At 46.7% G+C, this 57,671-nt stretch carries 47 protein-coding genes and 2 rRNA genes (2 of these 49 cut by a window edge); 19 read left to right on the top strand and 30 right to left on the bottom strand.

Features of this window, described 5'->3' with window-relative positions; translation table 11 throughout:
• Positions 1-1,104, bottom strand: the 5' portion of a protein-coding gene (gene pstC / locus KFF03_RS01490) for a phosphate ABC transporter permease subunit PstC (protein WP_255858509.1). The gene continues 270 nt to the left of window position 1, outside the view; only the first 1,104 of its 1,374 coding nucleotides appear in the window; it begins with the start codon at positions 1,102-1,104; its stop codon lies beyond the left edge, outside the window.
• 107 nt (positions 1,105-1,211) lie between these two features.
• Positions 1,212-2,255, bottom strand: coding sequence for a PstS family phosphate ABC transporter substrate-binding protein (locus KFF03_RS01485; RefSeq protein WP_255858508.1), 1,044 nt, complete (start codon positions 2,253-2,255; stop codon positions 1,212-1,214).
• Positions 2,256-2,506: 251 nt separating this feature from the next.
• Here KFF03_RS01485 and KFF03_RS01480 point away from each other — a divergent pair, with 251 nt between their 5' ends.
• Positions 2,507-3,349, top strand: a complete 843-nt coding sequence (locus KFF03_RS01480) for a hypothetical protein (protein ID WP_255858507.1) — start codon at positions 2,507-2,509, stop codon at positions 3,347-3,349.
• Between the two features lie 155 nt (positions 3,350-3,504).
• On the opposite strand, the gene KFF03_RS01475 is transcribed toward KFF03_RS01480, so the two are convergent.
• Positions 3,505-4,182, bottom strand: a complete 678-nt coding sequence (locus KFF03_RS01475) for a zinc metallopeptidase (RefSeq protein WP_255858506.1) — start codon at positions 4,180-4,182, stop codon at positions 3,505-3,507.
• 143 nt (positions 4,183-4,325) lie between these two features.
• Here KFF03_RS01475 and ribA point away from each other — a divergent pair, with 143 nt between their 5' ends.
• Positions 4,326-4,952, top strand: coding sequence for a GTP cyclohydrolase II (ribA, locus tag KFF03_RS01470; RefSeq protein ID WP_255858505.1), 627 nt, complete (start codon positions 4,326-4,328; stop codon positions 4,950-4,952).
• Between the two features lies 1 nt (position 4,953).
• Here the strand turns inward: ribA and KFF03_RS01465 are convergent, their stop codons facing one another.
• From KFF03_RS01465 to KFF03_RS01445, 5 genes are all read right to left on the bottom strand, one after another.
• Positions 4,954-6,285: an HD domain-containing phosphohydrolase gene (locus KFF03_RS01465; RefSeq protein WP_255858504.1), complete on the bottom strand. Its 1,332-nt coding sequence runs from the start codon at positions 6,283-6,285 to the stop codon at positions 4,954-4,956.
• Positions 6,269-7,471, bottom strand: a complete 1,203-nt coding sequence (locus KFF03_RS01460; RefSeq protein WP_255858503.1) for a sensor histidine kinase — start codon at positions 7,469-7,471, stop codon at positions 6,269-6,271. Before KFF03_RS01460 ends, KFF03_RS01465 begins: the two co-directional genes overlap by 17 nt.
• 135 nt (positions 7,472-7,606) lie before the next feature.
• Complete coding sequence (gene dxs / locus KFF03_RS01455) at positions 7,607-9,484, bottom strand: 1-deoxy-D-xylulose-5-phosphate synthase (RefSeq protein WP_255858502.1); 1,878 nt, start codon at positions 9,482-9,484, stop codon at positions 7,607-7,609.
• Between the two features lie 126 nt (positions 9,485-9,610).
• Positions 9,611-10,489, bottom strand: coding sequence for a (2E,6E)-farnesyl diphosphate synthase (gene ispA, locus KFF03_RS01450; protein WP_255858501.1), 879 nt, complete (start codon positions 10,487-10,489; stop codon positions 9,611-9,613).
• Positions 10,482-10,772, bottom strand: a complete 291-nt coding sequence (locus KFF03_RS01445) for an exodeoxyribonuclease VII small subunit (RefSeq protein ID WP_255858500.1) — start codon at positions 10,770-10,772, stop codon at positions 10,482-10,484. The genes ispA and KFF03_RS01445 overlap by 8 nt, the downstream gene beginning before the upstream one ends.
• Before the next feature lie 167 nt (positions 10,773-10,939).
• On the opposite strand from KFF03_RS01445, the gene pomA reads away from it, so the two are divergent.
• From pomA to KFF03_RS01425, 4 genes are all read left to right on the top strand, one after another.
• Positions 10,940-11,695 (top strand): flagellar motor protein PomA, encoded by a 756-nt coding sequence (pomA, locus tag KFF03_RS01440; RefSeq protein ID WP_255858499.1) that lies wholly within the window; start codon positions 10,940-10,942, stop codon positions 11,693-11,695.
• Positions 11,696-11,765: 70 nt separating this feature from the next.
• Positions 11,766-12,743 carry a flagellar motor protein MotB gene (locus KFF03_RS01435; RefSeq protein ID WP_255858498.1) on the top strand — a complete coding sequence of 326 codons (978 nt, stop codon included), beginning with the start codon at positions 11,766-11,768 and terminating at the stop codon, positions 12,741-12,743.
• A gap of 48 nt (positions 12,744-12,791) precedes the next feature.
• Positions 12,792-13,364 (top strand): PilZ domain-containing protein, encoded by a 573-nt coding sequence (locus KFF03_RS01430; protein ID WP_255858497.1) that lies wholly within the window; start codon positions 12,792-12,794, stop codon positions 13,362-13,364.
• A gap of 243 nt (positions 13,365-13,607) precedes the next feature.
• On the top strand, positions 13,608-14,333 hold the full coding sequence (locus tag KFF03_RS01425) for a 16S rRNA (uracil(1498)-N(3))-methyltransferase (RefSeq protein ID WP_255858496.1): 726 nt from the start codon (positions 13,608-13,610) through the stop codon (positions 14,331-14,333).
• A 6-nt stretch (positions 14,334-14,339) separates the two neighbouring features.
• Here the strand turns inward: KFF03_RS01425 and rep are convergent, their stop codons facing one another.
• Positions 14,340-16,367 carry a DNA helicase Rep gene (gene rep / locus KFF03_RS01420; protein WP_255858495.1) on the bottom strand — a complete coding sequence of 676 codons (2,028 nt, stop codon included), beginning with the start codon at positions 16,365-16,367 and terminating at the stop codon, positions 14,340-14,342.
• 266 nt (positions 16,368-16,633) lie between these two features.
• Between rep and KFF03_RS01415 the strand changes: the two genes are divergently transcribed.
• The gene (locus KFF03_RS01415) at positions 16,634-18,247 is read left to right on the top strand and encodes an EAL domain-containing protein (RefSeq protein ID WP_255858494.1); all 1,614 of its coding nucleotides are present in this window, start codon (positions 16,634-16,636) and stop codon (positions 18,245-18,247) included.
• Positions 18,248-18,280: 33 nt separating this feature from the next.
• Here the strand turns inward: KFF03_RS01415 and KFF03_RS01410 are convergent, their stop codons facing one another.
• Positions 18,281-19,798: a YifB family Mg chelatase-like AAA ATPase gene (locus KFF03_RS01410; RefSeq protein ID WP_255858493.1), complete on the bottom strand. Its 1,518-nt coding sequence runs from the start codon at positions 19,796-19,798 to the stop codon at positions 18,281-18,283.
• A gap of 164 nt (positions 19,799-19,962) precedes the next feature.
• On the opposite strand from KFF03_RS01410, the gene KFF03_RS01405 reads away from it, so the two are divergent.
• Entirely contained in the window at positions 19,963-22,662 is a 2,700-nt protein-coding gene (locus KFF03_RS01405; protein WP_255858492.1) for a S8 family peptidase, read from the top strand.
• 106 nt (positions 22,663-22,768) lie between these two features.
• On the opposite strand, the gene KFF03_RS01400 is transcribed toward KFF03_RS01405, so the two are convergent.
• The 8 genes from KFF03_RS01400 to KFF03_RS01365 form a co-directional block, all read right to left on the bottom strand.
• Positions 22,769-23,815 carry an SMP-30/gluconolactonase/LRE family protein gene (locus KFF03_RS01400; RefSeq protein WP_255858491.1) on the bottom strand — a complete coding sequence of 349 codons (1,047 nt, stop codon included), beginning with the start codon at positions 23,813-23,815 and terminating at the stop codon, positions 22,769-22,771.
• Positions 23,816-23,898: 83 nt separating this feature from the next.
• Positions 23,899-24,669 (bottom strand): SDR family oxidoreductase, encoded by a 771-nt coding sequence (locus KFF03_RS01395; RefSeq protein WP_255858490.1) that lies wholly within the window; start codon positions 24,667-24,669, stop codon positions 23,899-23,901.
• 29 nt (positions 24,670-24,698) lie between these two features.
• Complete coding sequence (locus KFF03_RS01390; RefSeq protein ID WP_255858489.1) at positions 24,699-25,388, bottom strand: histidine phosphatase family protein; 690 nt, start codon at positions 25,386-25,388, stop codon at positions 24,699-24,701.
• 1 nt (position 25,389) lies between these two features.
• Entirely contained in the window at positions 25,390-26,484 is a 1,095-nt protein-coding gene (locus KFF03_RS01385) for a phosphotransferase family protein (protein WP_255858488.1), read from the bottom strand.
• Positions 26,481-27,332: an SDR family oxidoreductase gene (locus tag KFF03_RS01380; protein ID WP_255858487.1), complete on the bottom strand. Its 852-nt coding sequence runs from the start codon at positions 27,330-27,332 to the stop codon at positions 26,481-26,483. Before KFF03_RS01380 ends, KFF03_RS01385 begins: the two co-directional genes overlap by 4 nt.
• Positions 27,333-27,413: 81 nt before the next feature.
• Positions 27,414-28,640, bottom strand: a complete 1,227-nt coding sequence (locus KFF03_RS01375; RefSeq protein ID WP_255858486.1) for an acyl-CoA dehydrogenase family protein — start codon at positions 28,638-28,640, stop codon at positions 27,414-27,416.
• A 185-nt stretch (positions 28,641-28,825) separates the two neighbouring features.
• A complete protein-coding gene (locus KFF03_RS01370) occupies positions 28,826-29,941 on the bottom strand; it encodes a PilT/PilU family type 4a pilus ATPase (protein WP_255858485.1) in 1,116 nt (371 codons plus the stop codon).
• 47 nt (positions 29,942-29,988) lie between these two features.
• Positions 29,989-31,023 (bottom strand): type IV pilus twitching motility protein PilT, encoded by a 1,035-nt coding sequence (locus KFF03_RS01365; protein ID WP_255858484.1) that lies wholly within the window; start codon positions 31,021-31,023, stop codon positions 29,989-29,991.
• 278 nt (positions 31,024-31,301) lie between these two features.
• Between KFF03_RS01365 and KFF03_RS01360 the strand changes: the two genes are divergently transcribed.
• From KFF03_RS01360 to KFF03_RS01350, 3 genes are all read left to right on the top strand, one after another.
• Positions 31,302-31,988, top strand: a complete 687-nt coding sequence (locus tag KFF03_RS01360; RefSeq protein WP_255858483.1) for a YggS family pyridoxal phosphate-dependent enzyme — start codon at positions 31,302-31,304, stop codon at positions 31,986-31,988.
• 85 nt (positions 31,989-32,073) lie between these two features.
• A complete protein-coding gene (proC, locus tag KFF03_RS01355) occupies positions 32,074-32,892 on the top strand; it encodes a pyrroline-5-carboxylate reductase (RefSeq protein ID WP_255858482.1) in 819 nt (272 codons plus the stop codon).
• A 73-nt stretch (positions 32,893-32,965) separates the two neighbouring features.
• Positions 32,966-33,559 carry a YggT family protein gene (locus KFF03_RS01350; RefSeq protein WP_255858481.1) on the top strand — a complete coding sequence of 198 codons (594 nt, stop codon included), beginning with the start codon at positions 32,966-32,968 and terminating at the stop codon, positions 33,557-33,559.
• Positions 33,560-33,701: 142 nt separating this feature from the next.
• Here KFF03_RS01350 and KFF03_RS01345 read toward each other — a convergent pair whose 3' ends face one another.
• Positions 33,702-35,690, bottom strand: coding sequence for a DNA topoisomerase III (locus KFF03_RS01345; RefSeq protein WP_255858480.1), 1,989 nt, complete (start codon positions 35,688-35,690; stop codon positions 33,702-33,704).
• A gap of 116 nt (positions 35,691-35,806) precedes the next feature.
• Here KFF03_RS01345 and KFF03_RS01340 point away from each other — a divergent pair, with 116 nt between their 5' ends.
• From KFF03_RS01340 to KFF03_RS01330, 3 genes are read left to right on the top strand one after another with little or no spacing between them, the layout of a single operon-like run.
• Positions 35,807-36,427: a hypothetical protein gene (locus tag KFF03_RS01340; RefSeq protein ID WP_255858479.1), complete on the top strand. Its 621-nt coding sequence runs from the start codon at positions 35,807-35,809 to the stop codon at positions 36,425-36,427.
• 2 nt (positions 36,428-36,429) lie between these two features.
• A complete protein-coding gene (locus tag KFF03_RS01335; protein ID WP_255858478.1) occupies positions 36,430-37,113 on the top strand; it encodes a hypothetical protein in 684 nt (227 codons plus the stop codon).
• Between the two features lie 16 nt (positions 37,114-37,129).
• Entirely contained in the window at positions 37,130-38,686 is a 1,557-nt protein-coding gene (locus tag KFF03_RS01330; RefSeq protein WP_255858477.1) for a hypothetical protein, read from the top strand.
• Between the two features lie 134 nt (positions 38,687-38,820).
• Here KFF03_RS01330 and KFF03_RS01325 read toward each other — a convergent pair whose 3' ends face one another.
• Together KFF03_RS01325 and KFF03_RS01320 are read right to left on the bottom strand one after the other, a co-directional pair.
• Positions 38,821-39,651 carry a glycosyltransferase gene (locus tag KFF03_RS01325; RefSeq protein ID WP_255858476.1) on the bottom strand — a complete coding sequence of 277 codons (831 nt, stop codon included), beginning with the start codon at positions 39,649-39,651 and terminating at the stop codon, positions 38,821-38,823.
• Between the two features lie 58 nt (positions 39,652-39,709).
• Positions 39,710-40,681 (bottom strand): glycosyltransferase family 2 protein, encoded by a 972-nt coding sequence (locus KFF03_RS01320; RefSeq protein ID WP_255858475.1) that lies wholly within the window; start codon positions 40,679-40,681, stop codon positions 39,710-39,712.
• Between the two features lie 128 nt (positions 40,682-40,809).
• Here KFF03_RS01320 and KFF03_RS01315 point away from each other — a divergent pair, with 128 nt between their 5' ends.
• From KFF03_RS01315 to KFF03_RS01295, 5 genes are read left to right on the top strand one after another with little or no spacing between them, the layout of a single operon-like run.
• On the top strand, positions 40,810-41,817 hold the full coding sequence (locus KFF03_RS01315; protein WP_255858474.1) for a glycosyltransferase family 2 protein: 1,008 nt from the start codon (positions 40,810-40,812) through the stop codon (positions 41,815-41,817).
• Positions 41,814-42,785 (top strand): glycosyltransferase family A protein, encoded by a 972-nt coding sequence (locus KFF03_RS01310; RefSeq protein ID WP_255858473.1) that lies wholly within the window; start codon positions 41,814-41,816, stop codon positions 42,783-42,785. Before KFF03_RS01315 ends, KFF03_RS01310 begins: the two co-directional genes overlap by 4 nt.
• 5 nt (positions 42,786-42,790) lie before the next feature.
• On the top strand, positions 42,791-43,528 hold the full coding sequence (locus KFF03_RS01305) for a class I SAM-dependent methyltransferase (protein WP_255858472.1): 738 nt from the start codon (positions 42,791-42,793) through the stop codon (positions 43,526-43,528).
• Between the two features lie 9 nt (positions 43,529-43,537).
• The gene (locus KFF03_RS01300) at positions 43,538-44,665 is read left to right on the top strand and encodes an acyltransferase (RefSeq protein ID WP_255858471.1); all 1,128 of its coding nucleotides are present in this window, start codon (positions 43,538-43,540) and stop codon (positions 44,663-44,665) included.
• Positions 44,666-44,675: 10 nt separating this feature from the next.
• Positions 44,676-46,556 carry a sulfatase-like hydrolase/transferase gene (locus tag KFF03_RS01295; protein WP_255858470.1) on the top strand — a complete coding sequence of 627 codons (1,881 nt, stop codon included), beginning with the start codon at positions 44,676-44,678 and terminating at the stop codon, positions 46,554-46,556.
• Positions 46,557-46,634: 78 nt separating this feature from the next.
• On the opposite strand, the gene KFF03_RS01290 is transcribed toward KFF03_RS01295, so the two are convergent.
• The 9 genes from KFF03_RS01290 to KFF03_RS01250 all read right to left on the bottom strand — a co-directional run.
• A complete protein-coding gene (locus KFF03_RS01290) occupies positions 46,635-48,581 on the bottom strand; it encodes a hypothetical protein (protein WP_255858469.1) in 1,947 nt (648 codons plus the stop codon).
• A 63-nt stretch (positions 48,582-48,644) separates the two neighbouring features.
• Positions 48,645-49,469 carry a 2OG-Fe(II) oxygenase gene (locus tag KFF03_RS01285; protein ID WP_255858468.1) on the bottom strand — a complete coding sequence of 275 codons (825 nt, stop codon included), beginning with the start codon at positions 49,467-49,469 and terminating at the stop codon, positions 48,645-48,647.
• Positions 49,469-50,467: a glycosyltransferase family 2 protein gene (locus KFF03_RS01280; protein ID WP_255858467.1), complete on the bottom strand. Its 999-nt coding sequence runs from the start codon at positions 50,465-50,467 to the stop codon at positions 49,469-49,471. The genes KFF03_RS01285 and KFF03_RS01280 overlap by 1 nt, the downstream gene beginning before the upstream one ends.
• Positions 50,464-52,464 (bottom strand): glycosyltransferase, encoded by a 2,001-nt coding sequence (locus tag KFF03_RS01275; RefSeq protein WP_255858466.1) that lies wholly within the window; start codon positions 52,462-52,464, stop codon positions 50,464-50,466. Before KFF03_RS01275 ends, KFF03_RS01280 begins: the two co-directional genes overlap by 4 nt.
• A 6-nt stretch (positions 52,465-52,470) precedes the next feature.
• The gene (locus tag KFF03_RS01270) at positions 52,471-53,616 is read right to left on the bottom strand and encodes a sulfotransferase family protein (protein ID WP_255858465.1); all 1,146 of its coding nucleotides are present in this window, start codon (positions 53,614-53,616) and stop codon (positions 52,471-52,473) included.
• Positions 53,617-53,623: 7 nt separating this feature from the next.
• Positions 53,624-54,484, bottom strand: a complete 861-nt coding sequence (locus tag KFF03_RS01265) for an ABC transporter ATP-binding protein (RefSeq protein WP_255858464.1) — start codon at positions 54,482-54,484, stop codon at positions 53,624-53,626.
• A gap of 7 nt (positions 54,485-54,491) precedes the next feature.
• Positions 54,492-55,256: an ABC transporter permease gene (locus KFF03_RS01260; RefSeq protein WP_255858463.1), complete on the bottom strand. Its 765-nt coding sequence runs from the start codon at positions 55,254-55,256 to the stop codon at positions 54,492-54,494.
• Between the two features lie 265 nt (positions 55,257-55,521).
• Positions 55,522-55,637 (bottom strand): 5S ribosomal RNA (gene rrf / locus KFF03_RS01255).
• A 165-nt stretch (positions 55,638-55,802) separates the two neighbouring features.
• Positions 55,803-57,671 (bottom strand): 23S ribosomal RNA (locus KFF03_RS01250) (it continues 1,019 nt past the right edge of the window).

Raw genomic sequence — 57,671 nt, 5'->3', positions numbered from 1 at the left:
ACCCACAATACCCGGCAGCGCCGCCGGAATAACCACTTGTCGTACGGTTTCACTGCGTGTTGCACCCAGGCCGTAACTGCCATCCCTTAAGGATTGTGGCACCGCATTAATCACGTCATCAGACAAGGATGAGACAAATGGAATGATCATCACCCCCATCACCAAACCAGCCGCCAAAGCACTTTCGGAAGAAACTGCCAAGCCCATGCTTTCACCCAGCCCGCGAATCACCGGGGCAACGGTTAACGCAGCAAAGAAGCCGTAAACTACCGTAGGGATACCGGCCAGTACTTCAAGCGCCGGTTTGGCGTATTTACGCACGGTTTCATTGGCGTATTCCGACAAATAAATAGCCGACATCAAGCCCACTGGAACCGCAATCACCATGGCGATAAAGGAAATTAACAAGGTACCGGCAAACAGCGGCACAGCACCAAAACTACCGGATGAACCAGACTGATCGGCACGCAATGCAACCTGAGGAGACCAGGTGGTACCAAATAAGAATTCAATCGGGCTGACTTTCTGGAAGAACATCCAGGCTTCGTATAACACTGATGCCAGAATGCCTACCGTGGTTAATACCGCCACACCCGAGCTGGATAACAATAACGCTCCAACAATGCTTTCCACCTCAGTACGGGCACGCATCTGTGGCTGAATTCGACGCCAGCTGTAACCCAGCCCCAACAGCGCCAGCATCACAACCGCACCGGCATTTAATAATCGGGTGCGCTCTTCCAGTGCCAACAGGTGTTTTACCGCAGGCTCCAGTGAAGCATCCGCACTCACTCCCGCCCCCGTTGCCAGGTTGTGCACTTTACTCAACGCCAGCTGAATATCCGTTGGCGTGCCTTGTTGAATGGATGCAGGCAATTGAGCCACCAGCAGCGTATCAATCACCGGCCCTTGCAACAGACTCCAGATGATCAACAAAATCAATGCCGGCAAACCGGTCCAGAGTGACACTAAGGCACCGTAATGAGTCGGCAGAGAGTGTAATTTACCTCCCTGATTTGCGATTGCCCGGGCACGGTTGCGGCCAAGCAAATAGGCGCCCCCGAAAAAGATCAGGATCGCAATGATTAAGCTACTGTAATTCATGGTGTTAGCTCATGGCGTTTCGTGAGTGTATTTAACGTGCAAAAGCCGAGGTGTAAAAACCCCGGCTTAAGCATCGAACAAAGGCCCGCATTGTATGCGGTCGCTAATTATTTAGCAGCAATTGGTTTCAGGTTTTTCACATTGGAAACCACTTCGGCACGCTCGTCATCCATCATAGGGATCATGCCTTTATCTGCCAGGTAACCGTCTTCACCCATCGCACGCTCAGAGGTGAACTCAGCCAGGTACTCTTCGATACCTGGAATCACACCGACGTGTGCTTTCTTCACGTAGAAGAATAATGAGCGGCTAACCGGGTAATCGCCTTCAGAAATGGCGTCAAACGTTGGCAGCTTGCCGTCAACTTTAGAGCCCTGAACCTTGTCAGAATTTTGCTCCAGGAAGCTGAAGCCGAAGATGCCCAGTGCATTCGGGTTAGCCACCAGCTTCTGTACGATCAGGTTATCGTTCTCACCCGCTTCAACATAAGCGCCGTCTTCACGCATACCGTGACAGATTGCTTTGAACTTCTTCTTGTCCTGCTTTTTGATTGCCTTGATGAAAGGAACTTTCTTACAGCCACCTTCCATTGCCAGCTCAACAAATGCGTCACGAGTACCGGACGTTGGTGGTGGACCTAATACCTCAATCTTGCGGTTAGGCAGAGCTGGATTTACGTCTTTCCAGGTTTTGTATGGGTTCTCAACCAGAGTTTCAGTGCCGTCTGGGTTTGGAACGTTTTTCGCCAGTGCCAGGAAGATATCCTTACGGCTCAATTCCATACGGTCAGCTGCTTTGGTGTTTGCCAGTACGATACCGTCGTAGCCTACTTTCACTTCAACGATTTCAGTTACGCCGTTTTTCGCACACAGTTTGATTTCAGACGACTTGATCGCACGAGAAGCGTTGGTGATATCCGGAGTGCTGCCGCCAACACCCGCACAGAACAGCTTCAGACCACCGCCAGAACCGGTTGATTCAACTTTAGGCGTGCGGAAGTCAGTCGACTTACCAAAACGCTCAGCAACAACGGTTGAGAATGGGTAAACGGTTGAAGAACCAACAATGCTGATGTAATCACGTTCAGCCTGAGCAGCAGTGCTCAGTGCTGCAGCCATTACAGCCGCGCCGGTCAACAGTACTTTTTTCATAGTGACTTCCTTCTTTCACCGCTGTGCGGTATTCGGTAGTTGATCATTTGATGGCGGGCATTATTTGACAGCAATGTTACAGAAATATGACAACGAACAATCTGCATGACAGAGAGATTTCAGTTTTATGACAACCGCACAAGAAAGCGCATGCAAACAGCCTGAATAACTCGGCTGTTTGGCTGATTGAATCGGCTTGCGGTAACGCTAATATCATGGCTTTACGGCCATTATGAAACCGGAGATCAGGGATGAGTTCTGCTTTTCAACACCTTCACTCAGTATCATTGAACGCAGATGATGCGCAACAATTATTAGGCACACTTAGCAATAAGCCAGGCGATATTCAGGCGGCTTATCAGCACCAATACCGCAACTGTGCACTGGAGCTGGCCAGGGTTGATACTCAGGCGGAACAGCAGCAATTGGAACAACACCTGAGCCAGTTACGCCAGGCCAAAGCCGTATTACTACATGAACCAGGTGCATTACATCAAGAACCAGGAACACGACCCCAAACGCTAATATCTACTTCAGGACACCAGCACGACACAAACACCTCGCCCATCCATCGTTCCTTAAAAGTGTTAATTTCCTCCACTCTGGTTATTGCGGTCTGTGCGGTCGTCGCGCTGGGCAGTTTTTTGATGAACCAGAAGCAGCAGTTAACCCACCTGCAACAACAGCTGAGTGAACAATCTCTGCATCAACACTTATTGCAGGAAACCCTGAGCCAGAACCTGCTGCGCCAGGAACAGGCTCACCAACAGTGGCTGACGGCTCTGGATCAGCAGCAACAACTGCTACAACGGCAACATCAGCAGATAACTCAACAACAACAGCAACTGAGCCAGCAGCAAACCCTTAACACTCAGCTCAATCAACAAATCGGAGAGGTTCGCCAACGTTTAGCCAGCGAGCAGCAACAATCACTGGCCTTACAGCAACAGGTAGCACGCCTGAATCAGCAATCAGGAGTGTTAATCAGTGAATTATGCCAGGACAGTGCCGAGGTTTTCCCGCAGCCAGAAACCAGCATGATGCCAGCCTATATGAACCGTTGCCGGCTGCTCTGGAGCCTGGCAAGTGACTAGCAGGTTGTTGAAAAACTACTTACGTTGCCATTACGGCGTTAAAAATCAGCTCAAAATGCTCATTTATTACTTATAAACTGCGCGTTTTCGTTGATTTTTGCCTTGTTCTGGCTTCCTCAGAAACATTTTTCAACAGCCTGCTAGATAGCGCTTCGCTAGCGCCGTAAATAACGCAACCAACGCCAGACGTTTAATAAACTGGCCAACGAACCAGCCACATAGGTCAGCGCTGCAGCTCTCAGAATCTGACGCGCAGAAGCCATATCCTGCTCATTAAAGTAGCCTCCCTCTTCCAACAAAGGCAGCGCCTTGTTAAAACTGGCATCCCATTCGACCGGCAGCGTCAGTAGATGCATCACGGTACCCAACAACATAGCTCCAACTGCAATCACCAGTGCTAAACGAGATGCCGCCGGAGCCAGGCTGATCAGGAGTGGAGCTGCCATCAACGCCAGGGGAGCCGTTTTCTGTGCCCAGTAAGTCAGATGAGCCAATAGTGTCCGTGTCTGAAACATAGCCTCACGACGATGATGTTGCAGTGCATGACCCACTTCGTGTGCTGCGACCACCACTGCGGTGAGCGTTTTACCTTCCATTTTGTCTGCACTCAGACGAACCATTTTGTGCTGTGGGTCGTAATGATCACCGTCGGGAGTGACCTCAACCCCAACACCGTCAATTCCCAGCTTCATCAACAAATGATGCGCCATGTCTTCACCGTTTCCGGGAAACTCGGGCCGATGCCGACTGTGCTTCTTCAACACGTATTGCACCCAGATGCCCGGCAAACTGAGCGCCAGCAATAATGTCAGAAAGAGAACTACCCAAAACATAAAACGAACCAGAACATAAGCGTGTGTATTCAAGCAGTAAGCCAGTGAGACACTCTATTCTAACGCTAAATTAGTCACAGCGTGGCTTGACTGCTAGAATACGCGCCCTGTTTCAAACGCTGGGTACGCCAGAGGTTAGTATTTTGACCATTAAATTCATCGCTTCCTGCAAGCTTCCAACACCGTTTGGTGTATTTACTATGCATGGTTTTGAAGAAACCAGCAGTGGTAAAGAGCATGTTGCCTTAACCATGGGTGACATTGCAGATGGTGAGCCGGTACTGGCTCGTGCACACTCTGAGTGTCTTACCGGTGATGCCTTGTTTTCGATGCGTTGTGATTGTGGCTATCAACTGGAAGAAGCGCTGCGTTCTGTCTCTGAGGCTGGCCGGGGTGTGGTGCTGTATTTACGCCAGGAAGGCCGTGGTATCGGTCTGCTGAATAAGGTGAAAGCCTACAATTTGCAGGATCAGGGCGCTGACACCGTTGAAGCTAACGAACAGCTCGGTTTTGGTGCTGATATGCGTAACTATTTTATGTGCCAGCCGATGCTCGATACGTTAGGCATCAAAGCCATTCGTCTGATGACTAACAATCCACGCAAAGTGAAAGCGTTATCCGATGCCGGAGTCGATGTGGTTGAACGTGTGCCGCTGGAAGTCGGCCGTAACCCTCACAACGATGGTTACCTGAAAACCAAGGCAAGTAAGTTAGGTCATTTTTTGCCTAAAGACGGTGACATCATCACACACCAGGATGACGAGGCCTGATTCAGGCCACATCCTGGCGATGAATATGCAGCGTCAGCTGATGGCCTTCGAACTGGCGCTGTAAAGTATGTAACTTATCAACGTGGCGCTCAGTTAATTGCGTATCCGCCGACAACAGCACCACTCCTGCCGGGCTGACCAGATTACCAGCCAACACCATACCAACACGCGCATCACAAACAGCAACCCGCTCAACATTCGATACCACACTTTCGGAAAAGTCTTTCAACACTTCCATAAACACATCAACCAACTCACGGTCGTAGCGCTGCCCTGACATCTTGAGCAGATAGGTTTGTGCATCCGCAGCGGTGAGTTTCTGCCCCAGAAAATTATGGTCGTTCTGCAACTCAGCGTAATCACTGACAATGCGCAGGATTCTTGCTTCTTTAGGAATGGCTTCCCCGGAAAGGCGATCGGGGAAACCGCGACCATTATAAAGTTCAGTATGTGAGCGAATAATGTTAGCGGCATTCTGTAAGGGCTCCAACATCATTAATGAGGTTTGCCCGGTAATACTAAAACGTGCAAATTCCTTTTTCTCTTGCGGACTCATTTGTGTTAATGATTTTTGTACGATGCTGTCAGAGAAACTGATTTTGCCAAAGTTTTTCAGCAACGCCGCATAATACACATCCTGAATCGCCTCACCGCTAAGGCCTGAAAATTCAGCAAATGATTTTGCCATACGCGCCAGTGTTTCTGACCCACCTTTATCCTCTCCCAGTCGGGATTCAATCATGCCCACCAGAATGTGCACCATGCTGTTAAATTCCTGGTGCAGTGAACGCAAGGCGTCGTGCAGTTTATTTTCGGCCTCACCCACTTCCTGCTGATGTTTTTCTTCGAGCTCTTTATTAAGACGGGATAACTCACTGTTCTGCTCGACAATATGTGCATTTAAAGCATCATTGGACAACTTCAGATCACGAATATCCAGGGCTTCAATAACAACACCTTTTAACTCATCATTGTCCCAGGGCTTGGCAACATAGCGGTAGACCTTGCCATCATTAATGGCACTGATCGCAGACTCCAGCTCAGAAAATCCAGTTAACAAAATACGGATCATCTCCGGCCAGCGCTGATAACAGTTTTTTAATAATTCAGCACCATTCATCCCCGGCATACGCATATCTGATATCACGACATCGTATGACTCCTGGTTTAACAGCTGCAGCGCTTCTTCACCACTGGCAACCACCTCAACATCATAACCACGACGAAATAAGCGTTTCAGCGCCTGACGCACTGGCTCTTCATCATCAACAATAAGAATTCGGCCGCGCTTTTCTTCCGCAAATTCAAACCCGGTTTCAGGTTGGCTGAGCATCGTTTTCTCCATCATGATTTATTGGCAGATAAATCGTGAAGCAAGCCCCCTCTCCGGGAGCTGTTGTTAAATCAATTCTGCCGTGATGTTCTTCAATTAATTTGTAACACAGGGATAAACCAATACCGGTTCCCTGATCAGCATCCTTAGTGGTAAAAAAAGGATCAAACGCACGCTCGGCTGTGGTTGCATCCATACCCGGGCCGTTATCGGACACCTGTAATACAATATAGTCGCCTTCAACGTATTCGCTGAAATGAATCTCACCCGAATTGTCTTCAAACGCCTGAATTGCATTCACAATTAAGTTTGTAACCACCTGAGCGATTTGTGACGCATTACAAAATACATCTGGCAACTCAGTAAATGTTGTTGTGAGTGATACGCCATGCTTCAAACGACTGGATGCAATATTCATCACACTGTGAATATCAACATTAAGATCACAATATTTTTTGTCCTGATCTCCGCGGCTGCTGAGGCGTTTCATATCCTGAATGATTTTCCGTACACGCTCGATACCTTGCAGGCTATCGTTCAAGCGCTCGGGTGCATCAGCCAATACCTGCTGAATACCCAACTCCTGAAAAGCACTTAATAACTGTATGTAAAATTCAGAATTTACATCCAGGGAATCCGATGCTTTATCTAATACCGCAACAAACGCTAATAAAGATTTCAGATCGGTATCAAGTTCCGACAAATTACTACTGACATAAGCAACCGGGTTATTAATCTCATGGATAATACCTGCCGAAACCTCACCCAAATTAATTAAGCGTTCTGACAAATGCGCCTGATCCTTAGCAGCCTCCAGCTTTCGGTTCAGATTTTGTAATTCATAATTACTTTTCAGCAACTCTTTTTGACTATAGGCCGTCAGTTGCAATTGCTCCGCCAACGTCGCTTCAGCATCGGATACTTGTTGCTGGGCATCATCAAACTGTTGTTTCAACACAACAACAGCTTGAGATTTTTGAGTGAGTTTTCTCAAAAGCAGCCATAGTCCACCGGCAACAAAAAATGACACGACATAGAGAAAAAGCAGATAAGGATTATTTTTAACAGAATTATCACTTTCAGAATTTCGCCCTGCCAGTTCCATGCTCGCTTCAGCCAGCAGCAATAAGAGCAATCCGACAAACACCGATATTGCAAGATGAAGCAGAGAAGTGATTCGCAGCACCTGCTAATCCCTGAAAATAATGTTGTTATTTCAGTTAAGCAGCAACTGCCAGCAAAAGCGAAGAAAGGGATGTCAAATTCATCCCTGTTTATGAGATTAACTACGACGTGATGTATCAGACACAGAGATAAAGAATCAGGACTTTATCAGACTGTTGATGGTATCGATCAGGGTTACGCTGTCTAAACCAACATCCGCGAGCTGCTGCGCTGGAGCAGCATGATCAATATAACGATCCGGAATACCTAACACGCGGCAAGGTGTTGTGATGCCATGTGTGGATAAATGTTCCAGTACAGCGCTGCCTGCACCACCGGCGATGGCGTTTTCTTCCAATGTGATCAGGTAATCATGCGTACTTGCCAGCTGCTCTACCAACTCCGTATCCAGTGGCTTCACAAAACGCATATCAGCAACCGTAATATCCTGCGTTTCAGCGACTTGTAACGCGGTATTTAATGGCGCACCAAACACCAATACGGCGACACGCTTTCCGGCTTCTGCCTGAGTTTCACGACAGACTCGACCCTTGCCCAGCGGCAGAGCCGTCATAGCCTGATCCGGCACAACACCAGTCCCCGAACCGCGAGGATAGCGCACCGCAGCAGGGCCCTGATATTGATAGCCGGTATACAACATCTGACGGCATTCGTTTTCATCCGATGGCGTCATCACTACCATATTCGGGATACAACGCAGATAACTCAGGTCATAAGCTCCATGGTGTGTCGGACCATCTTCTCCCACTAGTCCTGCACGGTCGATGGCAAACAAGACGTCGAGATTCTGCAACGCCACATCATGAATCAGCTGATCATAACCACGCTGTAAGAAAGTAGAATAAATAGCCAGTACCGGTTTTGCCCCTTCACAGGCCAACCCTGCCGCGAGTGTCACCGAGTGTTGCTCGGCAATAGCGACATCAAAATAACGTTGTGGGTACAACTCGGAGAAACGAATAAGATCTGAGCCTTCACGCATCGCTGGCGTAATGCCCATCAAGCGCTCATCGGCTTCCGCCATATCACACAACCAGTTACCAAACACATTGGAGTAAGTGGGCTTGGGCGCGGCTGAAGGAGCGGAACCGGCTTTTTTTAACGCGTGATACTTAATCTGATCGGCTTCGGCTGGCGCAAAGCCTTTGCCTTTTTTGGTCACCACGTGCAGGAATTTTGGTCCGGGCAGCTTTTTCAGATTATCGAGGGTATGCACCAGCTCTTCGGTGTCGTGGCCGTTAATCGGACCATAATAATTAAAGCCAAGCTCTTCAAAGATGATCCCTGGAGCCACCATGGCTTTCATATGCTCTTCGGTCTTACGTGCCAATTCCCAACCGGCAGGCAATTTACCCAAAACCTTTTTACCCCCTTCACGCAGGGAGTTGTAGGTCTGGCTCGACCATAAGCGAGTGAAATATTTGTTTAATGCACCAACGTTATCGGAGATCGCCATGTCGTTATCGTTGAGAATCACCAACAAATCCGACTTTTCATGACCCGCGTGGTTTAACGCTTCAAACGCCATGCCAGCGGTCATGGCACCGTCACCAATGATAGCAACGGCCTGGCTGTCTTTGCCCTGAGCGCGCATCGCCAGGCTCATGCCCATCGCGGCGCTGATCGAAGTACTGGAATGACCCACGCCAAAAGTATCGTATTCACTTTCACTGCGTAGCGGGAACGCCGCCGGGCCTTCGGCACTGCGAATACGGGTCATCTGTTCACGACGACCCGTCAGTATTTTATGTGGATAAGCTTGATGGCCAACATCCCAGACCAGCTTATCGTCCGGAGTGTTAAAGACGTAATGCAAGGCAACCGTGAGTTCTACCACACCCAGCCCGGCACCAAAGTGGCCGCCCGACTGCCCGACGCTGTACAGCAGAAATTCGCGCAATTCCTGACACAACTGCGGCAGCTGTTCTTGATCTAAACCACGAACATCAGCCGGCAGATTAACGCTGTCCAACAACGGCGTTGATGGTCGGGAAGCTGGAATTTCGGTAAACATCAAATCTCACACATCCGGTCACAGCGCTTGTTATATCAGCAAGAGGCTGCTGCGCTTTTAAATAGGGCGCACATTCTAACGGTTCACACCCACAATGAGTAGCATCAGAAAGGTAAGTGACCCGAATCAATGGTCACGTTGAATAATATAATCTGCCAGTACCGCCAACACCGAAGTATCACCCGGTAGCACCTGTAAGGCCTGCTGTGCTTCGGCCACCAACTCCTGGGCTTTTTGTTTCGCACCATCCAAACCCAATAGTGCCGGATAGGTGGGTTTGTTCAACGCCAGATCTGCCCCCTGAGTTTTACCCAGCGTGGCGGTATCACTTTCAATATCGAGAATGTCGTCCTGTACCTGAAACGCCAGACCAATGGATTCGGCATACTGCCTGAGAGCAGCCAACACATCAGCTTCAACTGTCTCCTGTACCGAATAGGCGCCCATTTCCACCGCAACACGGATCAGCGCCCCGGTTTTATGGCGATGCATATTTTCCAGCTGCGCCAGGGTCATCGACTGGCCCACATGGTTCAAATCAATCGCTTGCCCGGCCACCATTCCGGCACCACCAGCGGCTTTAGACAACAAACGAATCAGTTGCAGGCGCTGACCGTCAGACAGAGGGCTGTCAGCCAGCACTTCAAATGCGGCGGTTAACAGGCCATCTCCCGCCAGAATGGCCGTCGCTTCATCAAAGGCGATATGACAGGTGGGTTTCCCCCGACGCAAATCATCGTCATCCATCGCTGGTAAATCATCATGCACCAGTGAATAACTGTGCACCATCTCCAACGCACAAGCGGCAGCATCGGCTTGTTGCCAAGTACCATTCAACGCCTGAGCCGTGGCATAAGCCAAAAATGGACGTAAGCGTTTACCGCCATTGAGTAAGCCGTATTTCATGGCATCCGCCAAACGGTCATCAGCCAGATTTAACCCGGCCAATGCTTTCAGCAACTGAGCTTCAACCCGCTGCTGCGCCTGGGCCAGCTGATCACGCATGATGCTGATCCCCGCCGTTAAATGGATATGCCTGTGATTCGCCATTCTGCTCCATCAGAATCTGTACCCGCTGCTCCGCCGCAGAGAGTGCTTGCTGGCATTGTCGGGTCAGGTGGACTCCCTGCTCAAACGCTTGCAGCGAGTCCTGCAGTGACAACTCACCACTTTCCATACGCAGTACTAACTGTTCAAGCTGCCCCAGCGCCTGCTCAAATTCAAACTGTTGATCGCTTTCCGAAGCGGTGGATGAAGGTGTTGTGTTGTTTGTTGTGTGTTCAGTCATAGCAGCAGGCCTGTTGAGATGCGGCAACACTAAACCCACGGCTGACAGATTGCAATTCGGCTTAATCAGCAATCAAACAGGAATAACCGCAAACATTGTCTAAACTCTTTAATGAGTTTTGTTTTACGTAATTTCATTTCTTCTCGCAGGAATCGCAAGGAGCAGTAGTGGATCTCGCAACGTTAGTCGGATTAGTCGGCGCTTTTGGCATTGTTATTTATTCCATGATTCTTGGTGGTGACATCAGCATGTTTGTGAACGTGCCGTCACTGCTGATTGTTATTGTCGGCAGTATCTTTGCTGTGATGATGAAATATGAGCTGGGGCAAGTGTTAGGTGCCGCCAAGGTCATGGGCAAAGCCTTTATGTTTAAGCTCAGCAAGCCAGAACCCGTCATTGAAGAGGTGGTGGAGCTGGCAGGTTTGGCACGTAAAGGCGGCCTGTTATCGCTGGAAGGTAAGGAAGTCAGCGATGATTTTCTCGCCAAAGGTATCCAGCTGCTGGTCGATGGTCACGACCCGGATGTGGTGCGCACCCTATTAAATAAAGAAAAGAAGTTATCCACCGATCGTCACGATTTGGGGGCCTCCATCTTTTTGGCATTGGGTGATGTTGGCCCGGCAATGGGCATGATTGGTACTCTGATTGGTCTGGTTGCCATGCTCGCCAACATGGACGATCCAAAATCCATTGGCCCGGCAATGGCGGTTGCCCTCTTAACCACCCTGTACGGCGCCATGATGGCGACCATGTTCGCCCTTCCCATTTCCGACAAATTAACCCTGCGCATGAATGAAGAAGATCGTCTCAAATCGATGATCATTGATGCCCTGTTAGCGATTCAGAGTGGTCAGAATCCACGGGTGATCGAAACCATGCTGCAATCCTATATTCAGGAAGGGAAACGGGTTTCTTCAGAATAAGACACTCTGAGCCGATACCCTAAGTAACTGCCCATAAACGCTGATATTGATGTAACAAGCTGAGAAATTTATGTCTGCCGAAGAAGAAGAGTGCCCCCCCTGTCCCGCCGGGATACCGGCCTGGGTAATGACATTCGCCGACCTGATGTCGCTGCTGATGTGTTTCTTCGTTCTGTTGCTGTCGTTTTCAGAAATGGACGCGTTGAAATTCAAACGACTGGCCGGTGAATTGCGTGAAGCGTTTGGTGTGCAGACACTGATTAACGTCAGTGATCCGCCGAAAGGAACATCGGTGATTGCACGGCATTTCAGCCCGTCGATTCCGGAACCGACACCGATCAATGAAATCCGCCAGAAAACCAGTGATATTACGAAGAGTTCACTGGAAGTACTGTGTCAGGATGAAGTCACCCAGCAGGAAGAATCTCAGGGCGATGAAGGCAAACTCACCCGTGAAGTTGTGGTGAAAAGCAGCGAAGTGGACAGTCAGGCAACCGAACAGGAAGCACTGGAAATGGCCGCCAAGCTGGAGGATGAAATTGCTGAAGGTCAGGTAGAAATCGAGACCTCTGGCAAAAAAATTATTATCCGCATCCAACAACGAGGCGCCTTCCGTTCTGGTTCAGACTATATCGAAGATCGGTTTTTACCGGTGATCGACAAAATCCGTGAAGTTCTGGTAACAGTCCCGGGAAAAATTTCGGTGGAAGGCCATACCGATAATATCCCCATTCAGGGTGGACGTTTTCGCTCAAACTGGGGTCTGTCGACTGCACGTGCAGCGGCATTCGCGGAAGAATTATTTATTGCCCCGGAAATGGATGAAAACCGTTTTCAGATTGTTGGTCACGCAGACAAAGTACCACTGGTTGAGAATGACAGTCCGGAAGGTCGGGCGCGTAACCGTCGGGTAGAAATTATTATTCTGCGCAAACGTGAAAACGATGATGATGACAAGCCGGAAATTCAGGCCGACGATAACCGTGTCGAAGATGCGTTAAATGCAAGGCCGGAGGACTTTGAGTTAAGTCCAAATGAAATTTTTTAAACCTTTGCAGAACACAAGGGTTGAGCCATACAGGAAAACAATAACGTGATGGAAGATAGACGCCGATTTTTTCGTCTTGATGACGAAGTCATACTGGATTTTGAAACGCTCAGCCGGGAAGACGTTGCGGCATGGCGCGAAAGCCATCAGCAAAAAAAAGATGAAATTGCCCAGCTGGAACAGGAAATAGGCACCCATATCAGCCAGCTGCGTTCACAAAACCCAACCATGGGTCGTTTGCTGGAGCTGTTTAATCAGAAAATTAATATGCTGGGTGCCAGCCACTTACCGGGAACCAGTGAGCGCGACCTGAGTGCGACTGAAGCCCGCACCCGAATTAACCTGAGTGCTTGTGGTATGGCGTTCCACACCTATGAAAATGTGGAAAAGGAAGACCATTTATTACTGCATATGCAACTGAAGCCTTCCAACACCGAGTTATCATTAACCGGGCGTGTGGTATCAATCGAAAAAGCCTCACAGCCGGATGAGCAAAATCTGGTGCGTATCGACTTCCATGATTTAAAAGAATCGGAACAGGAAGTACTGATTCAGCATTTATTCCAACTGCAGAACCGCCATCTGAAGTTGCGCAGTGAAGATTCGGCGAATGATGAGTAACTACCACTCACCTGCCCCCGATAAGGGTCGTGACACTATTCAAGAAGCCGAGCCTGTGAAGCTTTTCTGTAGCAACAGCAGGATGCTGTGACCACCCGGCAGGCACAGGGATGTGCCTTCGGGGTGGCGGAAGAAAAATTTGCCAGGTTCGGATTCGCTTCAACTTTCGTTCCGACGCCAACTTAAACCCCCGACGCCAACTTAAACCCGCTATAATTGCCCTTTTCACTCTGAGTAATCCCCATGTCTGGCCCTCGCGTTTTCTCTGAGCAACCACTGGCACTCAACCGAACCATTACTCTCGACGACGTGGCTGTTGGCCATGTGATTCGGGTATTACGTCTGAATGATGGCGATGCGATTCGGGTGTTTAATGGCGACGGCCATGAATACGCCGCACAGCTATGTGATGTCAGCAAAAAACACGCGAATGCTCAGATTACCGATATTTTAAAAAGCGACGAGCCAACACCTTTGGCCTTACATCTGGGCCAGGTCATTTCCAAAGGCGACCGGATGGATTTCACCATCCAGAAAGCAACGGAACTGGGTATTCAGGAAATCATGCCGTTATGGAGTGAGCGTTGTGAAGTGAAATTAAAAGGCGATCGGCTGGAGAAAAAACTGGCGCATTGGCGACGTGTCGCCATTTCAGCTTGCGAACAATCCGGGCGCAACCATGTTCCTGTGATTCATACTCCCGTGCATTTTTCCCAGTGGTGTGAAAGCACAAACACCGAGTTAAAGTTCACTCTGCATCCGCACAAACAAAAGCCGCTGAGTGATTATTCCCAACCCACCAGTCTGGCGTTGTTAGTCGGACCGGAAGGCGGCTTCAGCGAAACCGAAGTACAGCAAACCTTTGATGCCGGGTTTGCCGGATTAACGTTAGGGCCACGCGTCTTGAGAACTGAAACCGCTGCCTTAGCAGCGCTCAGTGTGTTTCAGTTCCAGTGGGGGGATTTTTAACCGCTGTTAAAAATCCGACAGCATATTTCTCAGGCTCGAGAGTGTTTCCTGCCCTCGCTGCTTCTGCTCTTCAGCGGAGGCTTCATCACGGCCTTCCCAGGTAATATCGTCCGATGGTAATTCATCCAGAAAACGGGAATGTGTTGTCGAAACCGCTTCGCCATATTGGCGGCGTTTGCCTGCATAGGTAAGCGCCAGCGTTTGTTTCGCACGGGTAATGCCCACATACATCAAACGTCGCTCTTCTTCGATGGTATCGGCTTCGATGCTGTTACGGTGCGGCATTAATTCCTCTTCCATACCCATGATATAAACATGAGGAAATTCCAGACCTTTTGAAGCATGCAACGTCATCAACTGAACCTGATCGGTTTCGTCTTCCTGCTCCTGCTGCTCCATCATATCGCGCAGAATTAATTTACCCACAGCATCTTCAATGGTGAGTTCGTCACCCACCTCTTCCGCCTGATCAACCATTTTGTTGATCGAATCAATCAGGAACCAAACATTTTTCATGCGCCGTTCGGCCTGATTTGGCGTGCCAGAATTTTGTAATAAATACCCTTCGTAGTCGATATCAGAAATCATTTCTTTGATCGCGGCCACCGGATCATCGGTGTAGGCATTTTTGGTGATATTTTCCAGCCAGTGACCAAAACGACGCAGGCGATCAACCGCCTTGGGCATTAATACTTGCTCAAGACCCATTTCAGTCGTGGCGGACATCATCGAAATACCACGCATGGCAGCGTATTCACTGAGCTTTTCAATAGTCGTCGGGCCAATCTCACGCCGAGGTGTATTAATAATCCGTAAAAAAGCCGCATCATCGCTGGGATTAATTAATAGCCGTAAATAACCCATAATATCTTTAATCTCATTACGGCCAAAAAACGACTGCCCACCGCTGAGTTTATAAGGCACCTGATAGGCCTGTAACTTCATTTCAATCGCGCGTGACTGGTGGTTTCCACGATATAAAACAGCGAAGTCTTTATAGCCACAGCCATAACGCATACGTCGCTCTACAATTTCAGTAGCAATGCGTTCTGATTCCACTTCATCGTTGCGACATTTCAGAATACGAATTTGATCGCCGTAACCTTTATCCGACCACAACTTTTTTTCGAATTCGTGTGGATTATTATCGATCACTTTGTTGGCCGCATTCAGAATCAAACCGGTAGAACGATAATTCTGCTCAAGCTTTACTAGCTTTAACGTCGGAAAATCTTTTTTTAATAACGATAAATTTTCAGGTTTAGCACCACGCCAGGCATAAATAGATTGGTCGTCGTCACCGACTACCGTCAGCCCGGTTCGATTGCCCACCAGCATTTTTACCAATTCATATTGGCTGGTATTGGTATCCTGATATTCATCAACCAATAAATAACGGATTTTTTTCTGCCAACGTGACAGCACCTCTTCGTGTTTCATAAACAACAACGTAGGCACCATAATCAGATCATCAAAATCGACCGCGTTATAGGCTTTGAGCATCCGTTGATAAACTTCATAGGTCTGAGCAATCAACATCTCCTGTGGGCTTTGTGCCATGTTGATGGCAGCCTGAGGTTCAATCAGATCATTTTTCAGATTTGAGATGGCGTTTTGTACCAGCTCGATCATGTCACCATCATCGCCATGCTCGCGGTGCATCACATCACGAATAATGCCTTTGCAGTCGTCCTGATCAAGAATGGAGAAACCGGGTTTGTAGCCAGCGCTTTTGTTTTCAAAACGAATGATATTCAGGCCCAGGTTGTGGAAGGTCGATACCGTCAGACCTTTTGCACCACCTTTCCCGACCAGAGAACCAACCCGCTCTTTCATTTCCCGCGCGGCCTTATTGGTAAAGGTTACCGCCGCAATATGATGTGGCTTGATGCCACAGCTACCAATCAGGTAGGCAATTTTTCGGGTAATCACTGAAGTCTTACCAGAACCCGCACCAGCAAGCACTAACAAGGGGCCATCAATGTACTTGGCGGCTTCACGTTGACGGGGGTTCAGCTGGCTTAAATCGACCACAGGTTCCTCAGGGATTAATCAGAGAGACATTACAAAAGCGGCATTCTAACAGCCAGCCGTCATGATGAAATCCCTATTTTCAGCCTTAATTCGTACAACTTCTGAACAGCTCATGCCAGTTGTTCCGGTTTGTTCAGTATTTCTTATGATTAAGGAAGACAGGTGTTGCATTTTGACCTATAACTAATAGGGCTAACCTTTATTAATTTATGGATTTAACAACAAACGCGTAGCAGAAAAACCAACCGCTGCGCTCTGGGATTTTAATGGCTTCAACCGCAACTGAGACAGGTTTACGACTGCTTCTGATTGGCCGCCATCAGGATGAGCTACAAAAGATTCAGAACAATTTGTCTGACCATCCGCGCAGTGCCGACTGGCAGTGCCAATACCAGCCGGATTATCCCATTAATACCAACAACTTTGACTTGGTTATTGTCCATTTTTTAAGCAATGATGCCGATCTGTTATCCCAGTGGCGACATACCACCATCAACCAGCCCGTTCTCTTTATCGCGCCGGACACCATGGAGCAGCTATTGCCTGACGAGGCACACTGGCTACCAACCCACTTATGCAATAGCCAACACCTGGTAGACGCCTGCGAAGCGATTCAACAGGAAGTACAACATAACTCCAGTGAACCCTTACAGCGTGACGCTTTTTTTTCTCAGTTCCGCCATTGGATGAATCATGCCCCCGATGGTCTGTATCTCAGGGTTCTGCAATGCCGTTGGTTATCAGCCACGGATGATGAACAAACGCCATGGGCTGTTCGTCATCGTGTGCAACAAGAGTTTGAGCAAACCATTCTTAGCCGGGTTCCGGCAGATGCCATGATCGGCCGTATTCTTGATGATCAGCTCATTGTGGTCGGAAAAGATTATTACTCCCTGCAGTCTGACTGGTTCCCGAAACGCTGTGAAAGTGAAGGTAATGCCTGGATGGTGTACAGCAGCTCGGTACTGCAATTGAATGAATTCAGTGCCTTAAGCAGCGTGTTGCAGGAAGGGGTTCAACAAATTGCCCGTGAGCGCTTGGTGCAGGAAGCACAATTCGACTGGCAGCCGCAAAGCAACAGTTTGAACTTATATGAAGGCTTGCACCTGGCTTTACAACGGGATGAGTTTTTCCTCGAGTTCCAACCTCAGTTTGATGGCCAAACCGGTGTCTGGACGGGGGCTGAAGCCTTACTTCGCTGGCAACATCCAACTTTAGGGGTTATTCCGCCGACCGTTTTCATTCGCGAAGCTGAAAATGCCGGGTTGATCCAGGCATTAGGGCATTGGGCGTTGCGTGAAACCATTCTCGCCTGGGGAGAAATACAGCGCCGTTTCGACACCCCGGTGCGTATGGCAGTGAATGTTTCATTTCCGGAAATTGCCGACCCTTATTACGCCTATCAGGTGCTGGATTTATTAGCACAGCTGGAGATGCCACCACACTTCCTTGAACTGGAGCTGACCGAAACCGCCATGATGCGTGATACCAGTGTCTCGCTGATGAACTTAAAAACCTTACAAGCAGCGGGTATTCATATTGTGCTGGATGACTTTGGTACCGGATTTTCTTCGTTATCACATCTCAGTGATTTACCCATTACCGGCATCAAGCTCGATCGTGCTTTTGTCACTCCGATGGCCGAGCAAGGCCCACAATCACATATTGTGACCACCATGCTGGATCTGGCGAAACGACTGAATTTAGAAACCACTGCCGAAGGTATTGAAGACAAGCAATGCCTGGAGTTGGTGCAGAAGTTAGGGTGTGATCGTATTCAGGGTTATATCTATTCTCGCCCACTAGCCTTGACGGCACTGCTGGAACAGGCTGAATCCGGCTTCAGCGCTCAGGATTTTAACCAACGCAGCTTATTCTGAACTCAGGCCCGTTGCACCACTATTCCTGTACTTCTATTTCTGCAAATAGCGATCAATCGTGCGGTAGCTTAATGCTTCCAACAAATGCGGCCGCTCGATACTTTCTCTGACCTGCAAATCCGCAATTGTACGGGCGATTTTTAACACCCGGTGATAGGCACGTGCCGATAAATTCAGTGTCTCAATGGCGGCTAACAGCCACTCCCGATCATTTTCCTGCAAGGCGCACACCTGATCACGGATATCGCCGCCCAATTCAGCATTAATACATCCCTGTCGCTGTAACTGGCGTTCGCGCGCCTGCATCACTCGCTGCTGAACCGTTTGGGTTGAGTCTCCTTGTGCGGCTTGTTGCAACATCGCGGTTGGGATCGGCGGCACTTCCACATGCAGGTCAATCCGATCTAATAATGGCCCGGATGCCTGCCCCTGATAACGTCGGATCTGATCAGTCGAACATTGGCAACGCCCGGAAGGATCGCCAAAATAGCCACACGGACAGGGATTCATGGCAGCGATCAGCTGAAAATTTGCCGGATAGGTCATAGAGCGGTTGGCGCGACTGATCACAATACGGCCGCTTTCTAATGGCTCACGTAATACGTCCAACACTTTGCGACTGTACTCCGGCAGTTCATCGAGGAATAACACACCACCATGGGCCAGCGAAATTTCCCCGGGCTTGGGTTTACCACCGCCGCCCACCAATGCCACACCCGAAGCCGTATGGTGCGGGGACCGAAAAGGGCGGACGCGCCACTGCTTTTGCCAATCGTGTTGCTGATTAGAAATTGAATAAATTGAGGCCGATACCAGCGCCTCCTCCTCTGACATCGGCGGCATAATACCCGGCAAACGGCTGGCTAACATGGTTTTGCCAGTCCCCGGAGGGCCAATAAACAGCAGGTTATGCTGGCCAGCAGCAGCGATCTCTAACGCCCGCTTGGCTTGTGGCTGGCCACGCACATCGAGCAAGTCCGGCATCAGCGGATTTTTCTCGATATGGGCGGCATCAATCGGCACGATATCGCGCAGGCTATCCTGCCCCTGCAAGTATGCCGTAACCTCCAACAAAGAACTGGCAGCATAAAACTGCCCGCTGGTGCATAACGCGGCTTCTTCTGCGTTGGATTCGGGCAGCACCAAGCGCTGCTCCGACTTGGCCGTCTGCAACGCCGCCGGTAATACCCCGGGAATCGGTTGTAGTTCACCGTTTAGTGCCAGCTCGCCAATAAATTCGTGGCCTTCCAGGCGCTTTTCAGAAACCTGTTCTGAGGCCACTAAAATACCCAGCGCAATCGCCAGATCATAACGGCCACCGTCTTTGGGTAAGTCGGCCGGAGCCAGGTTGATGGTGATGCGTTTAGCGGGAAATTCAAAGCCGCTGTTCAGAATGGCGGAGCGCACCCGGTCTTTACTTTCTTTCACAGCGGTTTCTGGTAAACCCACTAAACTCAGAGAAGGTAAACCACTGGAGAGATGCACCTCAACATAAACACGAGGGGCATCGATACCTAATTGGGCACGGGTATGAATTCGGGCGAGTGACATAAGCAATCCTTTGCGGGTCATCAAAGTGAAACAAAATAACCGTTTAACCCAAAGACTAAGCCAGTCATGATGGTCGCCATAGGTTTATACTGCTCAGATTAAACTTTTTTCTGATCTGTACAGTCAGATTGTTTTTCGCTTCAACGTTTATTCAGGAAACCACTATGCCGGATCTTCGACGCTCGACCTCAGGCATTGCCAGCACACTGGCCATATTAGTGTTAACCGCTTGCGGAGGCGGTGGTGGCTCTTCTTCCGGAGGGTCAATATTTGATGATCCGGAAACCCCCGGGGCTGCCACTTTCACGATCAGTGGCCAGATTACGGTTCCGGCTCTGACCTTTGTCGATGGCGATATCAACGATATTTTTGCGCCACTGCGCAGTAATGACACTCCTGCCAGCGCACAAACCATCACCAACGTCGCAACCGTACAAGGTTTTGCATCTGCACGTGGGACAGGTGGTGACGCTCAGATTGAGCGCTTTGTTGACCGTGCCGATGTGGATGATTATTACCGGGTGTCGTTACGCCAGGGGCAAGTTGTTCGCCTGAAAATTGTTGATGCCAGCTCCAGTTCATTTGGCGATGACAACGACGATCTGGACTTGTTTTTATTGCCAACGTCACCGGATTGTCAGGTAAATAACGACGGCACTAAAGTCTGTACGGATAGCCAGATCGGCTTCGACATCAACAACCGCGAGCAAAGCGAAGAAAGTATTACTGTGCCGCAAGACGGTGAATATCTGGTCAATGTTTATGCTTTTGCAGGATCGTCCAAGTATGTCCTGACGATCAGCGAACCAACCTCACAAGTGGCTGGATTCGCAGATTTTGTACCGGGCCAGGCTTTGGTTGCTTACAACACTCAGCCCGTTGCTAGTGCCTTTGGCATGTCACAGCAACAGCTGGCAAGTGGTGAAGGAACCGAATGGCCGGTTGTAATGGATCTGAACGCCAGTGCGGCACAAGCACGATTACAAACGACGGCTTCAGCCAACCAGCAAGACCCGTTAAAAACCTACAACGAATCCCTGTATGAACGCCGTCAGACACTGCTCGACATTAAACGTATGGCACAACAAACGGGCGTTCGTTACGCCGAGCCCAACTACATCCGTTATCCACAACGAGTTCCGAACGACCCTGGCTACAGCCTGCAGTGGCATTACCCGGCAATTAATCTGCCACAAGCCTGGGATCTTTCGATTGGTGATGAAAACGATGTGATTGTTGCCGTATTAGATACCGGTATTCTGATCAATCACCCAGACTTTGCATCGAAGTTAGAGTCAGGTTATGACTTTATTTCAGACGCTGGTAATGCCCGGGATGGCAATGGTATTGATAGCAACCCGGACGACCCGGGTGATAACCCATCACGGGGCCGGAGTTCTTGGCATGGAACTCACGTTGCCGGCACCATTGCCGCAGCCTCCAACAATGGTAGCGGCGTGAGCGGTGTCAGCTGGGGCGCGAAGATTATGCCGATCCGGGTACTTGGACAAAGCGGTGGCTTATCATCCGATATCATCCAGGGTTTGCGTTATGCCGCCGGGCTGAGTAACAACAGTGGCACGGTGCCAGCACGTAAAGCACAGATTGCCAACCTGTCCTTGGGCGGCCCCGGCTTTTCCCAGGCGGAACAGCAGGCTTACACGGCCATTCGTAACAGCGGCATGATCATTGTTGCCGCGGCAGGTAACGAGTCAACCTCAACCCCGAGCTATCCTGCGGCATACGACGGCGTAGTCTCTGTGAGTGCAACCGATGCCAGTCGTGCGCTGGCACCCTATTCCAACTTTGGTAACACCATTGATGTCGCAGCCCCAGGGGGCAACCTGGGCGTCGATGTTACCAGCGATGGCCGCCCAGATGGCGTATTAAGCACTTTGGTCGATGACCAGAGCGGCCAACGTGAAGCTTCCTTCGGCTTTTTACAGGGAACGTCGATGGCTGCTCCACACGTTGCCGGTGTCATTGCATTGATGAAATCAGTTTACCCGGCGTTAACACCAGCGTTATTGGACTCTTTACTGAGCAGTGGAAGACTGACGAATGACCGCGGAGCCAGTGGCCGTGACAACTCGTTTGGTCATGGTGAAATTGATGCCTTTAAAGCCGTGCTAGAAGCAAGAAGCCTGGCCAATGGCGGCACCCCGCCACCGCTGCCGTTATTACTCCAGCCATCTCAGTCAGCACTGACGTTTGCCACCAGCGGCAATCAAACATTCACGGTCACGAATGTTGGTGGTAATGTCCTCACAGGTATAAACGCTTCGGTTAATGCCGACTGGTTATCAGTGGCTCTGACAACCGATAATGGCAATGGCCTTGGAACCTACACCGCCACTGTTAATACCACTGGTTTAGCTGACGGTATTTATTCAGCAGCAATTCGCTTAAGTCCTACGGTCAGTGACAGCAGCTCTCCAGCCGATTTAATCATTAATGTTTCATTGGCATTAAATGTCGATACGAATAGTGGTGGCGAGTTAACCCAGCAATACATTATTGTGATTAATGCCGAGACTAACGAACAAGTCAGCAGCTTTGCTGCTCAGCCGGATGGTAATTATCGGGTTACCGGGTTAGCCGCAGGAAGTTATCGCCTGTTAGCTGGCTCGGATATCGACGCTGATAATGTTGTGTGTGACTCAGCAGAAACCTGCGGTGCGTATCCGATTTTAGGGTCGCCGCAGGCGGTTGAAATCAGCAATGCTAATGTCACGGGCATTGATATCCCGGTTCAGGTTGCCTCTGGTGGAAGTGTATCGGCCGCGGCGGTTTCCGACAAAACAACTTCGAAAACTGTTGATCCAGCCATATTGAAGAGCAACGGAAAAGTGTTGGCTCGTTAGCCTCAGGCCTAAATAATAAAAGCGTATAAAAAAGCACGATAAACACAGCGTTTATCGTGCTTTTTTATGGCCGTTTTCAATAATATTGACAGCACCTAACAGGCTGCTAAGGCAGAAAACCAATCTCTCTGCCATGTAAGGTACCAAAATACAAACCGTCACTTTCCGGCTGAACTGAGGTAATTTCACCAATCGCAACCGCGGCCTGATCGTGCAGGCTCTGCACAATATTACCCTCTTTATCCAGCTGCACCACAAAGCCATAAGCCGGAGGAACCGGAGCCATGTCTTTAGGCAGTTTGGCCAGCTGATTTTTCACCCAGGGAAGCGGATGTATTTTATCGACCAACTGGCTGCGTGGCGCAAAAATCGCCAGCCAGAACGAGCCATTTTTATCCGTCGCAATACCATCTGGAAAGCCCGGTAATTTATCCAGAAAAGTATCTTTTTGTCCGGCTTTTTCCCCGCTCAACCAGATACGGCTGATCTGATATGCAAAGGTTTCATTCACCAACACAAAGCTCTGATCTTTGGCAACCGCAACGCCATTGGCAAAAAATAAATCATCAGCCAATAGTGTCAGTGCTTTTGTGGTTGGATTATATGAAAACAACCGGCCACTGGGCTGAGCATTTAACCCATCAAAAAAATGATCTTTCAGAGAAAACAGTGCACTGGCATCACTGAAATAGATCGTGCCGTCAGCCGCGATATCAACATCATCCACAACACCTAATTTTTCGCCCTGGTACTGATCTACCAGTGTGGATAAATCGTGTTTCGGTGTCAGCTGCAACAATCCTTTTTCACCATCGGCAATAATCAGATTTTGCTGTGCATCAAATGCCAAACCCAGAGGTCGCCCGCCGGTATTGGCTAACACTTCCCAATCACTGTAAGTGCATTTGCGTAAAATATCGCCATTTTCAACACCGGTGTAAACACAGTTTAAAACATCCACAGCAATGTCTTCACCGCCACGCATCCCCGCAGGCAGAGTCGTTAATTGTGTTGCTTGTAACGCATCATTAGGCGCTAACACACCATTCATGGCTAAGGAACGTGAAGGTTGAAAGGCTTTGGAGTCAATCGGAGAGGGGTAAGCAATTGCACCCGCAATCACAATGATCAGAATAACGAATAGTTTCCACATAACAGCTCCGCTGTGTTTCAGTGACATACAAAAAAGCTCAGGGAATGCCTGAGCTTTTAGTGGCACGGTCGAATATAACAGGCTTACACCAACAAATAACCACCATCGACATTAATCGCAGTACCGGTTGTGTAAGAAGACGCATCAGACGCTAAATACAATACGGTGCCAGCCATTTCTTCTGGTATTGCCATTCGTTTCATCGGGATATGCATCATCGCCTGTTTCAGGATGGCATCGTTGGTGGTTAATGCCGAAGCGAATTTGGTGTCGGTCAGGCCTGGCAATAAGGCATTCGCACGAATACCCATTTGTGCACATTCTTTGGCGAAGGTTTTGGTCATCGAAATAACCGCTGATTTTGTGATGGAGTAAATCCCCTGAAAATCGCCAGGAATTACACCATTCACCGATGCCACATTAATAATGCTGCCACCGCCACTCTTCTTCATCAGCTTGCCGCCCAATGACGACATAAAGAAATAACCACGAATATTCACATCAACGGTTTTTTGAAAAGCCGCTAAGTCGGTATCTAACACATGGCCAAAATAAGGGTTGGCTGCCGCGTTATTCACCAAAATATCAAGTTTGCCATGCTGCTCTTCAATTGTTTTAAAACACGCTTCCACCTGATCCATCTCACCGATATGGCAGGCTAAAGCCTCGGCGCTGCCACCAGCCTCTTTAATTTCATCAGCCACTCGCTGGCAGCCATCAATCTTACGGCTGGAAACAATCACATGCGCTCCGGCCGACGCTAATAGCTTGGCAATGCCTTCGCCAATACCACGACTGGCCCCTGTCACCAATGCCACACGGCCAGCAACCGAAAATAATTCTTGAGGATTCATACTATTTATCCTTATTTGATAATGAGGGATTAGCGATAGGTCACAAACTGTGATCCTGCCGTAGCCAGGTGGTGATGTTCATTACAGCTGGCCAGGCTTTTTTTGCCCGAACGGCTATACAATATCTGGCTGATACCCGCGTTTAATAATGTCCAGTTTAAGTCAAAGGCTTTTTGATTGGTTAAATCCAGACAGCGCTGTGCAATGGCCGTTACCGGGCCTCCGGAAGTAAATACCACGGCATCATGACCGTCTAGTTGCTGAATTAAATCATCCAGAGCCTGATTGCAGCGAGTGGTAAAACTTTGCCAGGATTCCTGATAGTCATGGTATTTCCCGGAGGTCCAACGTTCGATGGCCTGGGCAAAAATTTCCTGGAAGGCTTTACGGCGATTGTCCTGTTGCTGTAACCAGCGGCCAAAATTTGCTTTGTCCTGAAATTCCGGGAAAGCGCAGGCAACAACATCATCCGAATCAAATTCGTTAAAGCCAGGCATTTCGCTAATAGCACCCGCATGATGCCAATGCTGTTGAGCACCTTCCATCGTTTCTTTATGGCGCACCATCGCACCATGAACCACACAGGCCGGAGCAATCCCCCGAGCCGACAGCGCCTTTCCTACCAACTCACTTTGTTGCCAACCAAGCTCTGATAGCTGATCGTAATTCAGCTTACCAAAACCAGCTTGCCCGTGCCGAACCAAATAAATACTGGCCATGTTATTTTAAGCCGCTTTTTTTAATAATTCTTTTGCAACGCCAGTTAAGGTAGTGCACCACCAGCCAGAAGTTTTTAAACGCCGGATTATCGGTTTGCTTATGGTGATACCGATAATAAATTTGCTGCACAATAACCGCCAAACGGAAGAGCCCGAAGACTTCGTAAAACGGCCATAGCGATTTATCCAGATTCATTTTCTGGCAGTAATAATCAACAATTTCATCGCGGCTTAACATGCCTGGCAAATGGCTTGGCTGGCGGCGCAAACCACGCATCACAAAGTCGTCATCCGCCTGAACCCAATAAGCTAATGCTCCGCCAAGATCCATCAGTGGATCACCTAATGTCGCCATTTCCCAATCTAAAACGCCAATAATATCGCCTGGATTGGTTGCATCCAGTACCACATTATCCATACGGTAGTCGTTGTGAATAATGCAGGTTTTCACGTCATCAGGCTGGTGCTTTGCCAGCCATGTCATGGTGTGAGTAAAACCCGGGACATTCCAGGTTTTTGACTTCACAAAACGTTTACTCCAGCCCTCAACCTGACGCTGAACATACCCCTGACCTTTGCCCAGATCATCAAGGCCTGCTGCTTGATAATCAACACTGTGCAGATCAATCAGCTTATCCACCACGGATAAACATAAATCACGCGCCTGGGATGTTTCCAGCTTCATACCTTTGGGTAAGTTGCCACGCGGAATGATGCCAACTAATTTTTCCATCACGTAAAAATCACAGTCAATCACACTGTGATCATCACAAAATGCCAGCATCTCAGGGACAAATGGATAAACCGGTTTCAGGCGTGCCATCACATCGTATTCACGCTTCATATCATGAGCACTGGCGGCTTTATGGCCCGCCGGAGGACGACGCAAAATATATTCTTGCCTTGTGCCATCGTTCCCCTTGGTATAACTCAGTTGATAAGTCAGGTTGGACGCACCACCCGAAAATTGTTTTACCTCGGGTAATTCATCCCCCAGATTCAGCCCCTGTGCGTTTAACCAATGATGAACGGCGGCAACGTCAAACGCATCACTGTCGCGTAAGCTTTTGGGTTTATCAATAAATTGTTCGCTCATTTAACGCCCGCTTCTGCATCTTTCTGTAATTGAGTTTTTACATTGGGGTCACGATTTTTTAAGGCTGTGGCAAACTTATCCATTTGCATGCGGAATAACCAGGGAAGATATTTTTTGATAAAATAACCACGGCGCCCGGTTGGGTGAGGGTTACAAATCGCCTGTTTTTTCTGCATCGCCTGGTACGTTGCATCCGCAATATCATCAGCGTTCAGTTCTGATGCCTCAAACACCTTATCTACGAACTTATACATTTGTGGATCCGAGGTACGCATACCTTTATCCAGATTAGTGCGGAAGAACCCCGGACATAATGCCGTACAACCAATACCATACGGCTTTAATTCAAAGTGCAGTGTTTCAGATAAAGCTACCACCGCAGCCTTAGTGGTGTTGTAAGACCCCATACCTGGCGCTTTCATTAATCCGGCCAGAGACGCAACATTAATAAAATACCCGGAGCCCTGTTGTTTCATCATGGGGGTAAAGGTGCGACACCCCAGTGCCACCCCTTTCACGTTAATATCGATGACCCAGTCCCACCAGCCCCAGTCACCCGCTTCAATGCGATCACCGGTAGCAACACCGGCATTGTTAATCACCACATCGATTTGTTGCCAACGCTGAGCGACTTCATCACGCAAAGTATTCCACTGCGTTTCACTGCGCACGTCGAGGTTGTAAATCCAACCCGTGCCGCCGGCTTGTTTAACCAGCTGCAGCGTTTCCTGAGAGCCTTCGTCATTAATGTCGGCAATACAAATATCGCTGCCGGTTTTGGCAAAGCGCAGTGCCAACGCCCGGCCTAAGCCCGATGCAGCTCCTGTGATTAATACGTTTTGTGTCATGATTTTTATCCTGATCGTGCGCTGTTCTGCTTTTTTCTTACGATTTGGTTATGGCTATTCCGTTTATGAAAGGCCGGTTAATTACGATTTTTCGGCAGCAAAACCACGATATTTGGCCAGTTCAAACTTGGCAATCAAACCACGATGCACTTCATCCGGGCCATCCGCCAGACGAATCGCCCGTGCAGCCATAAAAATAGCTGACAGCGGATAGTCATCGGATAAACCACCACCACCATGAATCTGCATGGCTGCATCGGCGATGGCCTGTGCCATATTCGGAGCAACCACTTTAATTTGCGAAATTTCACTCATAGCGGCCATTGCGCCAACGTTATCAATCATCCAGGCAGCTTTGAGTACCAGCAGACGTGCTTGCTCAATATTCATTCGGGCATTGGCAATAATGTCGCGGTTGCCACCCAGATTGGCCAACGGCTTACCAAACGCCACTCGGGATACGGCACGCTGACACATCAGCTCTAATGCGCGCTCAGCACCACCAATCATGCGCATGCAGTGGTGAATTCGGCCAGGGCCTAAGCGGCCCTGTGCAATCTCAAAGCCACGGCCCGGGCCGGCAATCACGTTCGACAATGGTACGCGCACATTGGTAAAGCTGATTTCACCATGGCCAAACGGCTCATCGTAATGACCAAACACCGGCAACATGCGCTCGATTTTTACCCCCGGCGCATCCATTGGGAATAACACCATCGAATGTTGTTGATGACGGTTTGCTTCCGGGTTGGTCAGCCCCATAAAAATACCGACTTTGCAGTTCGGGTGACCAATGCCGGTGCTCCACCACTTACGGCCATTTAATACAATTTCATCGCCTTCAACGACGGCTGTTGCTGCCATATTGGTAGCATCGGATGAAGCAACGTCCGGCTCCGTCATACAAAATGCAGAACGGATTTCACCGGCCATTAATGGCTTCAGCCATTGCTCCTGCTGTTCCGGCGTGCCGTATTTTTCAAGCACTTCCATATTGCCGGTGTCGGGGGCGTTACAGTTAAAAATTTCTGAGGCAATCTGAGAACGGCCCATCAATTCAGCCAGCGGTGCGTATTCCAGATTGCTCAGGCCTACGCCGTGTTCTTCATTTGGGAAAAACAGGTTCCACAAACCCGCGGCTTTGGCCTTGGCTTTCAGCTCTTCGATGACAGGCAACACCACCCATGAATTATCCAGACTATGCAGCTCACGCAGGTATTCGTCTTCGATTGGCTCAATTTCGGTCGCCATGAAGTCTTTGACGCGTTGAATGTACTCTTGCGCTTTAGCGGAATGTTGAAAATCCATAGTCTGAATCCTGTGAAGTAATCAAAAAGAGGGTTACGGATTTCACCGTAACGAATGGATTCAGTGTAGGGATTGGCTCGAAATGAAAGAAATGAATGTTTTGAATGTAAAACCATTCACCCGAAGAATAATATCGAACAGCGATTATTCTTCGGGCAACCGATTTTCAGCTAACAGAGATTCGGTTAATCCTGCAACCTTAGCTTAGAAGTCGCACTATCCAGCGAGTCCGCATCGGTTTCCGAGCCCAGTTTAATCATCAGACGCAGGTCGTTTGGTGAGTCCGCATGAGCAATGGCATCTTCATAAGTGATTTCACCCTGCTCGTATAACGCGTACAACGCCTGATCGTAGGTTTGCATGCCCACTTCGTTGGATTTACGCATCAGCGGTTTTAACTCGTGCACTTCACCTTTACGAATTAAATCCGACGCCAGCGGTGTATTAATTAACACTTCAATTACCGCCCGACGGCCACGGCCATCCGGGGTCGGAATTAATTGCTGGGCAACAATCGCTTTTAAGTTGAGCGATAAGTCCATCCAGATCTGACCGTGACGCTCCGACGGGAAGAAGTGAATCACCCGCTCCAGTGCCTGGTTAGCGTTATTGGAGTGCAAGGTCGCCAGACATAAGTGACCGGTTTCAGCGAAGGTAATGGCGTGCTCCATGGTGTCCGCCGAGCGCACCTCACCAATCATGATGACATCCGGAGCCTGACGCAGGCAGTTCTTCAGGCCAACCTCAAACGTCTCGGTATCCAGCCCCACTTCCCGCTGCGTGACAATGCAGCTTTCGTGTTGGTGAATAAATTCGATTGGGTCTTCAATGCTGAGAATATGCCCTTTGGAGTTGCGATTACGATAACCAATCATCGCCGCCAGCGAGGTCGATTTACCGGCACCGGTGGCACCAACAAATAAAATCAGGCCACGCTTAGACATCGACAAATCTTTGATAATGTCGGGCAAGCCAAGCTGATCCAGACTTGGAATCCGGGTTTCGATACGCCGCAGTACCATGCCAGCCACATTACGCTGATAAAACGCGGAGGCCCTGAAACGGCCAATACCACTGGCGTTGATGGCAAAGTTGAGTTCTTTTTTCTCTTCGAACTCGTCCTGCTGTTTGCTGTTCATCAAACCCAGAACAATATCCCGGGTTTGCTCAGCGCCCAGTGCGTTTTTGGTCAGCGGCATAATGCTGCCATGCACTTTCATCGACGGTGGAACGCCGGCTGTAATAAACAGATCTGAGGCGCCTTTTTCCACCATCAGGCGCAAAAACTTATCCATAGCCATGGAGAGTTACCTTTCTTATCTATCCTTATCTATATCCATCGTCAGCGTCAGAAGTTATCCGGCACTTTAGCTTTTTCACGGGCAGTATCGCGGGTAATCAGGCCTTTTTGCACCAGATTTTGTAACGATTGATCCATCGTGGTCATGCCATAGGCACCACCGGTCTGGATAGCAGAATACATCTGCGCCACTTTATCTTCACGAATCAGGTTACGAATCGCCGGAGTACCGACCATGATTTCGTGAGCCGCCACACGACCACCGCCACTTTTCTTCAGCAGTGTCTGAGAGATCACGCCCTGCAGAGATTCAGACAACATCGAACGCACCATGGCTTGTTCTTCGGACGGGAACACGTCAACAATCCGGTCAATGGTTTTAGCTGCCGAGCTGGTATGCAACGTACCAAACACCACGTGACCGGTTTCGGCTGCAGTTAACGCCAGACGGATGGTTTCCAGGTCTCGCATCTCGCCCACCAAAATCACATCTGGGTCTTCCCGCAGGGCAGAACGCAGCGCTTCGTTAAAGCCCAGGGTGTCACGGTGTACTTCCCGTTGGTTAATCAGGGATTTCTTCGATTCGTGCACAAATTCGATCGGATCTTCTACCGTCAGGATGTGGTAATACTTACTTTCGTTAATGTAATCCAGCATCGCCGCCAGCGTGGTCGACTTACCCGAACCGGTTGGTCCAGTTACCAGCACAATACCTTTATGGGTATCTGCCAGGTCTTTAAACACCTGACCCATGCCGAGCTGGTCCATGGTCAGTACTTTGGAAGGAATGGTCCGGAATACCGCGCCAGCACCACGGTTATGGTTAAAGGCGTTTACCCGGAAACGCGCCACGCCCGGCACTTCGAAGGAGAAGTCAGTCTCAAGGAATTCTTCAAAATCCTTACGCTGCTTATCGTTCATGATGTCATATACCAGACCGTGTACTTCTTTATGGCCCAGCGACGGCAGATTAATACGACGCACATCGCCGTCAACACGAATCATAGGGGGCAGGCCTGCCGACAGGTGTAAGTCGGACGCGCCTTGCTTCGCGCTGAACGCCAACAGTTCGGTAATATCCATTCACTTCTCCTCAGAAAAATCGTTTGGCCAGCAACAGCGCCTGGCCGATGGTCATCATAATACGGCAAAGTGACCAGGTTGTGTGTGTCGAGTTACTCACCAGCAACGTCTCCCAACCTGATCAGTGTTCTGCAATCACTCACAACGCCCTTGTAGCTGCAACGACATCTACAACAGCAACGACAAGCACTGACAATGTCATTGGCGCTGAGCGGTTTGCTTATATATCATCAGCCTAGCACCACAATTCAGTTTCATTGCTAAAACAAGCCTTTGTCATGTCTACTCTTGAACAACACTATCAGCAGGTTAGCCAGCGCTTACAACAAGCCTGTGATCAGTCCAAACGAGCACCTCAAACGGTCAAGCTGTTGGCGGTCAGCAAAACCAAACCCGCTACGATGGTTGAAACGATCTATCAGCAGGGCCAGCGCAGTTTTGGTGAAAACTATCTGCAGGATGCTCAGGAGAAGATTGACGCCCTGCAACATTTAACTGATATCGAATGGCACTTTATTGGCCCGATTCAGTCGAATAAAACACGGCCGATTGCCACCCACTTTCATTGGGCGGAGACGGTGTGTCGCGACAAGATCGCCCAGCGGCTGAATGATCAGCGCCCGGCTGATATGCCGCCGCTCAATGTACTGCTGCAAATCAACATCAGCGGTGAAGATCAGAAGGCCGGTATTCACCCAGATGAGGTCGATCAGCTGGCGGCATTGGTTGCACAGTTGCCCAACCTCTCATTACGTGGCGTGATGTGTATTCCGGAAAATACTCAGGATGATGCGGCGTTGGCGCAGCAGTTTCAGGCCATGCAGCGCCTGTTTCAGCGACTGCAACAGAGCTACTCATCGGTCGACACACTGTCGATGGGCATGTCGGCGGATATGGCCTTAGCGATTGCTTACGGCAGTACCGAAGTGCGCATCGGCACCGATATTTTTGGTGCCAGAAGCTGAATACGCTCTACACTCAGATACAAGATACAGATATCAGGTCGGCGTACTTCTCGAGTACTCCGGCCTGTCAATATAAGGAAAACCCATGACACAAATCGCATTTATTGGTGGTGGCAATATGGCCACCAGCATTATTGGTGGCTTAATCAAACAAGGCGAAGCGAACCCGGAGTTGGTACACGTCAGCGATCCAAATGCCGAGCAGGTGGCTCAGTTAAGTGGGCAGTTTGGCATTCAGGGTCATAACGATAACCAACAGGCGATTGCCAATGCCGACGTGGTGATTATGGCGGTTAAGCCGCAGGTGATGAAAGCGGTACTGGAGCCGTTAAAAGCCACCTTGAGCGCACGCCAGCCCATGCTGATTTCCATTGCCGCCGGCATTTCACTCGATTCTCTGGCGCAATGGAGTGGCTGTGATGCCATTGTGCGTTGTATGCCTAACACACCGTCCTTACTTGGCCTTGGCGCAACCGGCTTGTTCGCCACCGAACAGGTATCGCTGGATCAGCGCAATATTGCCGATTCCTTGTTACGCGCTGTAGGAATCAGCGTCTGGGTGCAGAGCGAAGCCGAGATTGATGCCGTAACAGCGGTATCCGGCAGTGGCCCGGCGTATTATTTCCTGTTGATGGAAGCCATGGTTGAAGCTGGTAAAAAACTCGGCCTGAGTGAAGAAACTGCCACCCAGTTAACCCTGCAAACGGCCCTTGGTGCTGGCAAAATGGCAATGGAATCCGATGTAAACCCGGCTGAGTTGCGTCGTCGTGTTACTTCGCCCGGCGGCACCACTGAACGTGCAATTCAGACCTTTGAGGCAGCTCATCTGCGTGACATTGTTGAAGCGGCGTTACAATCAGCCAATGATCGTGCTGGCGAGTTAAGCCAGGAGCTGGCAAATTAATCCGCTTGCTGGTATCAACGCGTTAACAACCATTAAGTCCAAACTCATATAAGCCAAACACAACGGAGTAAGCATGTCTGCTTTATCACAAGTTGGAATGTTATTAGTGAATACCATTGGCAGCATGGTGCTGTTAATTGTGATGCTGCGCTTTTTGCTGCAGCTGGTACGGGCTGATTTCTACAATCCGATTTCGCAGTTTATTGTGAAGTTTACCAACCCGATTCTGATTCCCATGCGTCGTATGGTTCCCAGCATTGCTGGCTTAGATACCGCGTCGTTATTGTTGGCTTACATCGTACAAGTGTTGGTGATGGTTGCCACTCTGATTGTTGCCGGTTCCGGACTGGCTCTGCCCTGGGCCAATATTCTGGTGTGGGCACTGATTGGTCTTCCAGCGCTGATTCTGAATGTGTATTTCTGGGGGTTAATCATTACCGTGATTGCCTCCTGGGTCGCGCCCAATTCCTACAACCCGGCGCTGATTTTAATCAATCAGATTCTGGAGCCAGTGGTGCGTCCGATTCGTGAAAAAATGCCGGACATGGGTGGCATTGATTTATCACCAATTGTGGTATTTCTGGTGATTCAGATTGTTGAGATTATGGTAATCCGCCAGTTAGCGGTGATAACGCAGATGCCTCGTGGCTTAGTGTTTGGCCTTTAACTTTTTTAAAACCAGCTGCGTTGCTGTTTCAGCGTTAAAAACAGACTCATAGTGCTCATTTATTATTTATAAACTGCGCTTCTTCGTCTGTTTTTGCCTTGAATCAGCGACCTCGCAAACGTTTTAAATTTCACCAAAATAGTTAGCCAACCTTTTTACGCGGCGCACTTTTTCCGGTTTTACGGGTTGAGCTGCGCCGTTTTCGTTGGTAACCCCCTTTTGGTTTTTCCATTTTAATACCGGATAAGCCACTGATATCCAGCCCACGGGCATCGTCCACCAGCTGATACAACTCCTGCTGTAATGGCTGCATAAAACTCTGATAATTCAGCTGACGCTCGCTAATAGCATTCAGTTGTTGCTCCCATAAGGCGGTGCGATCCGGCAGTGTGGTAGAAGCGGGTAATACCCGAATCAGAGCCTTCCCCAATTCGGTGGCGCGAATTTGTTTGCCTTCGCGGCGCAAAAACTGACGGGTAAATAACAGTTCAATAATGCTGGCGCGGGTGGCTTCGGTGCCCAAACCGTCGGTTTCTTTTAATACCTTTTGTAATTCTTTATCCGAGACAAAACGATTAATGCCCGTCATCGCAGCCAGCAAGGTGGCATCGGTAAAATGTGTTGGCGGTTGAGTGTGTTTATGAGCGATTTGTCCTTCATGGCACCACAACGCCTGCCCTTGAGTGAGTGGCGGCAACTGGGTCTGATTATGCGGATCATTTTGCTCGTCATCGCCAGACGTGTTTGTTTTTGCCGATGCTTTTTGAGGCATCGCCTGCTTCCAGCCAGGTTTTAATATCTCGCGAGCGTTAGCGCGAAATAAACCACTAGCGATACGAATATCCACTTTGGTATCGGCATATTCAAACGCCGGATAAAACTGCAAACAATACTGGCGCGCAATTAAGCGATAAACGCCCTGTTCCCATTTACCAAGCTTCTCCAGTGAGGTCTGTTTCGCAGTTGGAATAATGGCATGGTGAGCATCCACCTTGGCATCGTTCCAGGCTTTGCTGCGTAACGAAAAGTCGGCATTAGCGACCACCGCAGCCAGCTCACTGGAGTTATTCTGAATCGCAGATGATACCGCCGGAATATCACTCAGATGCTCTTTGGGTAAATAACGGCAATCGGATCTTGGGTAGGTGATCAGTTGGTGTTTTTCATACAACGCCTGACACACATCCAGTACCTGCTTAGCACTCATGCTCAGTGCTTTGGCGGCATCAATCTGTAATGCGGATAAATTGTAGGGCAGCGGTGCAAACTGCTTTTTCTCATTACGCTGAATCGCTTCCACCACGGCAGGTTGCTGCTGAATACGCTGGGCGACGTTTTGCGCCAGCTTCAGATTTAATACCCGACCTTCTTCATCCTGATGCGTGGCACAGGCCTCGCTGGGAAGCCACTTAGCGCTAAATGAAGTAGCTTGATCGGGCGTTAATGCAAGCTGAGCGAACACCTCGTAAAACGGCTTGGAAACAAAGTCGGCAATGTCTTCATCCCGGCGTACCACCAGACCCAACACCGGTGTTTGCACCCGCCCAACGGATAACACTGAGTTAATCCCAGCCTGCCGACCTTTAATACTAAAGCCACGGGTCAGATTAATACCGTACAGCCAATCCGCCCGGGAGCGTGCCAGCGCCGACACCGATAACGCGGCAAAGCCACTGTTCGGCCGTAAACCATTTAAGGCTTTTTTTACTGCGTTTGGGTTAAGGTCAGAAATTAAGCAACGCTGAATCTGCTGCTTACGGGTTTTTGAGACCTTAAGGAAATCGAACACTTCATCAACCAATAGCTGCCCTTCCCGATCCGGATCGCCCGCATGCACCAGCTGATCGGCTTCTTTCACCAGCTTACGTAATACCGACAGCTGTTTTCGGGTTTTCGGTTTTGCCTGTAGCTGCCACTGCTCAGGCACAATAGGTAGGTGATCCAGTCGCCATTGTTTGTACGCCGGGTCATAAGCATCTGGTTCAGCCTGCTCCAGTAAATGACCAATACACCAGCTGACCACATCACCATTGGCGGCACGAATAAACCCTTCGCCTTTATGGTGGGGCTTGGGTAATACCGCGGCAATCGCACGGCCTAAACTGGGTTTTTCAGCAACAAAAAGTCTCATGGCACCAATTTCTACGAAGACTGGTTAACTGTATATAAAAACAGTGTCTAATAAAAGCCTAGACCAATGCCAGAGGATCGGTAGAATCAATAAAAACTCATCGAAAGGAGCTCGCAGTGTCGAATTTTTCAGGAAAAGCTTATGGCATGAATGTCATCACTCCATTGCGGTGGTGGACAGCCATCTGGCAAAAAGTCATTTTCTGGTATGTTGTGTTCACCTTTCCGCGGTATCTGAAAGGGTTATTGACCTTATCTCTGATTCACTACGCCCGCTGGACCATTATCAACCGCTGGTCGTTTCCGCATCTGGATAAGTCTCAGCCTAAAGAAAAGCTTCACTACAGCTATATGTTGTTTGAGAGTAACTTTAACGGCAGTTGGGACCAATATATCGACTCCTTTTCATTTGCGATTCCATCGGGCCTGGATATGTTCTGGCGCTGGAATATCAAATATCCGAAATCCATTCCGCTGCACGATTTTTACAATTACATTCGCTTTAATCAGGTCGAAACCAATCATTACTACAACGCCTATCCGCTAGCGGCTTCCAATGACGTGAAAAGTGCACAAACCTTATTTGAAGGATTGAATGAACTGGCGCAGCAGGTTGACGAATTATCCGACGATGAGTTTATGGCTACATATAACAACTTCCTGGCGGATCATCAGGAGTCACTCGGCAGTATGGGCGTTGGCCCGGTTATGACATTAAACCCAGTTAAGGAAGCATAAACATGGCAAATACATTTGGCGACTCTTATGGTTTAACCTGTTTGTGCCCAATTCAAAACGGACAGTGTGAGGCTAACGACGATAACAGTTTTGATCTGGCATCCTATGATAAAATTACACGACGCCGATTGCAGACCTTACCTCAGAATGAACAAAGTCCATTTGCCAAAATACCAAATACCTATTTTGCGCGCTTATTCATTTTAAACGATGTTTTTTTTGAACAAGGAAATGATGTTAAACGTGATCATCTGAAATCCAAATACCTGGTCTTCACCTCCAACTTTCATGGAGAATTAGAAACTTACCTTGAGGGTATGTGGCACAACGCAGAATCTGAAATTCGTAATATATGGCAGTATGCGGTCGGTTTTGAGCGGGTTAACAATGCTGCTTCATTCATTGATTACATTAAAAAATGCCAATTAAAAACAACACTGTTTTTTAATGGCTCAAATGATAAGTCCCTGAAACAGCAACTAAAATCGCTGTATGTAAAACAAGCTTTTAGTGAGTTCGTGTTATTAAACCAGGGTAAGAATGCAGCGACTTTAAAAGCTGAATTCAAAGCATTTCTGGAGCAGATACAACTCAACAATCTGGATTCACCGAGCTGGCGACCTGGACAGACCCGATTAACAGAAGCCTCTTATTCCATCCCGACCACAACTCCAGAAAATTCATAAGCCAAAGGATTGCATCATGACGACCAACCGACCACTGGATTTATACGATATTCAGGGAAATATCTGCAAAGGCTACGGCCGTTTTGGCTTTCCAAAAGCACGTTACTTTTTTCTGGAGTTTCACCACCCAAAGCGGGCACAGCACTTTCTCAAGCAACTGGTACCATTAATAACCACGGCAGAACGCTGGGCACATAAAGACCACCCAGCCCCGGAAGAAAAACCCACCATCACCACCAATATCGGCTTCACATTCTCGGGCTTACAAGCACTTGAGTTACCTGAACTGTCGCTCAGAGGCTTTCCCGTCGAATTTCAAATGGGCATGCGAGAAAGAAAAGCCATCCTTGGTGATGATGGTCCCAGTGATCCACAACATTGGGACCCGGTCTGGCAGGGAGAGCATGTTCATGCCTGGGTTTCAATTAATGCCCAGAATGAAGAAGCGTTGCAGCAACATTACCTGAAAATTGAGCAGCTGATTTCAGAAAGCCAAAGCGGCGTATCAATTCGTCCGGGTCACAAAGGGCCTAATGGGGAATTGCTTCCTTATCAGGACGCCTCTGCAGTGTACGAAAATGGCAAACCCGGCCCCAAAGAACACTTCGGCTTTACCGATGGTATTGGTAACCCGTATTTTGAAGGCTGTGGTAACGATCTAAGCCGCCTGCCTGGCCGTGGAAAGTTAACCCGGGATGGTAACTGGGTTCCTCTGGCAACCGGGGAATTTATCCTTGGACATGTCGATGAAGCTCAGGAATACCCACCAGCCCCAACGCCTAAATTACTGGCGTTAAATGGTACTTTTATGGTGTACCGGAAGCTGCACGAAAACGTAAAAACCTTTCAGGATTACGTCGATAATCTGGCAAAAGATTTTGATGGCAGTAAAGAATTGTTAATGGCGAAATTTGCCGGGCGCTGGGCAGATAACGGTGCTCCGCTGGTATTAGCCCCTGATGATCGGAGTAAAGCCGAGTTAGATAAAACGCTGGCCGAGTTAACCACCCAAGCCAACAACGGCGATCAATGCGCTGCCGGGCAATTAAAGGCCCTGAAACAGAAGTGGATTGATTTCACTTACGACGATGATAAATCGGGGGCAAAGTGTCCGGTTGGCGCTCATATCCGCAGAACCAATACCCGAGGCTCACTGGAAACAGAAAAAGAAGCCTTTAACAGCAAAGGAGCACTGGTTGATCGTCGCCGCTTAATGCGACGAGGATTGCCTTATGGTGGCCATGACGAACTGACGGATGACAACAGTGAACAAGGCATCATCTTTATGTGCATTGGCGCCAGCATTGAGCGCCAGTTCGAATTTGTGCAGCAACAATGGGTGAACTACTCCAACGACTTTAAGCTGGGCAATGATAAGGATGTGTTCCTCGGCAACCATAATGGCCAGTTAACCGATAAAGCGATTATTCAGGCTGAACCGGGCAGTGGTAAAGCACCGTTCTTCTGCACTCACCTACCCCGGTTTGTTGAGACTCGAGGCGGTGATTATTTCTTTATTCCAAGTATTACGGCGCTGGAGATGATTGCTCAAGGGATTGTTGATCCGGCATAATTTTAATTCTGGTTAAAAAGAGCCAAGAAAAGGATATTGGCGCAATGCATTTAGCAATGCAGCGCCAACTATTCTATGCATGCTGACCGGCCCAAACAAACTATTTGGCGGCCTTCAACAAAAAACGGAGAAACCTAAAACCAAAGCCACTTGTGGCGCCGATAGAACTTTAAAGCCGAAGATGCAAATAACATAATATGCCAAATACCTTTACGCGCGGCATAACCTCCATGATGGACTATTTTCATAGCAGGGAAATAAACGATATCTCCTATTTTTCCGATCCGCAGCGACAAGTCAAAATCCTCGAAGTACAGAAAATAGTCTTTATCAAACCCCTCAACCTGACGCAACGCCGATGTTGACATTAACATGCAGCAACCACTAACAATATCCACCCCTGAAACTGGCTCTGCGGAAGAAAGTAAATCGTGCATTTCATAGCGAGCTAAACGCTTACGAAAACGACGTTTAAGCCACTTAGGTCCAAACCCCCTAAGGAATAAGTCAAAGATCGCTGGGTATCGCTTACATAGTGAAAGCTGGAGATCATTACCATCAACGCCACTAGGACTCACCAACACGACTCCCTGATTAACGTTCATGTAGTGCAGTCCTTGATAGATCGCGTCTTCATTCAGCATGACATCCGGATTAAGCACCAGACTAAAATCAGACTGACTATATTCAAGAGCAAGATTATGCCCTTTACCGTAACCTAAATTACGCCCTACAGAACTCACCGACAGATCTTCAAAGATTCCGCTACAATGGTCCCGAAGAAATTCCTCAGCTTGACGTAAATTGTTCTGCCCTTGATAGTCATTTTCTATAACTATCAAACTGCATTTCAGAGCTTTATACTTATTTTGGGCGTATTCAACCGCCCTTACTAAAGATTGAAGTGCTCCAATAAACAAAATAGGGTCAGAACGATAGGTAACAATCGAAATAGTTAAAAGCACTTAATCTCCACATAAACAAGATCGGTTAAATAACCACACATTACAGCTAACCGCCCTGTTACTCAGCACCGCGATAAGTCAGTACCTCAATCCATAAAACCAAGTTTCTCAACATGCCATGCTTACGCAGACGAGTAAACATCATGAATCGCAATCGTTGGTACACAGTAAGATTACCCAGGTCAGCTAAAAACTGCACAACAGTAACATGACCCCGTCCTGACGATACCTTGCTAAGCGCCTCAGCCTGTGCCGCCAGCTGTGTCAGACTGACGCGCTTGTCATCGCCTCGCAACTTGGCAAACAACAACCCCGCCACATACTGAACCCCATAACGTTTGGCACCAACGACGTTATCACTATGCTGCCGGTAACCAACCAATGGGGCTGCCAAGTACTCTATCCTGCCAAAATGGGAAGCCAATAAAGCCAACCACCAGTCATGCATCAATGCAGCTGATGGTATTGGATAGGCAAGTTTAGCCAAGGCTACGTTAAAGGCTGCAGTGCAACCAGTAACTGTATTTTGAACTAATAGATTTTCAACCCGGTTAGCATAGGGGTTAAGTTTCTGCATATCCATGAAGGAATCAGATAAAACCTCACCATTACCATCAATCACTTGTAAGTCTGAATGGATCAATACCGGCAACTGCGCTGACCCAATGCTCTTATATGCTTCAAGGGTTAAGCGCAACTTTTCAGGCATCCAGCAATCATCCTGGTCAGCGCACATGATTAAGTCGTCAATGCCTGCTAATTCTATTGCTTTGCCGATAAGAGTAGAGAAACTGCAAACAACTCCGACGTTGTCACCACGTTCAACCATGAAATAATCAGAAAATTGCTCTGAATACTGATCAAGAACCTCTGGGGTACTATCCGTTGAGCCATCATCTCTAACTAAGATACGGATATTTTTATAGCTTTGTTCAAGTATCGAATCTAACAGCTCCGGCAGATATTTAGCACCGTTCCAAGTAGATAAAAGAACCCAGACTATTGGGCCATTTTCAACGTCATTACTCACTATTATCTCAACTTGACACCCGTGTTGAAGCTATATATTGTAGCTTTTTTAAGGCTATCGTAGCCACTCCATTATATCGATTAAAAGTAAGCGTCTGGAAGTTGCAGGCCTTCAACTTCGCATTCAGAATGACCAAAACTTCTTCACTTTTCTTCAAAAGAGCTATCCGAAAGATTATCGGAAAGCCCAAACTTTCCCTGATTGTCATTGTTTACAAGATGCCGGAGCAAGCTAAGAAAACCTTGCTTAGCCTATCTAATAGTTATCAGCGTGGTGTTTTCCCCGAAGACTACGAGGTCATTGTTGTAGAAAACTCGTCGAGTGATGAACTGGGGGCAGACTATATCAATACCCTTGAGGGCAACTTTCGTTACTTCTACCGAGAGGAATCACTGCCAACCCCTGTGTTCGCCATTAATTTTGGCGCTGAAAAGGCCAAAGGATCAACCATAGGGATCATTATTGATGGTGCCAGAATGGCCTCACCTGGCTTGGTCTATCACATATTAAAAGCCAGGAATATCTCTAAAAACGCAGTTGTCGCTGCTCCTGGTTATCACATTGGGGACCAACTACAACAATGGGCTGTGGCTTCAGGTTACGATGAATCGGCCGAGGAAGAACTTTTAGCGAGCATAGAATGGCCCAAATACGGTTATAAGCTTTTCGATATCAGCGTATTAAGTGGCTCTTGCTCTGCTGGTAGCTTACGACCCGTATGTGAAAGCAACTGCTTTTGTATACCCCGCCATATATGGAAGCAAGAAAAAGGAATGGATCCCCGCTTTACTGAAACGGGTGGCGGCCAGGCAAATTTAGATCTTTACAAGCGCATTTGTGAGAGGCCGGACACTGAACTGATTGTTCTTCCTGGTGAAGGGACATTTCACCAATATCATGGTGGTGTCACAACCGGCGGCACATCGGAAGAGGACCGCGAAATTGTAATGCAGGCTCACTTTGACCAGTACAAATCAATTAGGGGAGAATATTATAAAGCTCCTCAAGTGAAGCCCACATTATTCGGTGATATTCCCAAAGAAGCACTAAGGTTTTTAAAATATTCTGCAAGCAGCGCTCTTGGGAAAGATGAAATAGCAAAAACTCGCCCGGTAGTAGGTCTTAAACGGCGATGACAACTCCTTTAATATCTATAATCGTCGTGGGTTACAAAATGAAGCAACAGCTTCATAACACTCTCTGTAGCCTGAAAAGCACATATCAAAGAAATGTTGACCCGGATGATTATGAAGTAATCGTTGTGGAGAATTCGTCTGACGATAACTTTGCGCCCACCGACGTCAGTAAGGAGTATGGCAGCAATTTCCGTTACTTCCTCCGTCAGGAAACCAGCCAATCACCAGTTCCAGCAGTAAACTTTGCATTCGAACAGTGCCAGGGGCAATACATCGGCCTCATTATTGATGGAGCCCGAATGCTTTCCCCAGGCGTTATTCACTACGTTAAAATGGCTACGCAAGTATCAGTTAACTCCATCGTAGCTGTGCCTGGTTATCATATCGGAGAAAGCGAACATCATTTAACAGAGCCTGGATACTCTGTAGAGTTTGAGCAAAATCTATTAAAGCAGGCAGAATGGCAAGAAAACGGATATCGCCTATTCAAGGTATCGACGTTCAGTGGAGCGAATGCACGTGGTTATCTTCAGCCTATGATGGAATGTAACTGCATTTTCGCATCAAAAATTAATTTTGATACCATCGGAAGAGCAGATACTCGCTTTACCCTTAGAGGAGGTGGCTCGATAAACCTCCATATATATAGATCTTTAATCAATATTCCTGATACTCAATTTTTCGTCTTACCTGGGGAGGGATCATTTCATCAATATCATGGTGGAGTGACAACATCACACAGCACGGATCGAGAAAAGGAGCTGGCTTCTTTCAATTCTCAATTGAAATCAATATGGGGTAACTCGGGAACCATTCGCCGCAACCCTATTATGCTGGGCAGCATAGATGCTAACGCTCTTAATTTTTTAGAACAATCGGCCCATACTGCCCAAAAAAGAGCAGCCAGATTAGGTGATGACTCTCAAATTCTATGGCCTGACGATTATCATCAAATCACAAGCGAATAACCTTTATGTCTATTTATTTACCTCCATCCTTAATTAATTTTGAACCAAAGCATATTGTTCTGAGTACGTGGATAGATCACCTACCCTTTGCTTACGATATTGTTGCAGCTTTAAAACCTAATGTAATTACCGAGCTTGGTACTGAAAAAGGCTTATCTTTTTTTGGTTTTTGCCAGTCAGTAAAGGAACATAACTTAGATTCTGTATGTTACGCAATTGATGGCTGGGAAGGCGATATTCATATAGGAAAATATGATATTTCGGTTTACGAGAACGTAGCCTCCCATGCTCGTGAGCACTATCGTGGATTCACCTATCTATTAAAAATGTATTTCAACGATGCATTGAAACATTTCGAAGATGAAAGCATTGATTTGCTCCATATCGATGGGCTACACACGTATGATGCTGTAAAAGAAGATTTTGAGAATTGGTATCCCAAAGTCGAGCCCGGTGGAATTATTCTTTTCCACGACATAATGGCTAAGCGTGAAGATTTTGGCGTATGGCAATTTTGGGAAGAAATTGAAAATAACTATGATACTTTTAAGTTTCATCATGGCTATGGACTTGGTGTGTTACGCAAACCGGGAGCACCTGAGAAAACTGATCACCCTCTTTTTAAGTTACTGTTCGAGAGTACTCCAGAACAGCAGAACCAGCTACGTGCACTGTATGTCCACGCCGCAGAACATCTTGAAGCAAAAAGAAAGCTGAAACGCCTAACAAAAAAATCCAAATAGACAAACAGAATGCTGGATTTCACATCAGGTATACGTGAAAAATCGTATTATATAAACGAGCTTGAATCTCTACGCGGAATCGCAATGCTCCTCGTGTACCTTTTCCATGTCTATGGAATTCAGTCTGGCAATCCTCCTGCTGATTATAGTTTAGTTTTCAGCTTTATCAGCAGTGGCAATACCGGCGTTACTTTGTTCTTTGTCTTGAGCGGATTCTTACTGTCCACACCATTTATTAGGAACTTAAGGGATAACAAGCCTTTTAATATAGGCCAATATTACCTCGCTAGATCACTGCGAATATTACCTCTGTATATCATCGCAGTAGTGGTGGCAATCGTGTTAACCGGGAAAGTAGATGAAGGAATACCTGCTTTGTTTTTTCAGTATGTTGGCTTCGACCTGTTCCCTTACAGTGTGGTTTGGTGGACTCTATCTACCGAGATTCAGTTTTACATACTATTACCAATAATTTTTTTAACTCTGAAGCACAAGCAATTTAGGTGGTTGCTCATACCTGTTTTTGCTGTATGGCTATACCTTTATTTCAGCCTTGCAATAAACACCAGCAGCCACGAACACTCAAACATAATCCAGAAGTCTCTTTTTGGTCGCTTACCTGCCTTCATTATTGGTATGGCAACAGCTTACTTTTATGTTGTGCACCCACTTTCGTGGCCTAATCAAACAAGTACTCGCTTGATTCATACCGTATTTTTAACTGTATGCCTGCTCTTATTAGGTGTTGTGCTGCAGCATGCGAGCAGCTTAGGGGATGAAAGCTCTGAAATGATCTGGCACCAGAGACACACCTACGAAGCTCTATGTTGGGCAGGCATTATGTACTCATTATTATCGCTAAGACCATTAGGTAAATTTATCCTTGTGAATAATTTTCTAGGCACCCTGGGAAAGCTTTCTTATGCATTTTACCTCATTCACGTACCAGTTTTGTTCTTTCTTATATACCCACAGAAAAGCTTGCTAGGGGATAGCGCATACCTAAGCTCAATATATGCCTACATATTACCCACAATTGCGTTTATAAGTAGCTTACTGCTCTCATTAATCAGCTACCAACTCATTGAGCTACCTTTCTTAAAAGCCAAACAGAGACTCTCCTCCAAATCAAAGTAGGATCACTAAAATGTCCTTTCTGCGTTCAATACAGATAATGACTCTAATCGGGTTATGTGCTCTTATTTTCACTATTAGCATGACGTTTCTTCCAGAGAAAAAAACAACCGAAAAAAAGCCAAATATACTTGTCATTATTTTGGATGATCTAGGTATTAATGATCTAAGCAGGAACAACAGTGAACTTAGCACCCCAAACCTAGATAAGATCGCGTCACAAGGGCTTTATTTTACCAACCACTATGCGGATGCAACGTGCTCTCCCACCAGAAGCTCATATATGACAGGAAAATTCTCTGTCCGTACCGGGTATATGAGCAATGGGCTTGGTCTTGACTCAGGAACTAAAACACTACCCATACATTTTAAATCCGAAGGATACAGCACTCACCATATAGGTAAGTGGCATCTAGGGCATACAACAGATGCTGCGTTACCAAAGATGCAAGGTTATGACAGTTTTTATGGATTCTTAAGTCAATGGCTGCTAAGGAAGCCTCATTCTTCGCCTATCGCCGAGCAAGACTATCGTAAACCGACATATAACAATCCCTGGATAGAAGATATCGATGGAAACTTAAAACAAATTAAGGGGCACCTCACCAATATTCTTGCTCAGCAAGTTGTTCAAGAGATTGAAGAAGGAGAGCAAGGCGATAAGCCTTGGTTTATAAACTATTGGATGTATGCGCCACACACGCCCATCGAGCCGACGAAAGAAAGTCTATCCTTTTATGACAATAGCCCAACAGGGAAGTACAAAGCATTGCTTAGAGATCTAGACAATGCAATTGGGGTAGTTGATGAAGCACTTCATCGTACATCGCAATACAAAAACACCATTGTTATAATAGTCAGTGATAATGGCGGAACTAATAAAGCCTATGACAACAATTATCCATACAATGGAAAAAAAACGCAGTATTTACAAGGTGGAACTAAAACACCGTTATTCATCCGCTGGCCTGAAACAATCCCCAAAGGCGAACGAAAACAAATTGTCTCTACCATAGATTTATACCCGACTATTGCTACTCTTATCGATTCACCAATACAACATGAAGTTGATGGCATTGATATTTCCCAAGCTATATTTAGTAATTCGAAGTTACCTGATAGAAAATTCATATGGGGGAGCCAAACATTACTCACCAACTCAGCAAGCATCCTGGATACTGGGAAAATGGTTCGATTAACCTATCAAAGTCCATCCCTTACATCACCACCTATAAAAGCATTTTTAGACTTAGAAGCTGACCCTACAGGTTATCAGAACAAAATAGACAGTGAAGACCCACGCATCGAAGAACTTAATGCAGAACTTTCGAAAGAACTTAAAGAAGCTACATTAATAGAAACCCAAGAAAAGCAGGGTGACTCTCATATATTACTCAGTGGCAACGACCTAAGAAGAACACCGGGTTTCACAGGTTTTACTTATAGTAGCAACTTTATCCCTAACGACTCAGCAGACGACTCCTCCTTACCTACTTCCTTGGTTTCTCAAAAGGGAGCCTGGCAAGCAACATATTCAAAAGAAAAATCTTTAATTAAAGTAAAATTCAAAAATGTATTGCTTGAAGGAAAAATCAGGCCTTCAACAGAATCTTGCCAGACAATGACAATATCTATTTATAACAACCGCCGCCTTAATAATTGGAAAGGAGCATCATCAAAAATCCGCGCTGAACTATACATAAATGGAGTATTAGCAGACTCTTCATTTAAAGAAGACAACACTATTATCACAACCATTAATAGCAAACCTACTGTAGTAGCCAGGTATAACTTGCTAGGGAAAACAGATAAAACTAAGTTATATCATGTCGCCATACCGTACTTCTCAATAACGGCAGAAAATTTACATAAAGAACTGTGCAAAACCATCTAGTATATTTTAAATAAAACCTATCAATGGTCTCAAGAGTAAATTTTTGAGGCCATTAAAATTCACTAACATCAGAAGAAATCAAATCGACAGTTCAAACTTCCTTTCCCAATCATTAATATTTTCATTTTCTCGATTATAGTCATCGTATTCCCAAGAATCAGAAAATAAAACTTTCGCTTCATTATTCATGTCGTTAACGATCCCTTTACATGGCCGTTGATAATGATCTGGAATGTAATAACTTTCCTTAGAGTAACCTGTCGCTGCCATGGCAAGACCAAAAATCATCTTAATGTCAGCCGAATTGAATTTCTCACCCATAATTTTTTTAGCTCTCATCGCTTTCAACTGTCGCTTCGACAACCAAGGGGATAGTCCACTAAAATTTTCTAATATTTGCTCGACACATAAATTACGGACCTTAGAGTATACTTCAAATTGCCATGGAAAGCTTTTTTTGACAGGAACTTCAATAGGATCAATATTAAATCCCAAACCATCAGCTTTTTTAAGTGTATTTCCTCCCCAGCGTTGGTTTAAAAATGGGATATCCAACAATTCTGGACAAGCATGACGAATTATCTCAAAGTGAATATCTTCAGACTTATTGTCTACAGTACTGGCTTGATAGCGTGCTAAGTCAAAGTCTATTAACACAGGAATGCGTCCTCCAGCACCATGCCTAAAATGAGCAGCTCCCCAATTGGACAAACGCTGATCAATATAAAATTTCATTTCTTGATTTAATATATGATTATTTTTATAAACCTGAACAACATCTTGAATATATCCACGTTGAAAATGTATCGCTCTATCATTCAGCAAGCCTAATTTATTGTAACGACAATATGCATTCAGCAATGCATTAACATTCTCTTCTTTATTATTCGTATCAATATTAAGTTTATTGCGATAAATTTCGCCTCCACCTCCCATTAATGAGCAAGCCCCTGGCAATCGTGGAATAACCTTTTCACCACCATCAAATGGGGTCAGCTGCCCTTCATATCGATTCGAACAATAAACAAACCGAGTTGCCATTTTCCTCGGGTCAGCAGACGATCTGGATTTATTACCTGAATTGACTTGGTGTAAGCTATCCAGCCCTAACTTTTTGGCAATAAGTCGCGCAACAATCACATCGCCATTATCTTCATCACCACTTGTCTGTATTTTATCGATATTACTTATGGCACCTGACCCCATCAACAGTGCCAATATCATTCGGGTATCCTTACCACCTGTAAGATGCGTATGTATTTTTATCCCCCGGCCAAGATACCAAGCCACTTTGTTACACATTTTCCCAAGAACATCTTCAATATAAGCATTTTTCTGTATATCAGATGAAAAGTATAATGGGGTATAAAAGTTGGTAGAAAAATTTCGTATTTTAAGTTCATTAGTGTTACGCGTTAACTCTAGGTAATCACCAGCAGCTAACTTTTGTACACCATCGTAGATAGTTTGGTCTCCCCATATCATGGTAGTAGAAGCCAACCAGGACATAGTTCGCCAATTATACTTACCTTCCAGATTAGCCTCTATGAATGAAGCAACCAGCTGAGCCGAATTACCAGTTATGAACAGATCTGATGAGTTGTGATAATAACAAGAAGAGTATCCACTAAAGTCAGAAAAAACCTGTATTAGATCACGATTAACATGAGCAATACTCCATGTTCCACCAAATTTCCGGTACATATCCTGGGGGTCGTTGTATTTAAATAGCTCCAAAATCCGAAGGGGAATATCGTCTTTTGGTGATATACCAACTTTTTCTAAAGTAGGAAGGCCCTCCACCATAACAGCGGATTTTTCAGTAAATACATAAGGCTTGCCATATCCAAATATTTGATTATTTGCAGAGAAACTTAAGAGTAAAGTATCACTCAAAAGCTGTTTCACACCAACAAATTCGGGTACGATCGATAATAATTTTGGTATTCGTTTTTTTGCTGCAGCTTTAACCGATTCGAGTATTTCGGGTTTTTTTACCTTTACCACTAACCAATAATGTTTCATTTTTGCTATCCGTGCTTATAAATTAACTTTTACGTTACCCTTAAAAGTAATGGTCTATAAAAATTATTTTTCTCCAGGAAGAGCCGGCCATATTGTTGCGTGTTTCTCATCGCTATCATCACTTGCTGGGCGTCCATTTGAGTAGTAATACATTGCAATTGAACGACGATACATATCATCTGGGCATGTCAATGGATGTGGATGCCCATGAAATGACCAACTTGAAGTATTGAAAATCACACAACGATTTAAAATAGGTAAAACACGGGACTGACACTCAGTAACATCGCGATCCCATAATTCAAGATGGCCACCATACTCTTCTTTCCAGTCAGGGTTTAAATAGAGAATAAAATTAATCCGCCTGTCCAGATTATAAACAGGATGTTTATTAAAGTCGGCATGAACCCGTAATAATCCTCCCCGCTTAGTTTGATGAACTCCTCCACCTCTTAATGTAGGGTCCGGTAAAAGACCATCAATATCAGTTAAACGCTGCAGAAACCGTAAAAACCCCTGAGAATTTAATTCCCAGAAAAGCTGCCGCATCACTGGGTTTAGTTTGCCTTCATCGTTAAGACCTACCTTGCCATGCTGGGCCTTCATTCCACCCTGTGTTTTGGCAGAATTATCGCGCTTTTGTTTAGAGAGATCAGGTTCAGGAATGGCATCTAACACGACCTTTAGTGAGTCTTTAGATAAGAAATTATCGACGACAACATGTGGAAAAGGAGTATTTACCTGATAAGATTCACGGTTATCACGAGCCATGGCATTAAGGCGACCAAAGTCGAGTAAAGTGTCACCCAAAGCTAAAGAGCCAGTGCTATTTGAACCAGAAGTTGAGCCCGATTGATTACTGAGTTTTTTAATAATTTCTTTCAGCATTATTCTGACTCCTTTTTGTCATAACTATATTTTTTAATTTCCCAGTAGGTTTCTACTGAAACTGGAGCAAAGATCAAGCTCTGCGCCGAAAAGCTACCAAAAACCAAAGCCGGAACTTTCGGTGGACGAAATGCTTCGCCACGTAGTGATTCATACTCCGCGAAATGAGTATCTAAAGCCGCTAAGCGTTTTTCTGCTTCCTGTCCTGTGGTCACCCCACCATGAAACTGATGAAAGGATCCTTCCGCAGCAATATTAATTAATTCAGTTTCAGGGTGTTCACAGGCTCGTTTGTAAAAATCCAAGTTAGAGAGACCACCACCGACTGAAGTAAAACCAGCATCGTAGCCACCTAATTCATTCCATAGCTTTTTTGATACTGTAATGCAGTTACTTTCCCCTCCTGAGAGAAAATAACCGCGCTTACTCGTACTACTGAAGCAGGCTATTTCAAACAGATTGTATCCGTTCTCTTTCCAGGCGACGGAAGATAACAATTCAGCTTCCATATGGGTGTCATAGCCTTCCTCCATGGCCTCCTGCTGAACCTTATGGCCCAAGTGATAGCCCGGCACTGAAATGACTGCCATTTCAGATAACCTGGTTGCTGATAGGGTTTGTTTGATCATACCAGGAGTAACCATTCTGGCCCCATCAATCATTACACAGATGTGCTCTCCTATAGCCTGCTCAGCAGCATAGTTAATAGCAGGTACAGGGCTTACACTGTCATCATTGCGATAAAAATAACGAAAGTTTTTTCCATGACTCAGAGCTCGCTGCTCGCCTAATTCCTCAGAAGAGGCATTCTCAACGACAATCACCTCGTAGTCTTCCTTCTTGATATCCATCTGATATTTTCGGGAAAGAGAATATAATGTGTTATTAGCTTGCTCAGCCATTTTATAGACAACAACAATAATCGATAATTTAGGGACTGGGGCTTGCTGCTGTGGAAACAAGTGTCGCTTAATATAACTCAAATATCTTCGCATCATGCTTTCCCTGCAATCTCTTTGAAGTACTCATAAGTCTCGCGCCCCTCTCGTCGATGACAAAACGACTTCGCTGTTTCAAGCCCCTGTGTCACAAACTGCTCTCGAAGGTCTTTATCTTCGACAAGCTTTTTAACTGATTCCGCCATCATCTGTGGATTTGAAGGTTCAATAGCTAAACAGTTTTCCCCGTTTACTGCGTACTCATTAACCCCACCGACGTTGGTCACTACACAAGCAGCACCACAAGCCATCGCTTCAAGTGCGGGTCTGCCAAATCCTTGAAAGACTGAGCTATCGATATAAATATCACAGCTACTATAGAGCTTTGCTAAAGCATCCTGACTACTAATTACACCTACATCAGTAACAGGGAAATCATCACTAATTTTCAGGCCATCTTCACCAAAAAAGACAATTTCAACATTATTTTTATCCACCTCCTTCCACAATATTTTTAGCGCTGCCAGCAAGTCTTCATATCCGCGTCGCGGAGTTCTAGGCCTGGCCATGGATAAAATTCGAATTTTATCTGAGCGTTCAACTTCACGAGGATAAAAAACTTCCAGATTCATTCCTAAACGAATCTTTTGAGTTTCATAGCCGTCCGTCTTTAACATACCTGATAGCCAGTTAGATTTGACGATTTTATTTCCGACTAATTCATATGTTTTTTGAACTTCTGAACGCTCACTCTTTTTATTTTCCGGAAAGAACCACGGTTCATAATCTTGTAAGAAATAAGCTGACTTTTTGCTTTTTTTAGATTCTACAACTTTGTTTACCCATGATGCTGTAGTCCAGTGAGTAGCTACAGCAATATCACTCTCTGGGAAGTACTTAATCAACTCTTCTACATTCTTGTAAATAATAGGGCGTGTCAGCAGCTGCCAATTATATATTTCTGGATATTCTCGGAGTGCAACAATCTTCGCATCAACACCCTGATGTATTAATTGGTTAACCAATTGAATTACGGATAAAACCCCACCAGCAACAGTTACATTATGCAAAACATAAGTGACTCGTAATTTTCCCTCTTGCCCGAACTTACGATAATCCGAATCCCTGTATACCAAGGCTCGTGTATTAGCGATATCATAACTAGCACGAATACAAGCTTTAATGCTGTTAAGATAATTTCGGTGTTGAAGTTGAGCACGTACATTTCTGTAAGCTTGGCGCAGGCCAAATATCGGGTCCCATCGAGATCCTGATTCCATTGCATCACGGTATTTCTGCAATGGGTTTAACTGATGAAAGACCTTGAACTGCTCTTGATAGTCATTCGCCCAACGTTGATCAAAAATTTTTCGATTTTTCTTGTAGCGCTCACCACGATCGGTAAAGGTACCTCCACCTTTGTGATATACATACACTGAAGGAGCTACAACTACTCTGTGTCCCTGAGTAGTGAGGCGCATACAGAGGTCAGACTCCTCACAATATCCCTTACCGTATATTTCATCAAACAGTGAAAGTTTGTTAATTACAGAACGACGCAACATCAAACAGAAACCAACACCGGTGACAATGTCGGGGTATGAGATATTCTGAGTATTAGAAAAATAATCATTAACTGCCAGGAAGCTAGCACCTGCATACATCGGGACATTTATTTGTGATGCATGATTGGTTAAAGGGTTTACACCTGCGATTTTCTCATCTGATTCGCCACACTTAAGCATACTGTCTAACCACTTAGGTGTAACGATAACATCGCTGTTGAGCAGCAAACACCACTCGAGCCGACCTTTGCTGAAACCAATATTGCAGTTTTTTACAAAGCCCTGATTTTCATCATTTACGACAAGAGTTACATGATCATACTGATCCGCTATTCCTTGCAAATAACCATTGGTTTTTGCGTCACTGCAATCATCGAGTAACCACAGGTGGTACAGAGAGGAGTCAGTATAACGGAGTACGCTTTCAACACAGTCGACAACGTAGGTTAAGCCATTAAAAACCGGTATTAATATATCTACTTTTTTACTCAATTAAACTTACCGCTCTGAATACAGTTCGAACAATTCACGATGATAACCAATTAGTTTCTGAACATGGCCATTAAATGATAAAGGTGCTAAGCACTTCACGAAAAGTGCAATAACCTTCGACTTTCCAATCCAGCGAGCAATAGGGTCAAGGTGGGAAACCAGTGTTTTTTCATAACGAAGCTCAGCATTAACATCACGAAGCTCAGATATTTGCATTTTAAATTTTTCACGCGTATTTAAATGATGTTGTTCTAACTCGTTAAAACGCTGCTTAAGACTGGTTTTGTAACTTTGAAGTTCGTCGTATTTAAATTTAACTCTTGAATATTTCTTTAGATTAAGCAAACCTTCATCTCTATCAGACATAGAAGGTACTACAGCTTTAATATCAGGTTGGATAGTCGCGCCTTCACATAACGTATTTATGTATTTACATAATGCGATTTGATTTGAGCTCATTAAGTCTTCATTACCGCTTGAAATTTGATTTCTGAGTGAAGCCTCAACGGTACCCTTCAGTTCTTCAGGATTAGGAATACCTAAATCATTTGCACCAAACTCAATAAAAAATTCTTCCAGGCGTTGAGCTTGCTGCAGCTCGTTATTCAGTAAATCTTTATAATCAATAAAGATACTAGGCACAGAACCTAAAGTTGCCAGCGCGTGTGAGGCGTACACCTCCCACAGAGTAAGCCCGAATTCCAGGTCAAAATCATTTCTGGCACTAAGACTCTTGGCAATTTCTAAGGGAGATCGATGAATATATACAATAAGTGGGTTATCAAGTGCATCTAACCATAAGGGTAAAAGCAAGCATACTCTAGGGTCTTTAATTACAAAACTTGTTCCGGCCAGAGATAAGTTGCCAGTTATTTCTTTCGCTCCCTGAAGAAAGCTGGCACGAACATCGCTGGATAAACTATCAAGGTTAAAGTGCGTTAAGGTATCCCACTCGCACCCCAGAGCATGCAGAATCTGGTCATTTAACCTGCGTACATCCCTTCGTTCCCAAAAACCTTTGGGATTCTCTTTATTGGCTCCGATACTATCCTTCAGGTCACCAAAGTTAGCTCCCATATTAGATAACAAGTGGGTCAGAGCCGAGGTTCCTGAACGATGCATACCTACTACGAGTATTTGTCCTTGTTTCACTGCTTTATCACCTTAGTAGCATCTTCTTTGATTGATCATTTCTCATCTCAGCAGTTAATGCTTTGTCAAAGTCTTCTATTACGGCAAAGGGGTCATTTTTCTTACCTTCTGCACGTACTTGGGACTCAGGAATTCCTTTAGCCTCAGCGATAGCTCTGCATATCGTATTATATTTACGATAATTATCGATAACGCGCTCAGGCTCCCCAATATCCACTATTCTTCCGTGTTCTAACCAGGCTGCACGATTACATAGTGATTTAACAGCTATAGCACTATGAGATACAAAAACGATTGTACGATCAGATTTTACCATTTCACGAATAGCGGCAGACGACTTGGCCTTAAATTCGTCATCACCAACACCAAGTACCTCATCAATAAGCAACATGTCTGAGTTTGCATATTTCGCGACTGAAAAACCTAACCTGGCTTTCATTCCTGAAGAGTATGTTGAAACTGGTTTATCTATATGATTTTCCAAGTCAGCATAATCAATAATATCTTGTTCTTTGGCCGCTACCTCTGTCCTGCTAAGACCAAGCAGCACAGCACTCAAGAGAATATTTTCACGGCCACTCAGATCTGGAATAAAACCGGCTTGCAAGGACAACAAAGATGCAGACCTCGCATGATTAGTAATACGACCTTCACAAGAATCAATAATTCCGGCTATCAACCGCATTAGGGTACTCTTACCAGCACCGTTTCGACCGATAATAGCCAGGCTCTCACCTTTACGTATTTCGAGGTTAAAATCTCTTAAAACCCAATCCTTTCTGCTCTTGAATGTCCCTACTCTTTGCTTATATGAAACGCCGACATTTTGGGCAGAGAAAATAACCTCACCATTGTGATTGTTCGACATAATGTTACTAAACCAGCTTGGGATAGACTTTATCAAAACGCTTCAAAACAGCGACAGACATGGCCATCAGTATTAGAGATAAAACCCCGTAAGCAATCAGAAATTGTGTGTCTGGTTGCTCTCCGCGAATTAACACCATGCGTTGGCTTTCAATAAAAAAAGCCATAGGGTTAAACATGAAATAAAAATATTTTTCAGGATCTATATGTTCTATACGATAAAAGATCGCGGACATAAAGAACAACAATGTCATGCCGTAATCAACAAAACGCTTAAGATCAGGAATAAGGGGGATCAGAGCAGCAAGAAAAAAACCAATAGATAATGTTAATAGGGCTTGGCAGATAATAAGTGGCAAAGACCACCACCAAGTCTCGAGGCTTGCCATACTCGAGCCCACAAGAACCACGGCAAGCATAGTCAAAACAATAAGGAATCGAAAACTATTTGCTAAGAAAGGCACCATAGGTAACAAAACCTTAGGTAAATATACCTGCCCTATTAACCCTCTGAAACTTACGATGGAACTGCTACATTGCTTCACTGATGCATCAAACCAGCGCCAGAAAATCAAACCGGTTAATAAAAAAACTACAAATCCACTGTCGCCCTGGCGTAACCCCAAGCCAAATACAACGTAAAATACCGTCATATAAATAACTGGCTCTAAAAACCACCATAAAACGCCTAAAAAAGAACGTCTTACATCTGCTTTTAATTCAGCTATTGAGCGAATCAGTAAAAATTCTCGATAAGTACTTTTGTTATTCAATTACTTTTTGCTCACTGCGGATGGTTTTATTGAGATTGAAAACCAATTGTTATGGATATGATTATACCCCAGTGGATTATTCGTAGATATTATTTCCAGCCAAAGACTGGACGTCAGACTTATCTTTCATGCAAAGACTAAACGGCAGGATGTTGCTCGTCAGAGCGAAGCTGCCCGCAGGGTATCGCCAGGAATGATTACCAGGCTTTTCTTACAGGCAAGAAAAAACCCCGATCGCATGAGCGACCGGGGTTTTAGGATAAGAGCTTGACGATGACCTACTCTCACATGGGGAAGCCCCACACTACCATCGGCGATACTGCGTTTCACTTCTGAGTTCGGAATGGATTCAGGTGGTTCCACAGCTCTATTGTCGTCAAGCAAAGCTTGTTGCATCGTGATTGTCTTACGCGCTCTGCAATCAGTCAGCTAATAGGTTGGATACATGAGTATGTAATTAAGATTCTCTCGCGAACCGGCGGTGCCGATTATTTTTTACTCTATTTAAGAGTTTGACTTGTTAACACCACCAAGTTTGGGTGTTATATGGTCAAGCCTCACGGGCAATTAGTACAAGTTAGCTCAACGCCTCACAACGCTTACACACCTTGCCTATCAACCAGGTAGTCTTCCTGGGCCCTACAGGGAACTCGAAGTTCCAGTGAGATCTCATCTTGAAGGGGGCTTCCCGCTTAGATGCTTTCAGCGGTTATCCTGTCCGAACGTAGCTACCGGGCAATGCCATTGGCATGACAACCCGAACACCAGAGGTTCGTCCACTCCGGTCCTCTCGTACTAGGAGCAGCTCTTCTCAAATCTCAAACGCCCACGGCAGATAGGGACCGAACTGTCTCACGACGTTCTAAACCCAGCTCGCGTACCACTTTAAATGGCGAACAGCCATACCCTTGGGACCGGCTTCAGCCCCAGGATGTGATGAGCCGACATCGAGGTGCCAAACACCGCCGTCGATGTGAACTCTTGGGCGGTATCAGCCTGTTATCCCCGGAGTACCTTTTATCCGTTGAGCGATGGCCCTTCCATACAGAACCACCGGATCACTATGACCTACTTTCGTACCTGCTCGACGTGTCTGTCTCGCAGTTAAGCCGGCTTATGCCATTGCACTAACCTCCTGATGTCCGACCAGGATTAGCCGACCTTCGTGCTCCTCCGTTACTCTTTGGGAGGAGACCGCCCCAGTCAAACTACCCACCACACAGTGTCCTCGATCCAGATAATGGACCTGAGTTAGAACCCCAAATTGACCAGGCTGGTATTTCAAGATTGGCTCCACGCTAACTGGCGTTAACGCTTCAAAGCCTCCCAGCTATCCTACACAAGACAATTCAAAGTTCACTGTGAAGCTATAGTAAAGGTTCACGGGGTCTTTCCGTCTAGCCGCGGGAACGCAGCATCTTAACTGCGAATTCAATTTCACTGAGTCTCGGGTGGAGACAGTGTGGCCGTCGTTACGCCATTCGTGCAGGTCGGAACTTACCCGACAAGGAATTTCGCTACCTTAGGACCGTTATAGTTACGGCCGCCGTTTACCGGGGCTTCGATCAAGAGCTTCGCCGAAGCTAACCCCATCAATTAACCTTCCGGCACCGGGCAGGCGTCACACCCTATACGTCCACTTTCGTGTTTGCAGAGTGCTGTGTTTTTAATAAACAGTCGCAGCCACCTGGTATCTTCGACCGGCCAGAGCTTACGGAGCAAGTCCTTCACCCTAGCCGGCGCACCTTCTCCCGAAGTTACGGTGCCATTTTGCCTAGTTCCTTCACCCGAGTTCTCTCAAGCGCCTTGGTATTCTCTACCTACCCACCTGTGTCGGTTTAGAGTACGGTTTCTTTGTAGCTGAAGCTTAGAGGATTTTCCTGGAAGCATGGCATCGACCACTTCGGACTCCGTAGAGTCACCGTCATCACGTCTCGGCATTGAAGACCCGGATTTGCCTAAGTCTTCTGCCTACCAGCTTAAACACGGACAACCAACGCCGTGCTGGCCTAGCCTTCTCCGTCCCCCCATCGCACTACAAACAAGTACAGGAATATTAACCTGTTTCCCATCGACTACGCTTCTCAGCCTCGCCTTAGGGGCCGACTAACCCTGCCCCGATTAACGTTGGACAGGAACCCTTGGGTTTCCGGCGAGGGAGTTTTTCACTCCCTTTATCGTTACTCATGTCAGCATTCGCACTTCTGATACCTCCAGCCTGGTTCACACCTTGACCTTCAACGGCTTACAGAACGCTCCTCTACCATGCACAAAGTGCATCCGTAGCTTCGGTGTACAGTTTGAGCCCCGTTATATCTTCCGCGCAGGCCGACTCGACTAGTGAGCTATTACGCTTTCTTTAAAGGGTGGCTGCTTCTAAGCCAACCTCCTAGCTGTTTTAGCCTTCCCACATCG

This window comes from Bacterioplanoides sp. SCSIO 12839 (assembly GCF_024397975.1).
Taxonomy (GTDB): domain Bacteria; phylum Pseudomonadota; class Gammaproteobacteria; order Pseudomonadales; family Oceanobacteraceae; genus Bacterioplanoides.
This window is presented reverse-complemented; position numbering and strand designations above follow the sequence as displayed.

Coding starts and splice junctions, on each gene's coding strand:
- KFF03_RS01480 (WP_255858507.1), top strand. CDS start 2,507: ATGAGTTCTGCTTTTCAACACCTTCACTCAGTATCATTGAACGCAGAT.
- proC (WP_255858482.1), top strand. CDS start 32,074: ATGACACAAATCGCATTTATTGGTGGTGGCAATATGGCCACCAGCATT.
- KFF03_RS01315 (WP_255858474.1), top strand. CDS start 40,810: ATGACCAAAACTTCTTCACTTTTCTTCAAAAGAGCTATCCGAAAGATT.
- KFF03_RS01435 (WP_255858498.1), top strand. CDS start 11,766: ATGTCTGCCGAAGAAGAAGAGTGCCCCCCCTGTCCCGCCGGGATACCG.
- KFF03_RS01365 (WP_255858484.1), bottom strand. CDS start 31,023: ATGGATATTACCGAACTGTTGGCGTTCAGCGCGAAGCAAGGCGCGTCC.
- KFF03_RS01330 (WP_255858477.1), top strand. CDS start 37,130: ATGACGACCAACCGACCACTGGATTTATACGATATTCAGGGAAATATC.
- KFF03_RS01415 (WP_255858494.1), top strand. CDS start 16,634: ATGGCTTCAACCGCAACTGAGACAGGTTTACGACTGCTTCTGATTGGC.
- KFF03_RS01485 (WP_255858508.1), bottom strand. CDS start 2,255: ATGAAAAAAGTACTGTTGACCGGCGCGGCTGTAATGGCTGCAGCACTG.
- KFF03_RS01310 (WP_255858473.1), top strand. CDS start 41,814: ATGACAACTCCTTTAATATCTATAATCGTCGTGGGTTACAAAATGAAG.
- KFF03_RS01360 (WP_255858483.1), top strand. CDS start 31,302: ATGTCTACTCTTGAACAACACTATCAGCAGGTTAGCCAGCGCTTACAA.
- KFF03_RS01290 (WP_255858469.1), bottom strand. CDS start 48,581: ATGAAACATTATTGGTTAGTGGTAAAGGTAAAAAAACCCGAAATACTC.
- KFF03_RS01300 (WP_255858471.1), top strand. CDS start 43,538: ATGCTGGATTTCACATCAGGTATACGTGAAAAATCGTATTATATAAAC.
- KFF03_RS01410 (WP_255858493.1), bottom strand. CDS start 19,798: ATGTCACTCGCCCGAATTCATACCCGTGCCCAATTAGGTATCGATGCC.
- KFF03_RS01475 (WP_255858506.1), bottom strand. CDS start 4,182: ATGTTTTGGGTAGTTCTCTTTCTGACATTATTGCTGGCGCTCAGTTTG.
- KFF03_RS01335 (WP_255858478.1), top strand. CDS start 36,430: ATGGCAAATACATTTGGCGACTCTTATGGTTTAACCTGTTTGTGCCCA.
- KFF03_RS01405 (WP_255858492.1), top strand. CDS start 19,963: ATGCCGGATCTTCGACGCTCGACCTCAGGCATTGCCAGCACACTGGCC.
- KFF03_RS01400 (WP_255858491.1), bottom strand. CDS start 23,815: ATGTGGAAACTATTCGTTATTCTGATCATTGTGATTGCGGGTGCAATT.
- KFF03_RS01370 (WP_255858485.1), bottom strand. CDS start 29,941: ATGGCTATGGATAAGTTTTTGCGCCTGATGGTGGAAAAAGGCGCCTCA.
- KFF03_RS01375 (WP_255858486.1), bottom strand. CDS start 28,640: ATGGATTTTCAACATTCCGCTAAAGCGCAAGAGTACATTCAACGCGTC.
- KFF03_RS01465 (WP_255858504.1), bottom strand. CDS start 6,285: ATGCTCAGCCAACCTGAAACCGGGTTTGAATTTGCGGAAGAAAAGCGC.
- KFF03_RS01425 (WP_255858496.1), top strand. CDS start 13,608: ATGTCTGGCCCTCGCGTTTTCTCTGAGCAACCACTGGCACTCAACCGA.
- KFF03_RS01430 (WP_255858497.1), top strand. CDS start 12,792: ATGGAAGATAGACGCCGATTTTTTCGTCTTGATGACGAAGTCATACTG.
- KFF03_RS01305 (WP_255858472.1), top strand. CDS start 42,791: ATGTCTATTTATTTACCTCCATCCTTAATTAATTTTGAACCAAAGCAT.
- dxs (WP_255858502.1), bottom strand. CDS start 9,484: ATGTTTACCGAAATTCCAGCTTCCCGACCATCAACGCCGTTGTTGGAC.
- ispA (WP_255858501.1), bottom strand. CDS start 10,489: ATGCGTGATCAGCTGGCCCAGGCGCAGCAGCGGGTTGAAGCTCAGTTG.
- KFF03_RS01350 (WP_255858481.1), top strand. CDS start 32,966: ATGTCTGCTTTATCACAAGTTGGAATGTTATTAGTGAATACCATTGGC.
- KFF03_RS01280 (WP_255858467.1), bottom strand. CDS start 50,467: ATGATGCGAAGATATTTGAGTTATATTAAGCGACACTTGTTTCCACAG.
- KFF03_RS01385 (WP_255858488.1), bottom strand. CDS start 26,484: ATGAGCGAACAATTTATTGATAAACCCAAAAGCTTACGCGACAGTGAT.
- KFF03_RS01345 (WP_255858480.1), bottom strand. CDS start 35,690: ATGAGACTTTTTGTTGCTGAAAAACCCAGTTTAGGCCGTGCGATTGCC.
- KFF03_RS01445 (WP_255858500.1), bottom strand. CDS start 10,772: ATGACTGAACACACAACAAACAACACAACACCTTCATCCACCGCTTCG.
- KFF03_RS01380 (WP_255858487.1), bottom strand. CDS start 27,332: ATGACACAAAACGTATTAATCACAGGAGCTGCATCGGGCTTAGGCCGG.
- KFF03_RS01285 (WP_255858468.1), bottom strand. CDS start 49,469: ATGCTGAAAGAAATTATTAAAAAACTCAGTAATCAATCGGGCTCAACT.
- KFF03_RS01295 (WP_255858470.1), top strand. CDS start 44,676: ATGTCCTTTCTGCGTTCAATACAGATAATGACTCTAATCGGGTTATGT.
- KFF03_RS01265 (WP_255858464.1), bottom strand. CDS start 54,484: ATGTCGAACAATCACAATGGTGAGGTTATTTTCTCTGCCCAAAATGTC.
- KFF03_RS01390 (WP_255858489.1), bottom strand. CDS start 25,388: ATGGCCAGTATTTATTTGGTTCGGCACGGGCAAGCTGGTTTTGGTAAG.
- KFF03_RS01395 (WP_255858490.1), bottom strand. CDS start 24,669: ATGAATCCTCAAGAATTATTTTCGGTTGCTGGCCGTGTGGCATTGGTG.